General features: G+C 69.7%; 51 protein-coding genes and 2 pseudogenes (1 of these 53 only partly in view). 30 read left to right on the top strand and 23 right to left on the bottom strand.

Annotated elements, in window-relative coordinates:
• On the bottom strand, nt 1-550 hold the 5' portion of the coding sequence (locus EF387_RS38260; protein WP_128381212.1) for a nuclease-related domain-containing protein. The gene continues 254 nt to the left of window position 1, outside the view; the window shows 550 of its 804 coding nt (coding positions 1-550); it begins with the start codon at nt 548-550; its stop codon lies beyond the left edge, outside the window.
• 90 nt (nt 551-640) lie between these two features.
• On the opposite strand from EF387_RS38260, the gene EF387_RS38255 reads away from it, so the two are divergent.
• The 3 genes from EF387_RS38255 (at nt 641) to EF387_RS38235 (ending at nt 4,460) form a co-directional block, all read left to right on the top strand.
• Nucleotides 641-1,144, top strand: coding sequence for a protein-tyrosine phosphatase family protein (locus tag EF387_RS38255; RefSeq protein ID WP_128381211.1), 504 nt, complete (start codon nt 641-643; stop codon nt 1,142-1,144).
• Nucleotides 1,145-1,578: 434 nt separating this feature from the next.
• Nucleotides 1,579-2,931, top strand: a complete 1,353-nt coding sequence (locus EF387_RS38245) for an FtsW/RodA/SpoVE family cell cycle protein (protein ID WP_128381210.1) — start codon at nt 1,579-1,581, stop codon at nt 2,929-2,931.
• A gap of 68 nt (nt 2,932-2,999) precedes the next feature.
• Nucleotides 3,000-4,460, top strand: coding sequence for a penicillin-binding transpeptidase domain-containing protein (locus EF387_RS38235; protein ID WP_128381239.1), 1,461 nt, complete (start codon nt 3,000-3,002; stop codon nt 4,458-4,460).
• Between the two features lie 133 nt (nt 4,461-4,593).
• Here the strand turns inward: EF387_RS38235 and EF387_RS38230 are convergent, their stop codons facing one another.
• The gene (locus tag EF387_RS38230; RefSeq protein WP_128381209.1) at nt 4,594-5,700 is read right to left on the bottom strand and encodes a ferritin-like domain-containing protein; all 1,107 of its coding nucleotides are present in this window, start codon (nt 5,698-5,700) and stop codon (nt 4,594-4,596) included.
• 92 nt (nt 5,701-5,792) lie between these two features.
• Between EF387_RS38230 and EF387_RS38225 the strand changes: the two genes are divergently transcribed.
• The 9 genes and pseudogenes from EF387_RS38225 to EF387_RS38185 all read left to right on the top strand — a co-directional run bounded on the left by EF387_RS38225 (nt 5,793) and on the right by EF387_RS38185 (nt 15,410).
• Nucleotides 5,793-6,719 carry an AurF N-oxygenase family protein gene (locus tag EF387_RS38225; protein WP_202918495.1) on the top strand — a complete coding sequence of 309 codons (927 nt, stop codon included), beginning with the start codon at nt 5,793-5,795 and terminating at the stop codon, nt 6,717-6,719.
• 101 nt (nt 6,720-6,820) lie between these two features.
• Entirely contained in the window at nt 6,821-7,546 is a 726-nt protein-coding gene (locus EF387_RS38220) for a TetR/AcrR family transcriptional regulator (RefSeq protein ID WP_128381207.1), read from the top strand.
• A 10-nt stretch (nt 7,547-7,556) separates the two neighbouring features.
• Complete coding sequence (locus EF387_RS38215) at nt 7,557-7,919, top strand: hypothetical protein (protein WP_128381206.1); 363 nt, start codon at nt 7,557-7,559, stop codon at nt 7,917-7,919.
• A gap of 103 nt (nt 7,920-8,022) precedes the next feature.
• The gene (locus EF387_RS38210) at nt 8,023-9,075 is read left to right on the top strand and encodes a C40 family peptidase (RefSeq protein WP_128381205.1); all 1,053 of its coding nucleotides are present in this window, start codon (nt 8,023-8,025) and stop codon (nt 9,073-9,075) included.
• 356 nt (nt 9,076-9,431) lie between these two features.
• On the top strand, nt 9,432-10,016 hold the full coding sequence (locus tag EF387_RS38205) for an RNA polymerase sigma factor (protein ID WP_128381204.1): 585 nt from the start codon (nt 9,432-9,434) through the stop codon (nt 10,014-10,016).
• Nucleotides 10,013-10,588, top strand: a complete 576-nt coding sequence (locus EF387_RS38200; RefSeq protein WP_128381203.1) for a hypothetical protein — start codon at nt 10,013-10,015, stop codon at nt 10,586-10,588. The genes EF387_RS38205 and EF387_RS38200 overlap by 4 nt, the downstream gene beginning before the upstream one ends.
• A gap of 633 nt (nt 10,589-11,221) precedes the next feature.
• Complete coding sequence (locus EF387_RS38195) at nt 11,222-12,742, top strand: lysyl oxidase family protein (RefSeq protein WP_128381202.1); 1,521 nt, start codon at nt 11,222-11,224, stop codon at nt 12,740-12,742.
• 527 nt (nt 12,743-13,269) lie between these two features.
• Nucleotides 13,270-13,710, top strand: coding sequence for a peptidase inhibitor family I36 protein (locus tag EF387_RS38190; protein WP_238431932.1), 441 nt, complete (start codon nt 13,270-13,272; stop codon nt 13,708-13,710).
• Nucleotides 13,711-14,169: 459 nt separating this feature from the next.
• Nucleotides 14,170-15,410, top strand: a pseudogene (locus tag EF387_RS38185) (IS701 family transposase).
• A 65-nt stretch (nt 15,411-15,475) separates the two neighbouring features.
• Here EF387_RS38185 and EF387_RS38180 read toward each other — a convergent pair.
• Together EF387_RS38180 and EF387_RS38170 are read right to left on the bottom strand one after the other, a co-directional pair.
• Nucleotides 15,476-15,619, bottom strand: a complete 144-nt coding sequence (locus EF387_RS38180) for a DUF2191 domain-containing protein (RefSeq protein ID WP_420802670.1) — start codon at nt 15,617-15,619, stop codon at nt 15,476-15,478.
• A 265-nt stretch (nt 15,620-15,884) separates the two neighbouring features.
• Nucleotides 15,885-17,129: an MFS transporter gene (locus tag EF387_RS38170; protein WP_162467281.1), complete on the bottom strand. Its 1,245-nt coding sequence runs from the start codon at nt 17,127-17,129 to the stop codon at nt 15,885-15,887.
• 61 nt (nt 17,130-17,190) lie between these two features.
• Here EF387_RS38170 and EF387_RS38165 point away from each other — a divergent pair, with 61 nt between their 5' ends.
• A complete protein-coding gene (locus EF387_RS38165; protein WP_128381198.1) occupies nt 17,191-18,180 on the top strand; it encodes a DUF5937 family protein in 990 nt (329 codons plus the stop codon).
• 1,022 nt (nt 18,181-19,202) lie between these two features.
• On the opposite strand, the gene EF387_RS38155 is transcribed toward EF387_RS38165, so the two are convergent.
• From EF387_RS38155 to EF387_RS38125, 7 genes are all read right to left on the bottom strand, one after another.
• Nucleotides 19,203-20,096, bottom strand: coding sequence for a helix-turn-helix transcriptional regulator (locus EF387_RS38155; protein WP_128381197.1), 894 nt, complete (start codon nt 20,094-20,096; stop codon nt 19,203-19,205).
• 27 nt (nt 20,097-20,123) lie between these two features.
• On the bottom strand, nt 20,124-20,930 hold the full coding sequence (locus tag EF387_RS38150) for an SDR family oxidoreductase (protein ID WP_128381196.1): 807 nt from the start codon (nt 20,928-20,930) through the stop codon (nt 20,124-20,126).
• 889 nt (nt 20,931-21,819) lie between these two features.
• Nucleotides 21,820-23,073, bottom strand: a complete 1,254-nt coding sequence (locus EF387_RS38145) for a styrene monooxygenase/indole monooxygenase family protein (RefSeq protein WP_128381195.1) — start codon at nt 23,071-23,073, stop codon at nt 21,820-21,822.
• A gap of 72 nt (nt 23,074-23,145) precedes the next feature.
• On the bottom strand, nt 23,146-23,787 hold the full coding sequence (locus EF387_RS38140) for a GTP-binding protein (RefSeq protein ID WP_128381194.1): 642 nt from the start codon (nt 23,785-23,787) through the stop codon (nt 23,146-23,148).
• Complete coding sequence (locus EF387_RS38135; protein WP_128381193.1) at nt 23,768-24,181, bottom strand: DUF742 domain-containing protein; 414 nt, start codon at nt 24,179-24,181, stop codon at nt 23,768-23,770. The genes EF387_RS38140 and EF387_RS38135 overlap by 20 nt, the downstream gene beginning before the upstream one ends.
• Nucleotides 24,178-24,672: a roadblock/LC7 domain-containing protein gene (locus tag EF387_RS38130; protein ID WP_128381192.1), complete on the bottom strand. Its 495-nt coding sequence runs from the start codon at nt 24,670-24,672 to the stop codon at nt 24,178-24,180. Before EF387_RS38130 ends, EF387_RS38135 begins: the two co-directional genes overlap by 4 nt.
• Entirely contained in the window at nt 24,669-27,566 is a 2,898-nt protein-coding gene (locus tag EF387_RS38125; RefSeq protein ID WP_128381191.1) for a sensor histidine kinase, read from the bottom strand. The genes EF387_RS38130 and EF387_RS38125 overlap by 4 nt, the downstream gene beginning before the upstream one ends.
• A gap of 358 nt (nt 27,567-27,924) precedes the next feature.
• Here EF387_RS38125 and EF387_RS38120 point away from each other — a divergent pair, with 358 nt between their 5' ends.
• Nucleotides 27,925-28,710, top strand: coding sequence for a protein phosphatase 2C domain-containing protein (locus EF387_RS38120; protein WP_128381190.1), 786 nt, complete (start codon nt 27,925-27,927; stop codon nt 28,708-28,710).
• 84 nt (nt 28,711-28,794) lie between these two features.
• Here the strand turns inward: EF387_RS38120 and EF387_RS38115 are convergent, their stop codons facing one another.
• Together EF387_RS38115 and lon are read right to left on the bottom strand one after the other, a co-directional pair.
• A complete protein-coding gene (locus tag EF387_RS38115) occupies nt 28,795-29,283 on the bottom strand; it encodes a MarR family winged helix-turn-helix transcriptional regulator (RefSeq protein ID WP_128381189.1) in 489 nt (162 codons plus the stop codon).
• 329 nt (nt 29,284-29,612) lie between these two features.
• Complete coding sequence (lon, locus tag EF387_RS38105; protein ID WP_128381188.1) at nt 29,613-32,036, bottom strand: endopeptidase La; 2,424 nt, start codon at nt 32,034-32,036, stop codon at nt 29,613-29,615.
• Nucleotides 32,037-32,215: 179 nt separating this feature from the next.
• On the opposite strand from lon, the gene EF387_RS49805 reads away from it, so the two are divergent.
• Both EF387_RS49805 and EF387_RS49800 read left to right on the top strand, forming a co-directional pair.
• On the top strand, nt 32,216-32,611 hold the full coding sequence (locus tag EF387_RS49805) for a hypothetical protein (RefSeq protein WP_338058150.1): 396 nt from the start codon (nt 32,216-32,218) through the stop codon (nt 32,609-32,611).
• Complete coding sequence (locus tag EF387_RS49800) at nt 32,584-32,889, top strand: GNAT family N-acetyltransferase (RefSeq protein WP_338058149.1); 306 nt, start codon at nt 32,584-32,586, stop codon at nt 32,887-32,889. Before EF387_RS49805 ends, EF387_RS49800 begins: the two co-directional genes overlap by 28 nt.
• 31 nt (nt 32,890-32,920) lie before the next feature.
• Here the strand turns inward: EF387_RS49800 and EF387_RS38095 are convergent, their stop codons facing one another.
• Nucleotides 32,921-33,658 carry a TetR/AcrR family transcriptional regulator gene (locus EF387_RS38095; RefSeq protein WP_128381187.1) on the bottom strand — a complete coding sequence of 246 codons (738 nt, stop codon included), beginning with the start codon at nt 33,656-33,658 and terminating at the stop codon, nt 32,921-32,923.
• A gap of 268 nt (nt 33,659-33,926) precedes the next feature.
• On the opposite strand from EF387_RS38095, the gene EF387_RS38090 reads away from it, so the two are divergent.
• The 5 genes from EF387_RS38090 (at nt 33,927) to EF387_RS38065 (ending at nt 41,388) form a co-directional block, all read left to right on the top strand.
• Entirely contained in the window at nt 33,927-34,709 is a 783-nt protein-coding gene (locus EF387_RS38090; protein WP_128381186.1) for a spermidine synthase family protein, read from the top strand.
• Nucleotides 34,710-34,825: 116 nt separating this feature from the next.
• Nucleotides 34,826-35,563: a response regulator transcription factor gene (locus EF387_RS38085; protein ID WP_128381185.1), complete on the top strand. Its 738-nt coding sequence runs from the start codon at nt 34,826-34,828 to the stop codon at nt 35,561-35,563.
• Nucleotides 35,564-35,825: 262 nt separating this feature from the next.
• Nucleotides 35,826-36,980: a HAMP domain-containing sensor histidine kinase gene (locus EF387_RS38080; protein ID WP_128381238.1), complete on the top strand. Its 1,155-nt coding sequence runs from the start codon at nt 35,826-35,828 to the stop codon at nt 36,978-36,980.
• A 291-nt stretch (nt 36,981-37,271) separates the two neighbouring features.
• Entirely contained in the window at nt 37,272-41,054 is a 3,783-nt protein-coding gene (locus EF387_RS38070; RefSeq protein ID WP_128381183.1) for a multifunctional oxoglutarate decarboxylase/oxoglutarate dehydrogenase thiamine pyrophosphate-binding subunit/dihydrolipoyllysine-residue succinyltransferase subunit, read from the top strand.
• 151 nt (nt 41,055-41,205) lie between these two features.
• The gene (locus EF387_RS38065) at nt 41,206-41,388 is read left to right on the top strand and encodes a DUF6104 family protein (RefSeq protein ID WP_128381182.1); all 183 of its coding nucleotides are present in this window, start codon (nt 41,206-41,208) and stop codon (nt 41,386-41,388) included.
• 624 nt (nt 41,389-42,012) lie between these two features.
• On the opposite strand, the pseudogene EF387_RS49515 reads toward EF387_RS38065, so the two are convergent.
• Nucleotides 42,013-42,603: pseudogene (locus tag EF387_RS49515) on the bottom strand (hypothetical protein); the annotation flags it as partial.
• 182 nt (nt 42,604-42,785) lie between these two features.
• Between EF387_RS49515 and EF387_RS38055 the strand changes: the two are divergent.
• Nucleotides 42,786-43,853, top strand: a complete 1,068-nt coding sequence (locus tag EF387_RS38055) for a DUF4097 family beta strand repeat-containing protein (protein WP_128381181.1) — start codon at nt 42,786-42,788, stop codon at nt 43,851-43,853.
• A 1-nt stretch (nt 43,854) separates the two neighbouring features.
• A complete protein-coding gene (locus EF387_RS38050) occupies nt 43,855-44,901 on the top strand; it encodes a PadR family transcriptional regulator (RefSeq protein WP_128381180.1) in 1,047 nt (348 codons plus the stop codon).
• A 412-nt stretch (nt 44,902-45,313) separates the two neighbouring features.
• Here EF387_RS38050 and EF387_RS38045 read toward each other — a convergent pair whose 3' ends face one another.
• From EF387_RS38045 to EF387_RS38030, 4 genes are all read right to left on the bottom strand, one after another.
• The gene (locus EF387_RS38045; protein ID WP_128381179.1) at nt 45,314-45,910 is read right to left on the bottom strand and encodes a Clp protease N-terminal domain-containing protein; all 597 of its coding nucleotides are present in this window, start codon (nt 45,908-45,910) and stop codon (nt 45,314-45,316) included.
• Nucleotides 45,910-46,119, bottom strand: a complete 210-nt coding sequence (locus EF387_RS38040; protein WP_121405930.1) for a helix-turn-helix domain-containing protein — start codon at nt 46,117-46,119, stop codon at nt 45,910-45,912. Before EF387_RS38040 ends, EF387_RS38045 begins: the two co-directional genes overlap by 1 nt.
• Before the next feature lie 144 nt (nt 46,120-46,263).
• Nucleotides 46,264-47,229: a zinc-binding dehydrogenase gene (locus EF387_RS38035; RefSeq protein WP_128381178.1), complete on the bottom strand. Its 966-nt coding sequence runs from the start codon at nt 47,227-47,229 to the stop codon at nt 46,264-46,266.
• Between the two features lie 373 nt (nt 47,230-47,602).
• Nucleotides 47,603-48,826, bottom strand: a complete 1,224-nt coding sequence (locus EF387_RS38030; protein ID WP_128381177.1) for an NAD(P)-dependent malic enzyme — start codon at nt 48,824-48,826, stop codon at nt 47,603-47,605.
• A gap of 608 nt (nt 48,827-49,434) precedes the next feature.
• Between EF387_RS38030 and EF387_RS38025 the strand changes: the two genes are divergently transcribed.
• Genes EF387_RS38025 through EF387_RS38015 form a run of 3 tightly spaced genes read left to right on the top strand, consistent with a single transcriptional unit; the run spans nt 49,435 to nt 52,160 of the window.
• Nucleotides 49,435-50,391 (top strand): ABC transporter substrate-binding protein, encoded by a 957-nt coding sequence (locus EF387_RS38025; RefSeq protein ID WP_128381176.1) that lies wholly within the window; start codon nt 49,435-49,437, stop codon nt 50,389-50,391.
• A gap of 33 nt (nt 50,392-50,424) precedes the next feature.
• On the top strand, nt 50,425-51,360 hold the full coding sequence (locus tag EF387_RS38020; protein WP_128381175.1) for an amino acid ABC transporter permease: 936 nt from the start codon (nt 50,425-50,427) through the stop codon (nt 51,358-51,360).
• Entirely contained in the window at nt 51,357-52,160 is an 804-nt protein-coding gene (locus EF387_RS38015; RefSeq protein ID WP_420802669.1) for an amino acid ABC transporter ATP-binding protein, read from the top strand. The genes EF387_RS38020 and EF387_RS38015 overlap by 4 nt, the downstream gene beginning before the upstream one ends.
• 330 nt (nt 52,161-52,490) lie before the next feature.
• Here the strand turns inward: EF387_RS38015 and sodN are convergent, their stop codons facing one another.
• Nucleotides 52,491-52,886: a superoxide dismutase, Ni gene (gene sodN / locus EF387_RS38005; RefSeq protein ID WP_128381173.1), complete on the bottom strand. Its 396-nt coding sequence runs from the start codon at nt 52,884-52,886 to the stop codon at nt 52,491-52,493.
• 144 nt (nt 52,887-53,030) lie between these two features.
• On the opposite strand from sodN, the gene sodX reads away from it, so the two are divergent.
• Complete coding sequence (sodX, locus tag EF387_RS38000; RefSeq protein ID WP_162467282.1) at nt 53,031-53,465, top strand: nickel-type superoxide dismutase maturation protease; 435 nt, start codon at nt 53,031-53,033, stop codon at nt 53,463-53,465.
• Here sodX and EF387_RS37995 read toward each other — a convergent pair.
• Nucleotides 53,369-53,998, bottom strand: a complete 630-nt coding sequence (locus tag EF387_RS37995) for a CGNR zinc finger domain-containing protein (RefSeq protein WP_128381172.1) — start codon at nt 53,996-53,998, stop codon at nt 53,369-53,371. The two genes, sodX and EF387_RS37995, sit on opposite strands and share 97 nt — an antisense overlap.
• A 114-nt stretch (nt 53,999-54,112) precedes the next feature.
• Between EF387_RS37995 and EF387_RS37990 the strand changes: the two genes are divergently transcribed.
• The 3 genes from EF387_RS37990 (at nt 54,113) to EF387_RS37980 (ending at nt 55,946) form a co-directional block, all read left to right on the top strand.
• Nucleotides 54,113-54,886: a class I SAM-dependent methyltransferase gene (locus tag EF387_RS37990; RefSeq protein WP_162467280.1), complete on the top strand. Its 774-nt coding sequence runs from the start codon at nt 54,113-54,115 to the stop codon at nt 54,884-54,886.
• A 214-nt stretch (nt 54,887-55,100) separates the two neighbouring features.
• Nucleotides 55,101-55,520, top strand: coding sequence for a helix-turn-helix transcriptional regulator (locus EF387_RS37985; RefSeq protein ID WP_128381170.1), 420 nt, complete (start codon nt 55,101-55,103; stop codon nt 55,518-55,520).
• Between the two features lie 9 nt (nt 55,521-55,529).
• Entirely contained in the window at nt 55,530-55,946 is a 417-nt protein-coding gene (locus tag EF387_RS37980; RefSeq protein ID WP_128381169.1) for a VOC family protein, read from the top strand.
• 407 nt (nt 55,947-56,353) lie between these two features.
• Here the strand turns inward: EF387_RS37980 and EF387_RS37975 are convergent, their stop codons facing one another.
• Entirely contained in the window at nt 56,354-56,767 is a 414-nt protein-coding gene (locus EF387_RS37975) for a YciI family protein (RefSeq protein WP_128381168.1), read from the bottom strand.
• A gap of 122 nt (nt 56,768-56,889) precedes the next feature.
• The gene (locus tag EF387_RS37970) at nt 56,890-57,171 is read right to left on the bottom strand and encodes a hypothetical protein (protein WP_128381167.1); all 282 of its coding nucleotides are present in this window, start codon (nt 57,169-57,171) and stop codon (nt 56,890-56,892) included.
• Nucleotides 57,172-57,369: the final 198 nt, after the last annotated feature.

The raw sequence follows: 57,369 nt of genomic DNA, 5'->3' as shown, positions 1-57,369 counted from the left end.
CGCCGCGGCCGACCGTGACCATCGGGTCGGCGATCAGCACTCGCTGTTTGCCCGCGTACAGGGCCCGCACGCAGTACAGCCCGCCGGGCCCGATCGCCAGATGGTGGATGCGGTCGCCACCGGGCAGCGGGATCGAGTGCAGGGTGCGCCAGCCCGCGCCCTCGAGCCGGTCCAGCGCCTCACCGACCGCCTGCTCCGCCTCGAGTGCCCGGCGCCGCGGGTCCGGGCGCAGTCGGCGCGTGCGTCCCGGATCGCGGTCGAGGGCGATCATCAGGGCCTCGCCGGGCCGGTTGGGCGCCAGGTCGTCGTCCGGGTGCAGGGTGAGCCGGGCCAGCTCGGCGGGCGTGGGCACCGGGGGCGGGCCGACCGTCACCGAGCCGGTCAGGAAGGGACGGAGCACGTCCAGCACGTCTTCCCGGCGGTCCTCGCTGAGCAGGTTGACGCGGGCCGCCTCGCGGTCATACCAGGCGATGTTCCTCCCGTCCGGCCGGCAGACGTACAGCCGTTCCTGTCCGTGCCGCCAGGTCGGTATGACGCGCAGTCCGTCCATGCACCATCACCCCACGACCATGGGAACAGGCGGGGTGCTCCGCGGGCAAGAAGCCGGTTACCTTTGTGAGCAGTTGAGGGGGAGGCATCGTTGCGGACTCGCAGACAGCCTGAGGTGCCGGCCCCGGACAGTCCGTGGAGCGAGATCGTGCCCGGTCTGTGGATGGGCGGACACGAGTACGCGGACGGATCCGGAGGGCTGGAATTCGCCGTCGTAACGGATGAATTCGACCTGGTCCTGACCTTGCTGAGACTCCCGGGGCACGGCCCGGACCCCGGTGTGGAGCACCATGTCTGGCCGATCCCCGACGGCCCGCTGGACGGTACGCAGCTGGCCGGCGTGATGCGCCTGGCGCGGGCGGCGGCCGACGGGCTCACGGCGGGCCGCCGGGTGCTCGTCCGCTGTTACCACGGGTACAACCGCTCGGGACTGGTGGTCGCGCAGGCACTGATCCACGGGGGCCGCTCGACGGACGAGGCGATCCGGCTGATCCGCACCCGCCGCTCGCCGTGGGCGCTGCACAACGACCTGTTCGTGGAGTACCTGCGGGCGGGACTGAGCACGGCGCGACTGCTGGAGGACCTGTCGGAGTAGGCCCGCCCCGGCACAACAAGCACAGGCACAGGCACAGGCACGGGCACGGGCACGGGCACGGGCACGGGCACGGGCACGGGCACGGGCACGGGCACGGGCACGGGCACGGGCACGGGCACAGGCACAGGCACAGGCACAGGCACAGGCACAGGCACAGGCACAGGCACAGGCACAGGCACAGGCACAGGCACAGGCACAGGCACAAGCACAAGCAAGGCACAGGCACAGGCACAGGCACAGGCACAGGCACAAGCAAGGCACAGGCACAGGCACAGGCACAAGCAAGGCACAGGCACGGGCATGGGCACGGGCACTAGCAAGGCACAGGCCCCGAACAACGGCTGCGCGAAGACACAACCGACCGCGCGGCGACCCGACCGTAACGACGTCAGGCATAACGGGACATAAAGCCCCCACCTTGCTACCTTCCGGGCATGATCCCGCCCGGACAGACAGCGGCCGACCCCGTCCCGGCCGTCCGCCTCCCCCGGCGCCGCGGCATCGAGTTCACCCTGCTGGTCCTGGCCGTGCTGCTGTGCTGGTACGGCTACTGCGCGGTCGGTCTCGCCCGCAGCGGCGCCGTCCCGCCCGGCGCCACCGGGTACGGTGCCGGGCTCGGCGCGCTGGCGTTGCTCGCGCACCTCGCCGTCCGGCTGCGCGCCCCGTACGCCGACCCCCTGCTCCTGCCCATCGCGGTCCTCCTGAACGGTCTCGGCCTGGTGCTGATCCACCGCCTCGACCTCCAGACGCCCCACGACCGTGCGGCCGGCACGCAGCTCGTCTGGTCCACGCTCGGCTTCGCCCTCTTCATCGCGGTGGTGGTCCTGCTGCGCGACCACCGGCTCCTGCGGCGCTACGCGTATGTGTCGGTCGCCGTGGCACTCGTCCTGCTCACCCTGCCGGGGTTCTTCACCGCCGTGAACGGCGCCCGCATCTGGATCCGGATCGCCAGTTTCTCCTTCCAGCCCGGAGAATTCGCCAAGGTCCTGCTGGCGCTGTTCTTCGCCAGCTATCTCGCGGCGAACCGCGGCGCCCTCGCGCACACCGGCCGCCGCCTGTGGCGGATCCAGTTCCCCTCCGGCCGCGTGCTCGGTCCGGTCGTGGCGATCTGGCTGCTGAGCGTGGGGGTGCTGGTCCTGGAGCGCGACCTGGGCACGTCGCTGCTCTTCTTCGGACTGTTCGTGATCATGTTGTACGTCGCCACCGGCCGCACCGGATGGATCGCGGTCGGACTGCTGCTCGCGGTCCTCGGCGCGGTGGTGGTCGGGCGCCTCGAACCGCATGTGCACAGCAGGGTCGAGGACTGGCTGCACCCGTTCGCCTCGATCGACGCGGGTCTCGGCCCCAACCAGCTCTCCCAGTCGCTGTTCGCCTTCGCCGCCGGCGGTGTGCTCGGCAGCGGTCTCGGACTCGGCCACTCCACCCTGATCGGCTTCGCCGCCAAGTCGGACTTCATCCTGGCGACGGCGGGTGAGGAACTGGGCCTGGCAGGCCTGTCCGCGATCTTCCTCCTCTACGCGCTCCTCGTCGAACGCGGCTACCGGGCGGGCCTCGCGCTGCGGGACCCGTTCGGGCGGCTGCTGGCGATCGGGCTGGCCTCGATCGTGGCGCTGCAGGTGTTCGTGATCGCGGGCGGGGTGATGGGGCTCATCCCGCTCACCGGTATGGCGATGCCCTTCCTCGCCCGGGGCGGTTCGTCCGTCGTCACCAACTGGGTCATCGTCGCGCTGCTCGTCCGGATCAGCGACTCGGCGCGGAGCCAGTACGACGCCCCGGCGCCACCATGACGGGGGACGACGCCGTGACGGGGGACGACGCCGTGACGGGGGGCCACGCCATGACGGGGGACGACGCCATGACCCGGTACATCCGCCGGGCGGCGGCGCTGTGTGCCGTACTGCTGATCGCGCTGCTGGTGAACGCGGCCCGCGTCCAGGTCGTCCAGTCCGGCACGTACGAGGAGAACCCGGCCAACCGCCGCACGCTGATCGCCCGGTACGGTCAGCCGCGCGGCGACATCCTGGTCGGGGGGCGGCCGGTCACCGGTTCCAGGGACTCCGGCGAGCAGCTCCGCTACGAACGCACCTACCGTGACGGCCCGCTGTACGCGCCCGTCACGGGTTATGCCTCGCAGGTGTACGGGACGTCGCTGCTGGAGCACGCGGCGGACTCGGTCCTCTCCGGTACCGATCCGCTGCTCGCGCCGCTGCTGCCGGCCTGGAACGACCTGATCCGGTCCCGTACGCCGGGCGGTCACGCGGTGACCACCATCAACGCGGGGGCGCAGCAGGCGGCGTACGAGGGACTGAAGGGCAAGAAGGGCGCCGTGGCCGCGGTCGAACCGGCAACGGGCCGCATCCTGGCGCTGGTGTCGGCGCCCTCGTACGACCCGGCCCGGCTGTCGGGGACGGGCTCGGCCGTCGCCCGGGCGTGGCAGCGGCTCAACGGTGACCCGGACCGGCCGATGCTCAACCGGGCGATCGGCCAGACCTATCCGCCGGGCTCGACGTTCAAGGTGGTGACGGCCGCGGCGGCGCTGGATGCCGGCGTGGTGAGGGATCCGGACGCGCCGACCGACTCACCCGACCCGTACCGGCTGCCGGAGACGGAGGTCCGGCTGACGAACGAGGTGGAGGGCTGCGCGGACGCGTCGCTGCGCCATGCCTTCGCGTGGTCGTGCAACACCTTCTTCGCCCGGCTCGGGGTACAGGTGGGACTGCCCGGGATGACGGCCGCCGCGGCCCGGTTCGGTTTCAACGACGGGCGGCTGCGCGTGCCGTTGCCGGTGGCGCGAAGCGACTTCGACACGCGGATGAACGCCTCTCAGCTCGCCCTCTCCTCGATCGGCCAGTTCAATACCCGTGCGACACCGCTGCAGATGGCGACGGTTGCGGGGGCGGTGGCGGCCGGCGGCTCGGTGCGTTCGCCGTATCTGCTGGAGCGGACCACCAACAGGGCCGGGGACACGGTGGGCCGGGCCGGGCCGCGGGGGTCGCGCCCGGCGATGCGGGTGGCGACCGCCGCGCGGCTGAGGGAGTTGATGGTGGACGCGGTACGGGAGGGCACGGGCGGCAACGCGGCGATCCGCGGGGCGACCGTGGGCGGCAAGACCGGCACGGCCCAGCACGGCCTCGGCAACTCCGGTACGCCGTACGCGTGGTTCATCGCGTGGGCCCAGGCGGACGGCTCACCGCAGCCGGGGGTGGCGGTGGCGGTGGTGGTCGAGGACGCGGACGCGCGGCGGGCGGAGATCAGCGGGGGCGGAACGGCGGCACCGATCGCCCGGGACGTGATGAGGGCGGCGCTCGGCCTGTGAATCCGCAACCCTCGAAGACGCGGAGCATGGCGTCGGGCTCCGCGAGTTCGACGGTGAGGGCGGTGCAGGTGCGTGGCGCCGGTTGTGACGGCGGGCTACGACGGGACGTGCGCGGACCGCGTCGGGCGGACGCTCAGGGACGCGCCCCGGACTCGATCACCTCGGCCACCTCCGCGGCCCGTTCCCGCTCCTCCGCCGCGAAGCGCTCCGCGTCGAGGCGTTCCGCGATCTCCTCGTCCTGGGTCATCAGGAGGTCCAGGTCGGAGTCGCCCATCTCGAGGACGCCCATGTCCACGTAGGCCTCCTGCAGACGCCTCCCCCACAGGCCGATGTCCTTCACACAGGGCACGATCCGGCTGAACAGCAACTTCCTGAAGAGCCGCAGGAACCCGGACTCCTCGCTGAACCGCTCCGCCTCCGCCCTGGGGATCCCGAAGTTCTCCAGGACCTCCACGCCGCGCAGGCGGTCGCGCATCAGGTGGCAGCCCTCGATGACGAATTCCTCGCGTTCGCGGAGCTCGGTGTCGGTGAGCTGCTTGTAGTAGTCGCGCAGCGCCATCCGGCCGAAGGCCACGTGCCGTGCCTCGTCCTGCATGACGTACGCCAGGATCTGCAGGGGCAGCGGCTTGTCCGTGGTGTCGCGGATGGCGCCGAAGGCGGCGAGGGCCAGTCCCTCGATCAGGACCTGCATGCCGAGGTAGGGCATGTCCCAGCGGGAGTCGCGCAGTGTGTCGCCCAGCAGGGACTGGAGGCTGTCATTGATCGGGTAGACCGTGCCGATCTTCTCGTGCAGGAACCGGGTGAAGATCTCCGCGTGTCGCGCCTCGTCCATCGTCTGCGTCGCCGAGTAGAACTTGGCGTCCATGTCGGGGACGGACTCGACGATGCGTGCCGCGCAGATCATGGCGCCCTGCTCACCGTGCAGGAACTGGCTGAACTGCCATGCCGCGTAGTGCCGACGCAGTTCGCCCTTGTCGCGCTCGGTGAGCTTCGCCCAGTACCGGGTCCCGTACAGCGACATCGCCTCGTCGGGCGTGCCCAGCGCGTTGCAGGGGTCGACCTCCAACTCCCAGTCGATGCGCAGTGCGCCGTCCCACTGCTTGTCCTTGCCCTTCTGGTACAGGGCGAGCAGGCGGTCGCGGCCTTCGTCGTACTCCCAGCTGAACCGTGCCGCACCCGCGACGGGCACCTGCCAGAACGGGCCGTCGGGATCCTTGGCGTACAGGTCATGCGTAGACATGTCCGACACGCTCACACGTGCCGGAAGGTCGCGTCAACGAGTGCATGCGCGAGGGATTGACGACCTTGCTGACAGGTAGTCTCATAACAGCTGTGACCCACGGTAACGTGCACGACCTCAGTGACGCGCTCGGTGTCCTCAAGGACCGCGAGTCGGTCGCCCGGCGGTTGCTGGAATCCTCCGCCAGGCACTCCTTCGACCCCGACCGGGAGCTGGACTGGGATGCGCCCTTCGAGGACGGCAAGTGGTTCTGGCCGCCCGAGCTGGTCTCGCTCTACGACACCCCGTTGTGGCGGCGGATGTCCGAGCGGCAGCGCATGGACCTCGCGCGCCACGAGGCGGCCTCGCTGGCCTCGCTCGGCATCTGGTTCGAGATCATCCTGATGCAGCTGCTGGTGCGGCACATCTACGACAAGTCCGTGACCAGCGCGCATGTGCGCTATGCGCTCACCGAGATCGCGGACGAGTGCCGGCACTCGATGATGTTCGCGCGGTTCATCGAGAAGAGCGGCGTGCCCGGGTATCCGGTGTCGCGGCTGCACCACAATCTGGCGCGGGTGCTGAAGACGGTGTCCACGACGCCCGGTTCGTTCGCGTGCACACTGCTCGGTGAGGAGATCCTCGACTGGATGCAGCGGCTGACGTTTCCGGACGAGCGGGTGCAGCCGCTGGTGCGCGGGGTGACGCGGATCCACGTGGTGGAGGAGGCACGGCATGTGCGGTACGCGCGTGAGGAGTTGCGGCGGCAGATGGTGACCGCTCCGCGCTGGGAGCGGGAGCTGACGCGGATCAGCAGCGGGGAGGCGGCCCGGGTCCTCTCCCTCGCCTTCGTCAATCCGCAGGTGTACACGAATGTCGGTCTCGACCGCCGGGAGGCCGTCGCCCAGGTGCGGGCGAGCGGGCACCGGCGCGAGGTGATGCAGACCGGAGCGAAGCGCCTGACCGACTTCCTGGATGACATCGGGGTGTTGCGGGGCGCGGGGCGACGATTGTGGAGGTCTTCCGGGCTGCTGGCGTAGGGCTCCGCCCGGCCACCCGCCGGCCATCCGCCGGCCACCCGCCCTGCCATCCGCCCCGCCACCCCAGGCAGCGGCGCCGCACGGCGATTACGCTGCCCCGTATGACCCCGCAGGCCCCCACACCCGCCTACCGCCGGCTCAGTGTCGAGGAGCGGCGCAGCCAACTGCTCGAGGCCGCGCTCACCCTCTTCGCCCACCGGGCCCCCGAGGAGGTCTCCCTCGACGACGTGGCGGAGGCGGCGGGAGTCTCACGGCCGCTGGTGTACCGGTACTTCCCGGGTGGGAAGCAGCAGCTGTACGAGGCCGCGCTGCGCACCGCCGCCGACGAGCTCGAGCACTGTTTCGCGGAGCCTCCGCAGGGCCCGCTCACCCGCCGGCTCGGCAACGCCCTCGACCGTTATCTCGCCTTCGTCGACGAGCACGACGCCGGGTTCAGCGCCCTGTTGCAGGGCGGGAGCGTGGTGGAGACGTCACGGACCACCGCCATAGTCGACGGGGTGCGGCGGGCGGCCGCCGAGCACATCCTGAGTCACCTCCGCGCCGGCGAGCCGGGCCCCCGGCTCAGGATGACCGTGCGGATGTGGATCAGTGCCGTGGAGGGCGCCTCGTTGATCTGGCTCGACGAGGGAAAGCGGCCGCCCGTCGAGGAGTTGCGGGACTGGCTCGTCGAGCAGTTCGTGGCCAGTCTGCTGGCCACCGCGGGCCGGGACGCGCAGACCGCCGGCGTCGTACGGGCCGCCCTGGTGCTGGAGTCCGCCGACGGTCCCGTCGGCGGACTGGCCCGCCGGGTGCTGCCGGTTGTCGGGGACGCCCGGCATCTGCTGTGACACTGGTCCGGTGAAGAGCGAAGACACCCTGTTCGAAGGCGGCCCCCTCGACGGGCGGGTGCTGCCCGTGCTGCTCGGGCCGACCGGGCATCCGCCGAAGACCTATCGCGTGCCGGTGCCGGACGCGGCCGGGGGTCCGCCGACCGTGCTCGTCTACCGGCGGGTGCAGGCGGGCACGAGCATGGGGGTCCCCCCGGGCAAGCTCAGCCGCGCCTGGGGGAGTCTCGGCCTTCACCAGGGCTGGAAGTACGCGTTCGACCCCGAGGGCGACAAGGGCCGTCGGCTCAAGTGGCCTTGGTCAAAACCCGAGCGTCCGTCCGGCCCCGGCCCGGGCGTTACGCCGGACGCCGGGGCGGATGCCGCCGACGAGTGACCTCCCCGGCCCGCACCGCCGAGCCTCCGCGCACGGTCCGGCCGGACCCGCTAGTCCTCCCCCTGCGGGGCGGAGGGGCCGTCCCGCAGCGGAGGTGATGTCATTGTCGGGAACCCTGCTGCGTCTGGTGTGCACGGCGGCGATGGCGGCCGGTGCTGTCCTCGCCCCCACTCCCGTGGCGGCCGTGCCGAAGCCCGCCGAGCGCTCCGCCGGTGAACTGCTGGCGGACCTCGGGCGGCTGTACCGGGAGGCCGAGCGGGCCACCGAGAGGTACAACGCCACCGAGGAGAGGCTGAGAACGCAGCGGGCCGAGGTCGCCCGCATCGGCCGGCGCCTCGCCAGGGCCCGGATCTCGCTCCACCACAGCCGAGACGCCGCCGGACGGCTCGCCCGCCAGCAGTACCAGGGTGCCGACGACATCACCCCGCTCATGCGTATGTTCCTCGCCGACGACCCACAGCGCGCTCTCGAACAGGGGCATGTGATCCGGCAGTTGGCGCGTGAGCGGGCCGAGACCGTGAACCGGCTCACCGAGGACGAACGCACCACCGCCCGGCTGGCGGTGCGCGCACGGACCGCCCTGGACGGTCAACTCGCCCTCGCCGAACGGCAGAAGAAGTCACGCGACGCGGTACGCGAGCGGCTCGCGGAGGTCGAGAAACTTCTCGCGTCGCTCAACGCCGAACAGCGCGCCGCGGTAGCCGCGTCGGAGCGGCGCGAGGTGGCACGGGCACAGCGGACGATGATCACATCGGGGGTCCTGGGCGGCACGCGCACCCCGTCGCCGGCGGGCGAGGCCGCGGTGCGCTACGCCCTCCGGCAGATCGGCAAACCGTATGTGTGGGGTGCCACGGGCCCCCACGGCTACGACTGTTCGGGACTCACCTCCCGGGCGTGGGCGAACGCCGGGCGGCCGATCCCGCGGACCAGCCAGGCCCAGTGGGCCCGGCTGCGGCGTGTGTCCCTGCACGAACTGCGGCCCGGGGACCTCGTCGTGTACTTCCCCGACGCCACGCACGTGGCCATGTACCTCGGCGGTGGGAAGGTGGTGCAGGCGCCCCGTCCTGGGACCACGGTGACGGTGTCGCCGATCGCGGCCAACCCGGTGCTCGGTGCCGTACGTCCCGACCCGGGCGGGGAGCCCGCGCGGCGGTGAGCCGCCTGGCCGCCGGCGCTCGCGGGCGCGCCCAACTACCCGGTAGCCGCCTGCGCGCCAGACGCCCAAGGGGCGTAGCCGCCCGCGCCCCCAACCTCCCAAGGAGCGTGGGCGCCTCCCGCCAGACCCCCAAGGGGCGTAGCCGCCCGCGCCCCCAACCTCCCAAGGAGCGTGAGCGCCTCCCGCCAGACCCCCAAGGGGCTTGGGCGCCCGAAGAACATCTCCCCGAAGGATCCTGTAACACCTTTCCGACCATCGACCAAGAAGAGGTGTAGGCCGGCCCGGAGCCGGGGCGGCCTCCCGGGCGGAGCGTCCGCCCGGCCGGTGATCCGGGTGAAAGCAGAGGGAGCGATCGCGTGCACTTAGTAAGGGATCCTGCCGCGTTCGAGGAGTTCTACCGACGTCATGTCGACGGCGTGACGCGGTTCGTGGCGCGGCGGATCACCGATCCGCATCTGGTCGCCGACGTCACCGCCGAGGTGTTCTTGGCGATGCTCGACTCGGCGGACACCTACCGCCCGGGCCGCGGGAGCGAGACGGCCTGGCTGTACGGCATAGCGCGCAACGCCGTATCGGCCGAGTGGCGACGGGCCGCCCGCGAGTCGCGGGCCAACGCCCGTGTCGCCGGGCGCCGGCTCCTCGAGCCGGACGACGTCGTCCGGCTCGAGGAGCGCATCGACGCCGAGGCCGCCGCACGGCGCCACCGTGAGGCGCTCGCCGGGCTCCCGGAGGGCGAGCGGGCGGTCCTCGAACTCGTCGTCGTGGACCAGCTGACCGTCTCGGAAGCCGCGAAGGCTCTCGGCATAGGCCCGGTCGCGGCACGGGTGCGGCTGCACCGCGCCCGCAAGACCCTGCGCGCGGCGGCCAAGCGCGCAGAGCAGCAGGGCGGGTTGCCGGGTTCTGAAGTCACATCAATTTCGTATATGAGGGGAAACGCGTGAACACGATGTTCGAAGACCGACTGCTGAACGAACTCAAGGGTGAGGTGGCGCTGCGGGCGGCCGAGGACGGCCCCGTACCCTCCACGGCCCGCCGTGTGGTTACCCCGGGCCGCGTGGGCATCGCTCTGGCCACCTGCGGTGTGGCGGCGGCCGCCGTCGTCGCCATGCCGGGTGCGGGGACCACGCCCGCGTACGCGGTCGAGAAGAACTCCGACGGCACTGTCACTCTCAAGCTGGATGACATCGTTCTCAGCGGGCCCGAGCAGCAGGACCTGGTGCGCAAGCTGGAGGAGGCGGGTGTCAACACCCAGGTGAACCAGGTGCCGAGCAAGATGCGGTGCGCCGTTCCCGAGGCCCAACTGCTGGCCCAGATCGTCGGGATCGACCCCGCCGCGGTGGACGAGCCGGCGGGTCCGCCGACGGAGAAGGCGAAGAAGTGGAAGAAGACCCTGAAGCAGGGCGACACGTTGAGGATCGACAACTACGCCGCAGAGGGCGCCAGCCCCGCCGGCTTCGCCTACTCCCTCTTCAAGGGCAAGATCTCCCCCTGCAAGCTGGAGCCGAACACCTGATCAGGACGGGACATCAGGGCGGGAGTACGACCGACAATCACCGGCAACGCCGACCGGACCGCCGGTCAGGCACAGGTCAGGCGCCGGCGACCGAAGCTGGATAAGCCGTGGTCTTCTCCGGCCCGGAGAAGTCGACCCTCGACCCCACAAGCTCTCTACTGGCGGTTTCTCGCCAACGAGGCGGCCAGTAGAGAGCCGTGGGCCTGTGGGCCGTGAGGCCGACCGTGCGGCTCTCGCCGCAGACGAGTTGGGATCACCCTGCGAGTACGCCGTCTGGGCCCGTGTTGTACGTCAGCGAGTGCGGTGGCTTCTGTGTGAGCCGCCGCTGCGCTTTGCTCCAGTCGAAAACCCCGGACCGAGGTTGGTCTCCGGACCGGGAATTACTCCGGCCGCGACGAGAGCGGATCGTGGGCCCTGAGCACGTCGGCCACGGGGTCCGGAAGCGGCCGTCCCGGGTCTTGCCGCCCTTGGGAACACCGAGCTGACAGCGGCAAACAGCCGACATTCAGGGCACTTTCGGCTGCCGAGCAACCTGAAGCGACTTCTCACACTGTTCACAGATGGCACGTGAGGGTCCCCCTCGGTGCCGCAAGAAGTGCACGGCCGTCCCGACCAGACGCAGAAAGAGCACTCATGACCAGACACCACCCCCGGGCCTTACGGCGTTCGGCGATCATCGCCGCCGCCGCCTTCACAGTCGCCGCCGCCGGAACCGTCGTGGCGCCCGGCGCGGGAGCGGCGCCCCAGGCGGGTACGCCGAAGCTCAACCTGATCGCCTCTTCCTCCTCGGTGACCCTCAGCCCATGGCGAGGTGAGCGGGGGGTCTACCTGAACCTCGGCACCTACATCACGGTCGACGGTGGACCGCTGGAAATGAAGGTGACACGCAAGTCCTACGACGACCCCGTCGTCGCGTCGCAGGTGATCCGCTCCGGTAGCCGGACGGTGACCAAGACCCTGCCCGAGGGCCTGGTGAAGGACTTCTCCGGCCTGCCGAACTTCCTCGAGGTCAGCCTCAGCGACGCGTCGGGCGCGAAGGTGGCCGACACCACGCAGTCGTTCTGCCCGAACGACCGGGCGGGCCGGATCCGGCCGGACGCCCCGACCACCTCGAAGTACCCCTCGGTCTGCGCCAGCAACCCGTTCGCGCTCGGTGGGGTATGGGGTGTCGAGAAGGGCTGGGCGGCAGCCACGTCCCCGGGGTTCCGTGATGAGGACGCGCTCGACCTGCCCGCCGGCGTCTACACCGCGAAGGTATCGGTGGCGAAGAAGTACCGCGACCTGTTCGGTATGCCGAACGAGACCCAGACCATCAAGGTGACGATCCGCGGGCAGGACTCCGGCGAGGGCCGGGGTCTGGCCGGCGTCCAGCGCGGGCAGGAGAACGAGTCGAAGAACCCGAAGCCGGCCGCCCGCCGTCCGTCCGGCAAGGCAGAGGTACCGCCCAACGCGCCCAAGCCCGACCTGCGTGCCCTTCCGGCGTTCGGCATCTCCATAACCGACGGAGGAGAGGGCGACGGCGAAACGGTCCCGAAGAAGGATTACCTCGCCTTCGGCGCCACCGTCTGGAACGGCGGCGCCTCGCCGCTGGTCGTGGACGGGTTCCGCCGTGCCGGCCAGGAGAAGATGGACGCGTACCAGTACTTCTACGACGCCAAGGGCACGCAGGTCGGGTACACGCCCGCCGGCACGATGGAGTGGGACGCCCGGGACCTCCACGACCACTGGCACTTCACCGACTTCGCCAGCTACCGGCTGGTCGGCGCGGACAAAAAGGAGATAGTCCGCAGCGGCAAGGAGGCGTTCTGCCTGGCCAACACCGACGCCATCGACTACACGGTGAAGAACGCCAACTGGCACCCGGAAAGCACCGACCTCGAAAGCGCCTGCGGTGAGGAGACCTCCGTCTCCGTGCGCGAGGTGCTCGACATCGGCAGCGGCGACACCTACGAGCAGTCCCGGCCCGGCCAGTCCTTCGATGTCACGGATCTGCCGAACGGCACCTACTACATCCAGGTCATCGCCAACCCCGACAACCGGCTCAAGGAGGAGAGCACGGCCAACAACGTCACGTACCGCAAGGTCGTCCTCGGCGGCACGCCGGGGGCCCGCACGGTGACCGTGCCGAAGTACGGCATGGTCGACGCTCCCTGATCACCCGGCGGGCGGAGGCATACGCCTCCGCCCGCATACGACAAGCCCGGCCGGACCGACAGCGGCCGGCGGCACCCTCACTGTCAGGGGCACCGGGCCGTCTGTGGGCCGTCCGAAGGCGGCCGACTACTACAGACGGCAGACAACGACAGACGACGCCAGGCAACGACAGCCGGATCGCAGGTCAGGGGCCCGTCAGGCGCCGGCCACCGAGGCGAGATAGACCTCCGTCTTCTCCGGCTCAGAGAAACCAGCCCACGACCCTACAGGGCTTCTACCAGCGTGTTATCCCCAACTGGCAGTGCCGCATCGAGCCGTGGGCCGTCTGTGGGCCGTCCTACCAGTCAGCTCAGCCCCAGGAGCGCGGGAGTGGTCCCAGTAACAGAGCACGCGGGGACACCACGAAGGAGTGGCCAGACGAACACACTCCCAGCTGGCGCTTCGAGCGCCCCCAAGCCAGCCGTGGACGCCCGAGGGCCTTACAGGAAACCTGGAGAACTCCAGTCCGAAGGGGCGAAAGGCTGAATATGCGAAAAGAGCTGGCAAGTTCACTGGCGTTGCTGGCCACCGCCGCCGCTCTGGCGGCATCTCTCTCAACGCCCGCTCAGGCGTCGTCATACCGCGACTGCTCGTACCCTTATGTGTGCCTGTACAACGGCGCCTATGACAGCGGGAGCAAGCTCGTTCAGTACAAGGACACCTACCTTCAGACCCTTTCGAACGATCGGAAGGACAAGGCGGATTCCGTCGTCAATACACGCAACGACGACTCGGTTTGGCTGATCGACACCCGTAGCCAGTCCAACAGCCGCTACCTCTGCATCCCGGCAAATACGCAGGTCAACCTCGGGGACTATGCCCTCAGCGGCAAGGGCACTTGGGCCAATGATGTTGACGCCATCCGCATCTGGAGCGACAACGGCCTGTGTAGCGGGACGCCGCACGTCACCCAGGGGATCATCCGTTGAGGCCAACCAGATGCCTCAAGCCAGCCTGAGAACCACACCTCATAGGGTCACGACGCCCATCGGCGATCTCGCCGTGGAGGCCGCACTGAGCGCGGCCCCACCGCCGGCGTCCTACGGTTCCGAACCATCAGGCCACCTCCGAGATGGACACCTTCGAGATTCCGTGTATTACAGCCTCACCCGGGAGGACTGGGACACAGTCAGAGATGGACTGGCCACCCAGCTTGGCATGAAGTGAGGTGCGCGGCGTCGATCGCACAAGCAAGAGGAGCACCAGGGGGCCTGGTGCCGTCCACCCCTAGTACTCCGGCTGTAGATCGTGATCTTGCTGGTGAGGGCCGGTGCGGGGACGGGTACGGCCACCGTTGATCATCGTGAGTTGTGTGGACAAACGACGAGACGGTGGCCGCAGGTCACAGCATAGATCCCGCCCGTTGGCGGGAGGCGTTCGAGGTGGCCATGGGACGGATCGCGAGCCGCTTCGCCCGGTACGAACCCCGTCTGCGGGCCGGGCGGTTGGTACTGGGACTGCTGTCGGACCTGCCTCGCAAAAACTGCTGGACCATCGCGGAGTGGGCCCGGAGAGGCCAGCCCGCACGGCATGCAGCATCTGCTGTCCCGGGCCGTCTGGGACGCCGATGCCGTCCGGGACGACGTGCGCGAATACGTCGTCGAGCACCTGAACGACGAGGCCGCGGTGCTGGTCGTCGACGAGACCGGCGACGTGAAGAAAGGCACCCACACCGTCGCCGTCCAGCGCCAGTACACCGGCACCGCCGGCAGGATCGAGAACTCCCAGGTCGCGGTCTACCTCGTCTACGCGGGCGCGCGCGGACACGCGGCGGTGGACCGGGAGCTGTATATCCCGCGCTCCTGGACGAGCGACCCGGACCGCTGCCAGGCCGCAGGGCTCGGCGAGGACACCGCCTTCGCGACCAAGCCGGAACTGGCCCGCACGATGATCGAGCGGTTCCTGGATGCCGGTCACCACGTCGACTGGGTCACCGGGGACGAGGTCTACGGCGGCAACCCAAAACTCCGCACGGCTCTGCAGGAGCGCAGCATCGGCTATGCCCTCGCGGTGGCCTGCTCGGCCGAAGTCTCCACCGGCGCGGGGAAGTTCCGCGCGGATGCCCTGGCAACGAAGCTGCCGAAACGGGCCTGGCAGAAGCGCTCGGCCGGACGCGGCGCGAAGGGGCACCGCTTCTACGACTGGGCGGTCATCGACCTGGCCGACCCCGGCCCGGGCCACCACCAACTGCTGATCCGCCGCAACCGTGCCACCGGCGAACTCGCCTACTACCGCTGCTTCTCTGCCCCGGCCGGTGCCGCTGACCGAGATGCTGCGGGTCGCCGGATCCAGATGGCGGGTGGAAGAGACCTTCCAGACAGGGAAGGGGCTGGCCGGACTCGACGAGCACCAAGTCCGCTGCTACCCCTCCTGGAGCCGCTGGGTCACCCTCGCCATGCTCGCCCACGCCTTCCTCGCCGTCGTTCGTGCCGACGAACACACCCGCCATCCCGGACCGACCGACCTGGTCTTGCTGTCCTGCAACGAGATCCAGCGCCTGTTCATCAGACTCGTCGTCCAGCCGGTCCACGACGCAGCCCACCGGCTCGGCTGGTCCGACTGGCGACGCCGCCATCAAGCCCGGTCCCGCACCAGTCATTACCGGCGGCAAGCCGCATCCCGGACATGAATGTCCCGTGCCATTGAACCTTGAGCGTGCCAGTCAAATGTGATGACCTCAAGCGCGCTGAATGATCAGCCCTGCGGATCCTGCGGCTTGATCTCGACCTCGTGCAAACTCTGGTCCCTGAGCTCGGCGCGTGCCTCCGTGCGATGGCCGCGGGCGATGTAGTCCCTTACTACCAGCTCAGCATCGAGACTGACGTTGATCTTGGCCACGGTGCTCCCCTTCGTCGCGTTGCATCCGGACCTTAACCGCTCAAGGAATCGATGACACGCAACAACGAAGATCACGATCTACAGCTGGAGTAATCGTGATCTTCATGGCCGGCTGAGGCTTGTCGCTGGTAGTGGCTGGTGCGTGATCGTGCCTGGTGACGACGCCGCCAGGCCGACCAGCCGAGCCGGTGTGTAACGTCGTGGACGCGCCAGGCGAGGGCGACGAGGGTCATCACGCCTGCGATCGCGCCCCGACGCGGCTGGGTCACGGGTTAGTTCCGAGGGTGGTCATTCGCCGAACCGGCGACAGCGCGATCGGGATCCACACACAGGCCAGGAACGAGGCCGAGGCTCCCAGGGCCCACCGGATACCGCTGGCCGTAGCCAGAGCACCAGCTGTTGCGGCGCCAAGCGCGACAGCGCCGGTGAAGAGCACACGCATGGTGCCGTTGACACGGGCCATGAGGCTGGCAGGGGTGACTTGCTGCCGGAAAGTCATCATCAGGACGGAGTCGAAGCCGACTTTGAGCATGACCAGCGCCCACCCGACAGCTGCAAGGGAGCCGGGCACAGGTTGGCCGAGCAGAGGGATGGCGATAGCCAGTGGTGCGACCGCGATCCCGACGAGCAGGACCGCTCGACCTGCGCCGAGCTTGTCGGCCAGCCTGACGGCTGTCATGGCGCCAATCAGGCCGCCGACACCTCCAGCGCCGAGGAATATCCCTAGATTCCCCTCACTCCATCCGAGCTCGGTCAGTACGAGCACTGGGAGCAGCGTCATCACTCCGGCGATGCCAATGTTGACCATGGAGCCGGCGATCACCACGGTGCGTAGGACAGGCTGGCGGGCGACGAACCCGACGCCCTCGCCGATCTCGTGTAGTAGATGCCGTCGAGGGGCATCACTGGCCGGACGCTCGCGCGTGGTGAGTGTGGACAACCACCCCGCGGACCACAGGTATCCCGCGGCCATGACGAGCAGCACCATGGGTGCGGCCAGCAGTCCGGCCGCCCACCCGGCCAACGGTGGACCTGCGATGACTGCTGCCTGGGTGATCGTGGCCAAGCGCGCGTTGGTGCGCGCGAGCAGGGCACCAGGAGCCAGATCCTTGACGAAGCTCTGGGCGCCCAGGTCGAAGAACACCGTCGCCACGCCCTGAACCACCACGACTGCCAGCAGGTGGGTCATCGTCAAACGCCAGAACCACGCAGCAACAGGCACGGTGATCAGCGCGGCCGCCCGCACCAAGTCCGCGCCGATCATGACCGGACGGCGCCGCACCCGGTCCAGCCACGCGCCGACCGGCAATCCAAGGATCACGAAGGGCAACGTCAGCGCGGTCTGCAACAGCGACGTCCCTTCTGCCCCCGCGTGCAGCACGGTGACCGCCGTCAACGGAACGGCCGCCTGACCGATCTGGGCACCCCACAACGCAACCCCGGACGCCGTGAGATACCGAGTGCGCTCCCGTGGAGCGGTTGCCGGTTCCGTCGCGATGGTCTCAGTCATGGCAGGCAGCGTCCGGGAACTCATCACGCTTCTCAATGGATTCACGTTAGAGTGAATGCTCATGACGCCCACGCTCACCCTGTCCTTGGGTACGGCTGATCTGAGCCAACTACGCTGGGCCGTCTCGCCAGCCTGGGAGCTGCTGGCATCCATCAGGACACTGACCCAGCCGGCAAGCCACGCGATCCACATGCCATGGCTGTCCGATCACCGCCACGACCCGCTCCTCACCAGACCTGGGACGGCCGCAGCGCGCGACCTCACCGCCGGACCCCCGAGCCACCTTCCCGGGTTCCTTGCGCCCACCCCGCTCTCACCCCTGGCTGCGCTCGACGACGAACTCGACCAGGTGCGCCGCACCCCGTCCGATGTCGTCCGCCGTGACCTGGCCGCAGTCTTCGGTGGCGACCTGCCGGCCAGCTTGGCACCGATGCTGCGCGCGCCCCGACGCGAAATGGAAACGATCGTTGGTGACCTACGTCGGTACTGGCAGCGCACCCTGGCTCCGACCTGGCCGAGGATCCGAGCCCTGCTCGAGTCCGATATCCACCACCGGGCTCGCTCCCTGACTGAGCGCGGACCTGCCGCGATGTTTGCCGACATTCACGCCGACCTCGCCTTCGATCAGGCCACCGGAACTCTACGGATCGCCAACCGACAGGCAGACCTTCTCGATCCGCGTCGCTCACTAGAGGGGCGCGGCTTGGTCCTGGTACCGTCGGCGTTCGCGTGGCCAACGCTCTACGTCAAGACATCGGCGCCTTGGGTCCCCGTGATCCGCTACCCCGTCCGTGGCATCGGAACCCTGTGGGAATCACGCGCCGACACCGCCGACTTGGCCCCAGTGCTCGGCGCCACCCGAGCCATGCTCCTCAACCTCCTTGAAACCCCAGCCAGCACCCTGGAGCTCGCCAACCGAACCGGACTGGCCCCTGGCGGTGTATCCGCACAGCTGCACAAGCTCGCCCAAGCCGGCCTCGTAGCGCCCCACCGAACAGGACGAATCGTGCTCTACGCCAGAACAGCCAGAGGCGAAGCCCTGCACCGCTGAGACAGGCCATGAAGATCACGATCTACAGCTGGAGTACTAGAAGGCCCCCTGTATGGCATTCCCGGTGGGGGGCCGGTTGCCCTCCCCGGATTGCCGTCCTCGTCGCGGCTGGTCACCGAGTACGGCATGGCCACGTGGTCAGAGGTCTTCACAGCTCTCCGTACCCGCGGCCCACAAGAGCTGATCGCCACGGTGCGAAAGGTCGAAGCCACCGACTCCACAGGGCGATGGTGGCCGCGCTACAAGGGAGATGATGCCACCGATGCTGGGGCAGCTAATCGCAGCCGATATCTTGAATAGGCTTGACGACATTCTGGATCAGGATCTGCGCGGATGGTCAGGCGTGAGCGGATCAAATTTTGCGCTCCCCGAAGTCGCTGCCCCTGCATCGTCTGGTGCTGCGAATGCAGGGCCTCCTAGCGCATAATCTCGCGATTACTGAGCCAGGATCCACCGGCTTGATGCCCGTGGATGGCTCACCCAGAAACGAAGAAGTGCCTTGCGACCTTCCGATGATGGGGTTTCTCTAAGGGGCCCTTTCACTATGAGCGCCCGATCAGGTCGCGTGGTCTGGTGCCGTGCATCGCAAGGCGCCGGAAGGTCCTCGTAGCGGAGCTACTAGGACCTTTTGGCAACGCGGCGATGGGGGTGCCCCCTGCTCGAGCGCAGCCGAGAGCTTGGGGGAGCGGTGCCAGACCACGCGACCCGGGCCGGCATAGTGAAAGGACCCCTAAGGGCTCGCCGATAAATAATTCGTCGGCGAGCATCGCTCCTGAGCTGCGGTGTCAAGACCTGGAGCACGCAAGTTATTTCCCGGCAAGCCCTAAGACCGCATCAGGCATGATCGGCAAGGCACTTCCGATATGCAATCTTCCCATGCCGCGGCGGCGGTCTCATCCGCGTTCGATGATCCGAACCTGATGGTGTACGGCGGGCTGGGGCTGGTGGTGCGGCTGGCCGAGCGGTGCGGTCTGCCCGCGCTGGTCGGGGAGACGGACCCTAGTACGGCTGAAGGGGTTGGACTATCCGTTGTGTGCTTCGAGCTCGGTTGCCAGCGTCTGTTGGGTGGCCGCCCACGACGCCAGGAGCGCCAAATTGTCAGCGGTCGGCGTGCCCGCGGGTGCGGTGTAGACGTTGAGGTGCAGGCCGGGTTCGGCGGGCAGTTCCAGGGACTCGACGTCCAAGTCGAGCCGGCCCACGATCGGATGGTGCACCCGCTTGCGTCCGGACCGGTGCAGCCGCACGTCCTGAGATGCCCACCGCTGCCGGAATAGCTCACTGCACGTTGACAGTTCGCCGACCAGGGCGATCAGCTCCTCGTCGTGCGGATTGCGGCCGGCTTCCATGCGTAGCTTCGCGGCCGCGTCACCGGCAACTTGGTCGTAGTCGACAAAGAAATCTCTGGCTGCCGCGGGGTTGAGATAGACGAACCGCGCTGTGTTCGCTGGCCGTCGCGGGTGGGCCAGCACCGGTGAAAACAGCGCGCGGGCGAGTTGATTCATGGCGAGCACGTCATAACGGCCGTTACAGATCCAGGCCGGCGCATCAGAGATCGCGTCGAGCACCTGTTGTAGTGTCGAGCGCACCGTCACGGCAGACCTGCGCCGGCGTGGGCCGCTGGGCGCCCTGGATTGGCGCGCGAGGTGGAACAGGTGGTCGCGCTCGGCCTCGTCGAGTTGCAAGGCAGAGGCCAACGCGTCGAGCACGCCGTCGGAGGCACCGGCGAGGCTGCCGCGCTCCATGCGCACGTAGTAGTCGACTGACACCCCCGCCAGTAGCGCTACCTCCTCGCGGCGCAGACCTTTGACCCGACGGTTGCCGCCGTATGCGGGCAGGCCCGCCTGCTCGGGTGTGATGCGGGCGCGACGCGAGCTGAGAAACTCCCGGATCTCGGTGCGTAGATCCATCGTGGCCATTCCCTCACCGTACGCCCGTTCCGCAGTCTAAGGGGTACCCGTTGCGGTCGTCGCGATGCCGCCGTCTACCGGGATGATGGTGCCCGTGAGGTAGGACCCGGCCCGGCTGGCGAGGAACACGGCGATACCCGCCATGTCGTCGTCGCGGCCGAGTCGGCGCAGAGGGGCCGCCGCCGCGATCGTGTCGCCGATGGCTTCGAGCGTGGACGCCATCATCTGTGACGGGAACACTCCCGGTGCTACCGCGTTCACCGTGACGTGCTGTGGGCCCAGCTCTCTGGCAAGCACTCTGGTGAGTTGATGGAGTGCCGCTTTGCTGCTTGCGTACGAGTAGTTGGGCGACTGGGCGACGTGGATGGCGGCGATACTGCCGATGTTGATGATCCGCGCGGGATCATCGGCGGTGCCCGCCCTGCGAAGTTCGGGAAGCAGCGCCTGCACCAGCCAGAACGGCGACTTAAGGTTGAGGTCGATCACTGCGTCCCATGCCTCGTCCGGGAACGTCGCCAGCGGCTCGCGCCACATCGCTCCCGCGTTGTTGACAAGGATGTCCAGGCGTTCTGAGTCGGCCTTGACAAGATCAGCGAGGCGCTGACACTCGTCGTGCCTGGACAGGTCGGCGGGAATTGCTTGAACGTCGCCGAATTCGGACAGTAGATGCTGTGCCTCAGCGCACGCGTCTGCCTTGCGTGAGCTGATGACAACGCGGGCGCCCGCCTGGAGAAGGCCGCGCGCTATCATCATCCCAATGCCCTTGGTGCCGCCAGTGACAAGGGCATACTTCCCACTCAGATCGAAAAGTTCTGTGCGAGTGGTGAATTGGGCGTCCGCCATTGATCTCCGTCCCTTCTGCCGTGGAACAATGCGCCGACACAGTCGCGCATTCTGGGCAGCTGAATTGAACTGATGAGGGTAAAGCTGCAGTGCGTGTCCATGGAGTGTTGTCGGCGCTTTCGACTCAACCAGGTTGACAGGCGTTTTGGACGTCTGGGAGACCCTGGTGATCCAGGTACTGTCAGAACCCCCTTGCCTGGTGCGCTGACTGAGCAGTGATCCGCGCCAGGCACATGTACGACGTACCGCCATTCACCGCCGTGTGCGCACCCCTTGCATGTGCGGCACCAGGGCGCCTGGTGCTCCTCATGCTTGTGCGGGCATCGGCGGCTTCACGCCCGCGGATACGGGTTCCGGTCCGGCGGGTGTGCTCGTGGATGAAGAGACCGCCAGGCGCGGCGGCGGGGTGGTCTCTTCTCGCTCCGGCCGGAGCCTCCCGCTCGTCACAGCGTCCGCAGCGTCCACACCTCCTCCTCTTCTAAGAGCGGCCTTGACCTGCGAAAACCCGCCAGTAGCCGCTCACGACGGCGGGGCCGCGATCGCGGGGCGGCTGAAGAACGCCCGCCCGAAGGGTGGTCCTTCTTGCTCTTCCTACCCCGACAGCTCGGCCATGCGGGAGATGCCGTCGGCGCCCTTGTCTTGTCGCTTGTCGCGCCACGCGGGTGAGATCGTGGCTGGAGACCCTGAAACAGGCTCTGACCTGCGGCCCGACAAGCGACAAGCCAGACGACAAGCGACGCGACAAGCACCAGGCGTCCACGTCCTGTACTCAGCCGGAGCTGGGAGCTCCCAAGCGGCCCCTGCCGGGCCGTCCGAGGGCCGTCCGAGGGCGACCGAGGACGACCAACAACGACAGACCATGACGGCCGGGCCGCTGGTCAGGGGGTCGTCAGGCCCCGGAAACCGATGCCAGATAAGCCTCCGTCTTCTCCGGCTCGTAGAAGAAGTTCTCGAAGTCCGCCGGGTCGTTGAAGCCGTTGGCGAAGCGGTCGGCGACCGGCTGGAGGGCGCCTGCCGCGCCGATCAGGTTGAGGACGTGCTCCGGCGGGGCGCCGAGCATCGCGTTGGTCCACTTGGTGACGTGCTGGGCGGTGTCCCAGTAGCGGTCGAAGGTCTGCTGCATCCAGGCCTCGTCGAACTCCTTCTCGCCGTGCTCGAGGATCGACGCGAGGTACGAGGCGGCGCACTTGGACGCGGAGTTGGAGCCCTGGCCGGTGATCGGGTCGTTGGCCACGACCACGTCCGCGACCCCGAGGACGAGGCCGCCGCCGGGCAGCCGGCCGATCGGGTTGCGGACGGTGGGGGCGTAGCGGCCGGACAGGGTTCCGCCCGCGTCGGTGAGCTCGACCTTCGTGGCCCGCGCGTACTCCCAGGGCAGGAACCGCTCCATGAGTTCCAGGGTCAGGGAGAGGTGCTCCGCCGGGTCCTTCACGCCGGTGAAGACGTCGAGCGGGCCGCCGGGTATGCCCTCCCAGAAGAGGATGTCCGCGCGGCCGGAGGTGGTGAGGGCCGGCATCACGAAGAGTTCGCCCACGCCCGGCACGAGATTGCAGCGGACCGCCTCGTACTCCGGGTGTTCGGGGCGCGGGCCGAGGCCGTGGACGTAGGCGACCGCGAGGGCCCGCTGCGGCTCGGCGTACGGGGAGCGGGTGGCGTCCCGGCCGAACATCGACACCAGTTCGCCCTTGCCGGCGGAGACGAGGACCAGGTCGTAGGTGCGGGAGAAGTAGTCCAGGTCGGAGACGGCGGCGCCGTGGATGACGAGTTGGCCGCCGCGCTGGGCGAACGTTTCCATCCAGCCGGCCATCTTCACCCGCTGGTCCACCGACTGCGCATAGCCGTCGAGCCGGCCCACCCAGTCGATGGCGCGCTGTGAGGGCCCGGGGTCGAAGGAGCCGGGGACGGCGACGGACACGCCGAGTCCCTCGATCCTCGGGGCCTCGGACTCCCAGAAGTTCAACTGGAGGTCTCGCTCGTGCTGCAGCGCCGTGTGGAACATGCACTGTGTCGACATCACCCGGCCGCCCCGGATCTCGTCCGCCGTCCGGTTGGACATCAGGGTGACCTCGTATCCGTGCGACTGGAGTCCGAGGGCGAGCTGGAGTCCGGACTGTCCGGCTCCGACGACGAGTATCTTGCGCATGCTTCTGCTGACTCCTACTCCGGAACTCCGGCTGTTCGGGGCTTGGTTGGCGTTGACCGGGCGGGCTGTGCGTTACTCGGGGCTGACGGCGAGCGCGTGGCCGACGAGGGCCAGGAGGGTCTCGATCGCCGAGATCCGGCGGCGCGCATCCATGATCATGACGGGTATGTGCGGGGGGATCGTGAGGGCCTCGCGCACGTCCTCCGGCTGGAACCGCTCGCTGCCGTCGAAGTGGTTGACGGCGACCATGTACGGCAGTCCGCAGCTCTCGAAGTAGTCGAGTGCCGGGAAGCAGTCGGACAGCCGTCGGGTGTCCGCCATGACGACCGCGCCGATCGCACCGCGCACCAGGTCGTCCCACATGAACCAGAACCGCTGCTGTCCCGGCGTGCCGAAGAGGTAGAGGACCAGGTCGTCGTCGAGCGTGATGCGGCCGAAGTCCATGGCCACCGTGGTGGTGGTCTTGCCCGGGGTGGCCGTGAGGTCGTCGGTCTCCTCACTGGCCTCGGTCATCAGCGCCTCGGTCTGCAGGGGCGCGATCTCGGAGACCGCGGTGACCAGGGTGGTCTTGCCGACCCCGAAGCCTCCCGCGACCACGATCTTGGTGGCTATGGGGGCCCGGGTGCGGTCGGTCTGCCAGGCCTTCAACTCCTCCTCGGGCTCCGGCTCCACAAGCCCTGTGACACGGGAGACGTCAGAGACGACGGAGTCCACTCAGCACCCTTTCCAGCAGAGCGCGGTCCGGCCGCCCCGGGCCGTGACCGGTTCCGGTTCCGTACACACGGATCTTTCCCTGGTCCGCGAGGTCGCTGAGGAGCACACGGACCACGCCGAGCGGCATTTTCAGCAGCGCGGCGATCTCGGCGACCGTCCGCATCCGGCGGCACAGTTCGACGATGGCCTGCATCTCGGGCATCACCCGGGTCGTCAGTGAGCCCTTGGGCAGTTCCTTGCGCTCCTCGGGGGCTTCGAGCGCGGCCGTGCTCGTCACGAACGTCTCGACGAGCAGCACGTGGCCGAAGCGGGTGCGGCCGCCGGTCAGCGAGTACGGCCGGACCCGGGCGGGTTTGCGGTCTCCGCCGCGCACCGGCAGCCGCGGCGTGGTCACTGGGCGCTCCCCATCGACTTGGCCTCCATCGACTGGCGCAGTTCGGTGCGGAGTTCGGGGGTGAGGACGTGTCCGGCGCGGCCCACGAAGAGCGCCATGTGGTACGCGACCACGCTCATGTCGCAGTCCGGGGCGCCGTGCACACCGAGAAGCGACCCGTCACTGATCGACATCACGAAGAGGCTGCCCTCGTCCATCGCGACCATCGTCTGCTTGACCGCGCCACCGTCCATCAGCCTGGCGGCACCGATGGTGAGGCTGGCGATGCCGGAGACCACGGTGGCGAGGTCGGCGGACGAGCCGCGTGGCCCCGCGGCCGGCGCGGTGTGCTGCTGCTGGGTCCTCCCGGGGTCGGAGGAGAGCAGCAGCAGACCGTCGGAGGAGACCACCGCGACCGACAGCAGCCCCGGCACCTCCTCCACGAGGTTCGTCAGCAGCCAGTGCAGATTGCGGGCTTCGCTGCTCAGTCCATAGGTACTGGGCGCAGTCAACTGCGTGCCTCCTCGACTGTGTCCCCCTTGACTTCTCCGGTACGTTCCCGGGGCCCACCGGCGGCTTCCCCCGTTGCCGGTCCCGGCTCGGCCTGTTCCCCCATGCGTTCGGCGATCTCCGCCTCGACATCGCGGTGGCCGGCGGCGGCGCCCTGGTGGAAGCCGCTGAGCCGCCTGCGCAGCGCCTCGGCGTCCACACCCCCCGCGCGCGCCGTCGGCATCCGGACCTGTGGGCTGATCCTGGGCGTCCGCTTGGGCAGCCCCTTGTCGGTTGTGCGCGGGGCCCTCGCCTCGTCGGCCTCGTCGGGCGTGCGGGCGTGGGCGTCGGGGCCGATGGCATAGGGATCGGCCGGGCTCGCGGCGCGGTACTCGGGCTCGGTGGGCTCGGTGGGCTCGCCCGCGGCCGGTTGCGTGACCTCGGCCGCCGTGGGTTCGGCGGGCTCATCGGCCGCGGGGATCGGCGCGAGCAGTTCCATCGTGGTCTCGGCCGGCAGGGGCTCGTCGGGTCCGCCACCGCCCGGGGTCTCTTCAGGTGCCGGGGTCTGTGCCTGCGCCTCCGCCTGAGCCGGTGCCTGACCCGCCCCGCGCCCGCCGTCCAGTGCGTCGGCCGGTACGCCGTCCAGTGCCTCGGCCGGTACGTCAGGCCGTGCCGCACGCTCCGCCGCCGCGATCAAGGGATCCACCGTGCCGGGTGAACGGCCGTCCAGCCGATTGGAGTTGGCCTCCGCGTCGGCGCCCGGCAGTGACAGGGAGGGTGCGCCGCCGTCCACGGGCGCGACCACGGCCGCGGGCGGGGCGGCGGAGAGCAGGGTCTTCGGCAGGACGACCACCGCGGCGATGCCGCCCTGCTTCTGATCCCGCAACCGCACCCGCACGCCGTGCCGGTGGGCGATCCGGGCGACCACGTAGAGGCCGAGTCCGAGGCCGTCCCCACCGCTGTGGTCGTAGGGCTCGTCGGGGTTGAACTGCCCGAGTCGCAGGTTGAGTTGGGCGAGCCGCTCGGAGCTCGTGCCGATGCCCTCGTCCTGCACCGAGAGCATCACCTCGCCGCTCTCCAGCAGCCACCCGGAGACCTCGACGGGGATGTCCGGCGGCGAGAACGACGTGGCGTTCTCCATGAGTTCGGCCAGCAGGTGCGAGAGGTCGTCGGCCGCGAACCCGGCGATGTGCGCGTGGGGCGGCAGTGCCGCGATCCGCACCCGCTCGTACCGTTCGATCTCGCTGACCGCGGCCCGTACGACGTCGACGAGCGGCACCGGTCCGGGGTGCTGGTGGCCGTGGTCGGCGCCCGCGAGGACGAGGAGGTTCTCGCTGTGCCGGCGCATGACGGTGGCGAAGTGGTCGAGCTTGAAGAGCGTGGCGAGCCGGTCGGGGTCCTGCTCCCGCTGCTCCAGTCCTTCGATGACACCGAGTTGGCGCTCCACCAGTCCGAGCGTGCGCAGCGCCAGGTTGACGAAGGTGCCGTGGATGCCGGCCCGCATCCGCTCCAGTTGTGCGGTGGCGTCGGCGAGTTGGGCGCGCAGCCCCTCCCGGTCGTCGGCCATCTTCTGCCGCTGCCCGACCAGGTGCTTGCGGTCGCCTTCGAGGGTCGCGAGCCGCTCCTGGAGCGCGACGGTGTGCGCGTGCAGGGCGTTGACGGACCGTACGACCTGTGCGAACTCGTCATCGCGTCCGTTGAACCGGATCGGCTCTCCGGTGCCGGGCTCGCCGGCCAGCCGGGCGGAGCCGAGGCGCAGCACGGCGAGCGGCCGGGTGAGGGTGCGGGCCACGGCCATGGCGAAGCCGACCGCGACGAGCAGGATGACACCGATGAGGGCGATGCGGATCTCCAGCGCGGTGACGTCGTCGTCGCGCAGTTTCTCCAGGTCCTTGGTGCGCCGGTCGTTCAGCGCCGACTCGGCCCCGCGCATCAGGTCGATGCGGGCGGACAGCGTCCTGTCCAGCCTGTCGGCGTTGGTGTCGAGCTCATCGGCGGAGAGGGTCGGCTGGTCGGTGAGCCGCTTCAGGTACTTCTCGGCCTGGACGACGTCCGGCCCGGTGACCGTGGAGTCGTAGGCGCCGCGGGTGGCCTTGGGGGCGGCGTCGCGGAAGTCGGCGAGCGCGGCCTCCTCGCGGACGTGGGCCTGCTGTGCGGCGGCGCTGAGGGCGGCCCGCTGCCTGGTGTCCGACGGTGAGGAGCCGGTGGTGGTCTCGGGCAGACCGGTGATCGGGTCGATCGTGGTGGTGGTCCTGGTCGGCACGGCGAGCGCGGCGAGCAGCAGTCCGCGGGCGGCGGCGGCCTGCTGGACGGCGAGGTCGAGGTCGGCGAGGGCGTGTGCGCCGCCGCCCGCCCGGGGCGGCAGCTGTTCGGCCAGCCGTTCGGCGAGGGCGTGGAGCTCGGCGATGGTGCCGGAGTACTCCTGGTGCGCCTCGAGGGCGCTGCTCTTTCCGGTGAGCGATGCGCGGCGGACGGCCGCGATGGCGTCGAGTTCCCTCCGCAGTTCGGCCGGGGCGTCGGTGCGCAGTTCCTCGATCTGCCGGTCGACGCGGGAGCTGCGCTGCTCGGATGGCCCCTTGCCCTTGGGGCGGCCCTGCGCGACGTAGACGGTGACCTCGTCGCGCTCGTCGGCCAGCGAGTGGGCGAGGGTGAGGGCGTGCTGGGTCTGCTCGGCTAGGGTGACCAGGTTCTGCGCGTCGTGCAGCTGGGCGGAGGCGGCGAGGACGGTCGGCGCGCCGGCCCCGGCGATCGCGGCGGCCACCACGGCGACGGCGATGATCAGTCGGTTGCGCACATGGGCCGGGCGCCCCCGGCCCGTGGGCTCCGTGTCCGGCGTGAGGCCCGGGGTGAGCTGCCCGTCGGGGCCCGTCTTCCTGCCTTTGCGCCGAGTCCGCGTCTTCTGCACCGGTGCTCGCATCCTTGAACTCGTGTACCCAATGGGCCCGGGTGACGATCCGTCAACTCGGGCGTCCCCCGGTACGGCTCCCGACCATCCCAGTGCCGGTGGGCAGCGGTCCCGCATCGCCAGACCCGCCACCCGAAGGAGTGAACATCGAGCGGGAGTTGTCCGGCAAGTTCCCCCGGCGCCCGCGTCCGGCCCTTTCCGGGGCGCCGGTTGGACGTCTCCAGCAGGCTTTGGCAGGATGCCCCGCCACGGCCCACCGGAGGACATCATTCCACCTCAAATCCGGCTTCTGACCAGCCCGTCCGGACCGATTCCGCAACTGTTGCCAGCCATTGGCGGAGACTGTGAAGGGGTCGTGCAGACTGGCCGAATGCGTACTGAGCTCGCCTGTGAACCCGGCGACCGGGACCGCCCCAATGAGGACTACGCGTCGGTAGCTCTCCCGGCCTCCGGACAGGGTGGATCACTCGTCGTGCTCGACGGTGTGACGCCACCGGCGGGCGACGACGGCTGTCTGCATTCCGTCCCCTGGTTCACGGCGCGACTGGGCGGCGCACTGGGTGAAATGTGCGTTTCCCTACGAGATCTGACACTCCCCGAGATCCTGTCCCGCGCGATCGCCCGTACGGCCGGGACCCATGCCGGGACCTGTGACCTTTCTCACCCGCGCACCCCGCAGGCGACGGTGGTCCTGGCCCGCTGGGACCCGGCCCACGTGGAGTACCTGGTCCTCTCCGACTCGGCGCTCCTCGTGGAGAGCGCCTCCGGCGAGGTGACGGCCCTGCTCGACGACCGGCTGGCCCTCCTGCCCGGTACGGCCCTGACCTCGCACACGGTCATCGACGCGACCTTCCGGAACAAGGAGGGCGGCTTCTTCACGGCCGCGGCCGACCCCGCGGTGGCCGAGCGGGCGGTGACCGGCCGGCTGGACCGGGACGGCGTCCGCACCCTGACCGCCCTGACGGACGGCGCCATGCGCTGGACGGAGCGGTTCGGCGAGGGTGACTGGCGGGAACTGGTCGCGCTGGTGCGCAAGGAGGGCGGCCAGGCACTGGTCGACCGGGTTCGCGCGCTGGAACTGGCCGGGTCCGAGGGCACGTCGGCCCGGCGCGGCAAGACCCATGACGACGCGACGGTGGTGTACGTGGAGCTGTGAGCGACCCTCAAGCCCGGCTACCACTCCGGCCACCACTCACTGTTGCCGGCCGGCTAACCGCTTACCGGCTCATCGCTCGCCGGCTCACCTCTCCATGCCCTCGTTCAATTGCCGTAGCAGTCGGGCGAGTTCGGCGACCTCGGTCCGGTCCCAGTTCTTCAGCTGGCGTACGTAGCGGGCCCGCCGGGCATCGCGAACGGAGTTGAAGCGGTCCCGGCCCAGGTCCGTGAGCTGGATGAGCCAGGCGCGGCCGTCGGCGGGGTCCGGCTCGCGGTAGACAAGGCCCAGTTCTTCCAGGGCACGCAACTGCCGGGACATCGTGGCCTTGCCGACCCCGACGTACGCCGCCAGCTCGGTGGCGCGCGTCCGGCCCGACTCCGCGAGCAGCGCCAGCAGCCCGTACGCCGCCGACTCCAGGTCGGGGTGCACCTCGCGGGCCATCTCCCCGGAAGAGGCGCGGGCCCGCCGCAGAAGGACGGTCAGCTCGCGCTCCAGCTCCAGGAACTCCCGGTCCGCGGCGCTGCCCGGTCCCTCGGATGCCTCACGGTGTTCGCCGTTTCCGTCCTCGTGCACGTCAGCACTCCGCTTTCGTCGACCGACCCTCAAAGGTCCTGAAGTTGTCCACAGCGACCGCCGTCGCCGCAGCTGGGACAGTATTTCGCAGCGACCGGCGCGGACATGAGTCGGCCGGGCACGAGCCACCCGCAGGGCGACACCGACAAGTCCGGAGACGGGAACACATCGGGCGACGCGAACACATCAAGGGCCGGGACCACATTGGGCGACGCGAACACATCAGGGGCCGGGACCACATTGGGCGACGCGAACACATCAGGGGCCGGGAACACGTCGGGCCCGGATCCCCTCGCGGGGCCCGGGCCCGTGCGCACCGGCAGCGTCCGTCACGCCGCTGCCGGAACCTCCGGGGCGGCGCCGTTGGCCGCCGGGGTGAGCGCCAGCTCCAGCACCTGGCGGACGTCCGTCACGGCGTGCACGTTCAGCTTCTCCAGCACCTCCGCCGGCACGTCGTCCAGGTCGGGCTCGTTGCGCTTCGGGATCACGACGGTGGTGATCCCGGCCCGGTGGGCGGCCAGCAGCTTCTGCTTCACACCGCCGATCGGCAGCACCCGGCCGGTGAGCGAGACCTCACCGGTCATCGCCACGTCCGTACGGACCAGCCGGCCGCTCAGCAGCGAGGCCAGGGCGGTCGTCATGGTGACGCCCGCGCTCGGACCGTCCTTGGGAACGGCACCCGCCGGGAAGTGGATGTGCACACCCCGGTCCTTCAGGTCGCCGACGGGCAGTTCGAGCTCGGCCCCGTGGGAGCGCAGGAAGCTCAGCGCGATCTGCGCCGACTCCTTCATGACGTCGCCCAGCTGACCGGTGAGGGTCAGCCCCGCCGCGCCCGTCTCGGGGTCGGCCAGCGAAGCCTCCACGTACAGGACGTCGCCGCCCGCGCCGGTGACCGCGAGCCCGGTGGCCACACCGGGGACGGCTGTGCGCCGCTCGGCCGGCTCCTGCGCGGACTCGGGCACGTGGTGCGGACGTCCGATCAGCGCGCGCAGATCACCCTCGGTGACCGTGAACGGCAGCTCCCGCTCACCCAGTTCGTGCTGGGCCGCGATCTTGCGCAGCAGCCGTGCGACGGACCGCTCCAGGTTCCGTACGCCCGCCTCGCGGGTGTACTCGCCGGCGAGCTTACGCAGCGCGCCCTCCTCCAGAGTGACCTCGTCCTTCTGCAGGCCGGCCCGCTCCAGCTGGCGCGGGAGCAGGTGGTCGCGGGCGATGACGACCTTCTCGTCCTCGGTGTACCCGTCGAGCCGGACCAGCTCCATACGGTCGAGCAGCGCCTCGGGGATGGCTTCCAGGACGTTGGCGGTGGCCAGGAAGACCACGTCGGACAGGTCGAGTTCCACCTCGAGGTAGTGGTCGCGGAAGGTGTGGTTCTGCGCGGGGTCGAGGACTTCGAGGAGGGCGGCGGCGGGGTCGCCCCGGAAGTCGGAGCCGACCTTGTCGATCTCGTCGAGCAGGACGACGGGGTTCATGGACCCTGCCTCCTTGATGGCCCGGACGATACGGCCGGGCAGCGCCCCCACGTAGGTGCGCCGGTGGCCGCGGATCTCGGCCTCGTCCCGCACGCCGCCGAGCGCGACCCGCACGAACTTCCGCCCCATGGCATGGGCGACGGACTCCCCGAGGCTCGTCTTGCCGACACCGGGCGGACCCACGAGCGCGAGGACGGCACCGCCGCGGCGGCCGCCGACGACACCCAGACCCCGGTCGGAACGCCGCTTGCGCACGGCGAGGTACTCGGTGATGCGCTCCTTAACGTCCTCCAGACCGGAGTGCTCGGCGTCGAGCACGGCCTTGGCGCCCCGGATGTCGTACGCATCCTCGGTGCGCTCGTTCCAGGGCAGTTCGAGGACGGTGTCGAGCCAGGTCCGGATCCAGGAGCCCTCGGGCGACTGGTCGGAGGACCGCTCGAGCTTGTCGACCTCCTTCAGCGCCGCGTCACGGACCTTCTCGGGAAGGTCGGCGGCTTCGACGCGTGCCCGGTAGTCGTCGGACTCCTCACCCTCCTTCTCACCGTTCAGCTCACGCAGTTCCTTGCGGACGGCTTCGAGCTGACGGCGCAGCAGGAACTCGCGCTGCTGCTTGTCGACGCCCTCCTGGACGTCCTTGGCGATGGACTCGGCGACGTCCTGCTCGGCAAGGTGCTCGCGCAGCTGCTCGGTGGCGAGCTTCAGCCGGGCGACGGGGTCCGCCGTCTCCAGCAGGGAGACCTTCTGATCGGTGGTCAGGAAGGGCGAGTAGCCGGAGTTGTCGGCGAGCGCGGAGACGTCGTCGATCTGCTGCACCCGGTCCACGACCTGCCAGGCGCCGCGCTTGCGCAGCCAGCTGGTGGCAAGGGCCTTGTACTCCTTGACAAGTTCGACGACGGAACCCGGCAGCGGGTCGGGCACGCTCTCCTCGAGGCGGGTCCCCTCGACCCACAGGGCGGCCCCCGGCCCGGTCGTGCCGGCGCCGATCCGTACCCGCCCGCGCCCGCGGATGAGCGCCCCCGGATCACCGTCGGCGAGCCGGCCGACCTGCTCGACCGTGCCCAGCACGCCGGTGCTCGCGTACGTCCCGTCGATGCGCGGGACCAGCAGCACCTTGGGCTTGCCGGGCGTCGACCGGGCTGCGGCCTGCGCGGCTTCCACCGCCGCCCGCACGTCGGCGTCGTTGAGGTCCAGAGGAACCACCATCCCGGGCAGCACGACCTCGTCGTCGAGCGGCAGCACAGGCAGGGTGAGCGGTGTGAACGCCGCGGACTCAGCAGCCATGATCTCCCCTTCGGCAGTCAAGTTGAGTTATGTGGACTCAATGCCTGAGGAGCCTCGGTTGTTCCCGGGCGCGAGGGCGTTCGCTGTGAGCGATCATTTCTGCCGCCCGCCCCCTGCGCCCGCATAGCCTTCCGCAGTAACGGCCGTTGCCGAATGCATCCACTACGCGGGGTGGGGCTGTGCTGGACAAGCTCGTGCGGGCCTGGGTCGACGGCTGGGTGGTCTCGCGCGGAGCGGCGCCGCCACGGGTCGAGCCGTGGGGATACACGGTCGACGTCGGGACGGCCGAGCAGGTCACACGTCATGTGCTCAGCGCCGTGGACGGGGAGGCCGAGGAGGCCACGGTCCGCGGCGTGGCGGAGGCGGTGACCGGCGCCGGGGTGTGGCTCAAGGTCTTCGCGGAGCGGTCCTCGGTCGAGAAGTGGCTGGGCGTCGGCTGGTGGGTCGATCCGGAACCGGGCTATCTCATGTCGGCCCCGCTGCTGTCACCGGCGACGGAGACCCCCTCTCCGCCGCGACTGCCGTGGCCGCGCCGGAGGGCTACCGGATGCGCACCTGGTCGCGCGGCGGTGTGACCCGGACGCTCGTCACGACCCCGGACGGAAGCTGGGCGGCACGCGGACAGATCGCGGCCGTCGGCGCGACGGCGGTCGTCGACCAGGTCGAGTCCTCCGCGGCCCACCGCCGCCGGGGTCTGGGCTCCCTGGTGATGCACACGCTCGCACACACCGCCGTCGAACAGGGTGCGGAGACCGGCGTACTGGCCGGGACGCCCCAGGGGCGCGCGCTGTACGAGTCGCTGGGCTGGACGGTGGCGGCGCCGCTGACCAGTGCGAGGTTCGCGGGAGGGTGAACAGCTGTGAACCACGCTCACACCCACGACCTCAAGTCTGTCGCGCCCGCGTCGACAGCCCCGTCCCGGCCGAGAGTCCCGTCCGTTCGGTCAGCGCCGTCCCCGGGGACAGCCCCGTCCCTGTGAGCAGCCCCGTCCCCGCCACCGTGATCGACCGCAGCAACCTGTCCAGGTACGCACGGAACCGTCCCACCATGTCGAATCCGGCCGGATCCAGTACCCACTGCAGCTGGAGCCCGTCCATCATCGCGGCGGTCTCCTGCGCCAGCGCCAGGCAGTCGGTGTCCGCCCGCAGCTCTCCGTCGTCGACCCCCCGCCGCAGTGCCGCCTCGGTGGACTTGACCACATCCGCGTACCGCGCGACGAAGTAGGCGTGCGCCGGATGTCCGGGGTCCCCCGCCTCGGCCGCCAGCACGTTGAACATCTTGGTGCGGCCCAGGCGCCGGCTGTTGTACTCGGCGAGCGCGAGGAGGGTGTCGAAGAGCGCCGCCGCGGAGTCGAACTCCGCGGGGAAGAACTTCCGCACGTCGTGCTCGTCGAAGCGCTCCAGGACCGCGACGAGAAGGTCCTCCTTGCTGCGGAAGTGGTGCAGCAGGCCGCCCTGGGTGATGTCGACGTCCTTGGCGATACGCGCCAGCGAGGAGGCATGGAAGCCCCACTGCGCGAAATGCTCCACCGCGGCATCCACGATGCGCGAGCGCCGCTCGTTCCCCACGGCGTACGTGCCCCGGGGCCCCGATCGGTCCCCCGACCTCTGGTTCTGCACCATGCCCGTCACCCTAACGGCAGACGGATACGCCGCGTTACCGCCGATTACACGAGTCGACCACACCCCGTTTTCAAGCCATCCACACAGCGATTCCGGCCACGCGTGTCACAGGCCGACACCTGAGCCACTTCAAGCTGATCGGCCAGTACGGCGTGCGAGAGCAGCACGGCGTGCCTTCGCCCCCGACCCCGACGCCCGCAGGCGATTCCCACCCCCGGGAGGTGAAATACCCGCGCCCCAGCGCGACTCGGAGTGTCAGGATGGACTGATGACCGCCGCCTACGACCCGACCACGCCCCCGGCCCCGACCGCCGCCCCCGGTGCTCCCGAAGCCGTGGGCATCCCCCAGGTCATCGACCGCCGCGAGGGCCCCTACGGCGAGGTCGTACTGCGGCGGCACGGACAGTTGTGGCAGATCATCGCCAACGGGTGCTTCCTGATGGACACTTCGGACGGCCGCTCCGAACGCCTGCTGGTCGACGCCGCACTCGATGCTCTGGGCGGACTCGGGAAGGACGGGCTCGAGAAGGGCGGACTCGACACCGGCACCCCCGCTCACCTCGGACCCAGCCTCCTCCTCGGCGGCCTCGGCGTGGGCTTCTCGCTCGCCCGCGCCGCCGGACAACCCCACTGGAAACGCATCACCGTTGTCGAACGCGAACGAGCGATCATCGACTGGCACCGGACCGGACCCCTCCGCGAGGTGTCCGGACCGGCCCTGACGGACCCCCGTGTCGAGATCGTCGAGGCCGATCTGGTCGACCACGTCAATGAGATTTACGCCACATACGACACACTCTGTCTCGACATCGACAACGGCCCCGACTGGACGGTCACGGAGGACAACGCCAACCTTTACGCACCGGCCGGACTCGCCGCCTGCGCAAGGGCGTTGGTGCCTGGTGGAGTGCTTGCCGTATGGTCCGCGAAGCCCTCACCGGAATTCGAGGGAAGGCTACGGAATGCCGGGTTCCGTCAGGTGCGTACCAAAGAGATCCCGGTTGCCCGAGGCGTTCCCGACGTTGTGCACCTCGCGGTCAGACCTGGATAGCCGAGCGGTGCGAACTGCCCGTACTCTGCTGACGCACGCGGATCATTCAAGCGTCAAGCGCAGTCATGGAATCACCCCACGGATTCCGGAAAGCACACCTCAGGGGCGGCCGATCGATGGAGCAGACACACACCACCCACAACGGCACCGCGGCGACGCCCGGAGCGCAGCGCCGTGTGCTGGTGGTCGAGGACGACCCGACGATCGTCGACGCAATCGCCGCCCGGTTGCGCGCGGAAGGGTTCCTGGTCCAGACGGCGATGGACGGCCCCGCCGCCGTGGACACCGCGGAGGCCTGGCAGCCCGACCTGCTGATCCTCGACATCATGCTGCCGGGCTTCGACGGACTGGAGGTCTGCCGTCGGGTCCAGGCCCAGCGCCCCGTTCCGGTGATGATGCTGACGGCCCGCGACGACGAGACGGACATGCTGGTCGGCCTCGGCGTGGGCGCCGACGACTACATGACGAAGCCTTTCTCCATGCGTGAACTGGCCGCCCGCGTACACGTCCTGCTGCGCCGCGTGGAGCGCGCGGCGCTCGCCGCGGCGACCCCGCGCTCGGGAATCCTGCGCCTGGGCGAGCTGGAGATCGACCACGCGCAGCGCCGGGTGCGGGTGCGCAGCGAGGACGTGCATCTGACGCCCACCGAGTTCGATCTCCTGGTCTGCCTCGCCAACACCCCGCGTGCGGTACTCTCCCGCGAGCAGTTGCTCGCCGAGGTGTGGGACTGGGCGGACGCGTCCGGGACGCGGACCGTGGACAGCCACATCAAGGCGCTGCGCCGGAAGATCGGTGCGGAGCGTATCCGTACGGTGCACGGCGTCGGCTACGCGCTGGAGACCCCGACTCCCTGAGCCGGGGCAGGCCTTCGACCCGGCTCCGTGCCGGGGCGGCGGAGCCGGCCGAGCACCAGGGGTTCGCGTGTCACGACGGCGAGCAGGGCTGGAGAACCACGGCTCGGTGCCGTCGCAGCGGTGAGCCGGGCGGCAGCGCCCGGTTTCGATCGCCCAGCGGCAGGCCGGGCCGCAGACCCGGTTCGGTGCCGTGACGGCGGCGGAGCCGGGACGGCAGATCCCGGCTCCCCGAGGAGCCGGGCTTCCCATGGGGGCTGATGTCATGAGCGGTGCGGTCGGGCCGGCGTCACGCAGGAACCCCGGAGCCAGGGACGCCGGAGCCAACCCCGGATCCAGGAACGGCGGGTCGTCCTGGGGCGGACTGCGTCCGTTCTCCATCAAGACCAAGCTGGGCGCCCTGGTCGTGATCTCGGTACTGATCACCACCGGCCTGCTGCTGATCGCGGTGCGCACGGAGACCGAACTGCGCTTCATCACGGTCTTCTCGATGATCGCGACCCTGCTGATCACCCAGTTCGTGGCGCACTCGCTGACCCACCCACTGGACGAGATGAACGCCGTCGCCCGGTCCATCTCGCACGGCGACTACACCCGCCGGGTACGCGAGAACCGCCGCGACGAACTGGGCGACCTCGCCCACACGATCAACCTCATGGCCGACGAGCTGGAGGCCCAGGACCGCCAGCGCAAGGAGCTGGTGGCGAACGTCTCGCACGAGCTGCGCACCCCCATCGCGGGCCTGCGCGCGGTCCTGGAGAACATCGTCGACGGCATCTCGGCCGCCGACCCCGAGACCATGCGCATCGCCCTGAAGCAGACCGAGCGCCTCGGCCGGCTGGTGGAGACGCTGCTGGACCTCTCCCGCCTCGACAACGGCGTCGTTCCGCTGAAGAAGCGCCGCTTCGAGGTGTGGCCGTATCTCTCGGGCGTCCTGAAGGAGGCGAACATGGTCGCCTCGGCGCGGGCCGGCATCGCGTCCGGCTCCGGCAGCCACACCCGTACCGACGTCCATCTGCACCTGGACGTCTCACCGCCCGAGCTGACCGCTTTGGCGGACCCCGAGCGCATCCACCAGGTGGTCGCCAACCTCATCGACAACGCGGTCAAGCACAGTCCCCCGCACGGCCGGGTCACGGTGAAGGCCCGGCGCGGTACGGCGCCCGAGTCGCTGGACCTCGAGGTCCTGGACGAGGGCCCCGGCATCCCGGAGTCGGAGCGGCACCGGGTCTTCGAGCGCTTCAACCGCGGTGGCGTGAGCGCCCCGCACGGCCCGGGCAGCGACGGCGGCACGGGACTGGGGCTGGCCATCGCCCGCTGGGCGGTCGATCTGCATGGTGGCCGGATCGGTGTGGCCGAATCGATACAGGGTTGCCGGATCCAGGTCACCCTTCCGGGAGAGACGCAGCGGCAAAGTTGACGTAAGGTTCGAATCGTAAGCACAAGATCGACGTACGAACGGGCAGCGGGACACGTGTCATCGAGCCCGCATCGAGTACGCGTGTGCTCGGGCCGCGCCCCCGCGTCAGGTCGACGGATGCATTTCGGAGCGAAACCCCGCTTGTTTCCCGCCATTTCCACCGCCGAAACACTCAGTTAGATGTGACTTACACGACGATGAGTGGCCCGGCCTGCACCTCTCGGCCACGTAGGCGTAGCCTTTATTCCCGCTGTCCATCACCTTGTGAAGCGGAAGAGGGCGGTTGCCGCCGTGTCGCCACAGTCCCCCAGTAACTCGAGCATCTCGACCGACGACCAAGCCGGGAAGAACCCCGCTGCCGCGTTCGGTCCCAACGAGTGGCTCGTCGACGAGATCTATCAGCAGTACCTCCAGGACCCGAATTCGGTAGACCGCGCCTGGTGGGACTTCTTCGCCGACTACAAGCCGGGGGCGCCCGCCGCCTCGGCTCCGGCGGGTACTGCGGCCGCGGGGGCCGCAGCGACCACCACCACTGCCCCGGCCGCGCCCACCGCACCGGCACCCGCGAAGCCCTCCGCCCCGGCACCTGCTCCGGCGGCCCCCAAGCCCGCCGCTGCCGCCCCGGCCCCGGCCGCGAAGCCCGCCGCCACGAAGCCGGCCGCCGCGCCCGCAAAGCCGAAGGCCGCGCCCGCAACCGAGGCCAAGGAAGGCCCGGAGTACGTGACGCTGCGCGGCCCGTCCGCCGCGGTCGCGAAGAACATGAACGCCTCGCTGGAGCTGCCCACGGCCACCTCCGTGCGCGCGGTCCCGGTGAAGCTGCTGTTCGACAACCGCATCGTCATCAACAACCACCTGAAGCGGGCCCGGGGCGGGAAGATCTCCTTCACCCACCTCATCGGCTACGCGATGGTGCAGGCCATCAAGGCCATGCCGTCGATGAACTGGCACTACGCCGAGAAGGACGGCAAGCCGACGCTGGTCAAGCCGGAGCACATCAACTTCGGCCTGGCGATCGACCTGGTGAAGCCGAACGGCGACCGCCAGCTCGTGGTGGCCGGCATCAAGAAGGCCGAGACGCTGAACTTCTTCGAGTTCTGGCAGGCCTACGAGGACATCGTCCGCCGCGCCCGCGACGGCAAGCTGACGATGGAGGACTTCACCGGCGTCACGGTCTCCCTGACCAACCCCGGCGGCCTCGGCACCGTGCACTCCGTGCCCCGTCTGATGCCCGGCCAGTCCGTGATCATGGGCGTCGGTTCCATGGACTACCCGGCGGAGTTCCAGGGCACCTCCCAGGACACCCTGAACAAGCTCGGCATCTCGAAGGTCATGACCCTGACGTCGACCTACGACCACCGGGTCATCCAGGGCGCCGCCTCCGGCGAGTTCCTGCGCATCGTCGCGAACATGCTGCTCGGCGAGAACGGCTTCTACGACGAGATCTTCGAGGCCCTGCGCATCCCCTACGAGCCGGTCCGCTGGCTCAAGGACATCGACGCCAGCCACGACGACGACGTCACCAAGGCCGCCCGCGTCTTCGAGCTGATCCACTCCTACCGGGTCCGCGGCCACGTCATGGCCGACACCGACCCGCTGGAGTACCGCCAGCGCAAGCACCCCGACCTGGACATCACCGAGCACGGCCTCACCCTGTGGGACCTTGAGCGCGAGTTCGCGGTCGGCGGCTTCGCCGGCAAGTCCCTGATGAAGCTGCGCGACATCCTCGGCGTGCTGCGCGACTCGTACTGCCGTACCACCGGCATCGAGTTCATGCACATCCAGGACCCCAAGCAGCGCAAGTGGATCCAGGACCGCATCGAGCGCTCGCACTCCAAGCCGGAGCGTGAGGAGCAGCTGCGCATCCTGCGCCGGCTGAACGCGGCGGAGGCCTTCGAGACCTTCCTGCAGACGAAGTACGTCGGCCAGAAGCGCTTCTCCCTGGAGGGCGGCGAGTCCGTCATCCCGCTGCTCGACGCGGTGATCGACTCCGCGGCCGAGTCCCGTCTGGACGAGGTCGTCATCGGCATGGCCCACCGTGGCCGGCTGAACGTCCTCGCCAACATCGTCGGCAAGTCGTACGCGCAGATCTTCCGCGAGTTCGAGGGCAACCTCGACCCGAAGTCGATGCACGGCTCCGGCGACGTGAAGTACCACCTGGGCGCCGAGGGCGTCTTCACGGGCCTGGACGGCGAGCAGATCAAGGTCTCGCTCACCGCCAACCCCTCGCACCTCGAGGCGGTGGACCCGGTCCTGGAGGGCGTCGCCCGCGCCAAGCAGGACATCATCAACAAGGGCGGCACGGACTTCACCGTCCTGCCGGTGGCCCTGCACGGCGACGCGGCCTTCGCGGGCCAGGGCGTGGTGGCCGAGACCCTGAACATGTCGCAGCTGCGCGGCTACCGCACCGGCGGCACGGTCCACGTGGTCATCAACAACCAGGTCGGCTTCACCGCCGCACCGGAGTCCTCCCGGTCCTCGATGTACGCCACGGACGTGGCCCGCATGATCGAGGCCCCGATCTTCCACGTGAACGGCGACGACCCCGAGGCGGTCGTCCGGGTCGCCCGTCTGGCCTTCGAGTTCCGCCAGGCGTTCAACAAGGACGTGGTGATCGACCTCATCTGCTACCGCCGCCGCGGTCACAACGAGTCGGACAACCCGGCCTTCACCCAGCCGCTGATGTACGACCTGATCGACAAGAAGCGCTCGGTGCGCAAGCTCTACACCGAGTCCCTGATCGGTCGTGGCGACATCACCCTGGAAGAGGCCGAGCAGGCCCTCCAGGACTACCAGGGCCAGCTGGAGAAGGTCTTCACGGAGGTCCGCGAGGCCACCTCGCAGCCGGCGCCCGGCGAGTCCTACGACCCGCAGGACGGCTTCCCGGTCCCGGTGAACACCGCCGTCTCCACGGAGGTCGTCAAGCGGATCGCCGAGTCCCAGGTCAACATCCCCGACACCATCACCGTGCACCCGCGGCTGCTGCCGCAGCTGCAGCGCCGTGCGTCGATGGTCGAGGACGGCACGATCGACTGGGGCATGGGCGAGACCCTCGCCATCGGCTCCCTGCTGCTGGAGGGCGTCCCGGTCCGGCTGTCCGGCCAGGACTCCCGCCGCGGCACGTTCGGCCAGCGCCACGCGGTGCTGATCGACCGCGAGACCGGCGCCGACTACACCCCGCTGCTGTACCTGTCGGAGGACCAGGCACGCTACAACGTCTACGACTCGCTGCTCTCCGAGTACGCGGCGATGGGCTTCGAGTACGGCTACTCGCTGGCTCGTCCGGAGTCGCTGGTGATGTGGGAGGCCCAGTTCGGCGACTTCGTCAACGGCGCCCAGACGGTCGTGGACGAGTTCATCTCCTCCGCCGAGCAGAAGTGGGGCCAGACGAGCGGTGTGACGCTGCTCCTCCCCCACGGCTACGAGGGCCAGGGACCGGACCACTCGTCCGCGCGTCCCGAGCGGTTCCTGCAGCTCTGCGCGCAGAACAACATGACGGTCGCGATGCCGACCCTGCCGTCGAACTACTTCCACCTCCTCAGGTGGCAGGTGCACAACCCGCACCACAAGCCGCTGGTGGTCTTCACCCCGAAGTCGATGCTGCGCCTGAAGGCGGCGGCCTCGAAGGCGGAGGAGTTCACGACGGGCCAGTTCCGCCCGGTCATCGGCGACTCGTCGGTGGACCCGGCCGCGGTCCGCAAGGTCGTCTTCACGGCGGGCAAGGTCTACTACGACCTCGACGCCGAGCGTCAGAAGCGCGGCATCACGGACACGGCGATCATCCGCCTCGAGCGGCTGTACCCGCTGCCGGGCGCGGAGCTCCAGGCCGAGATCCGCAAGTACCCGAACGCGGAGAAGTACCTGTGGGCCCAGGAGGAGCCGGCGAACCAGGGTGCCTGGCCGTTCATCGCCCTCAACCTGATCGACCACCTGGATCTGGCGGTCGGCGCGGACGTCCCTCACGGGGAGCGTCTGCGGCGCATCTCCCGCCCGCACTCGTCGTCCCCCGCGGTGGGTTCGGCGAAGCGGCACCAGGCCGAGCAGGAGCAGCTGGTGCGCGAGGTGTTCGAGGCGTGACCCGCTGACGACACCTGAACCTGGGGCCGGCCCCACCACCGTCGAGGTGGTGGGGCCGGCTCTTTGTCCGCGGCACGGCGCATAACCTTGAGGGGTACGTCCGACACGTCCGACCACCGGGGCCGTCCCGGTCCGTCCCAGGAGAGCAGCCGTGTACTTCACCGACCGTGGCATCGAGGAGCTGGAGAAGCGGCGCGGCGAAGAAGAGATCACCTTCGAGTGGCTCGCCGAGCAGCTGCGCACCTTCGTCGACCTGAACCCCGACTTCGAGGTGCCGGTGGAGCGGCTGGCGACCTGGCTGGCGCGGCTGGACGACGAGGACGACGACGAGTAGGGGCAGACGGGGACGACGCGCAGCGGCAGGCAGCGTCAGGTCGATCACCACGCCCGCCGCCGGGCAGGGCAGGCACTCCGGCGCGGTCGGCGGGAGCGGCGGGGGTAGCGGGGTCGCTGGGGTCGGTCTCGGTCAGTCCCGGGGGCGCGCGAGAGCGTACGAGAGCCCGAGCGCACCGTGCGCCGCGAGGAGCGCCCCCGCCGTGAACCAGCCGCCGTCGCGGTGCCGTGCGCCCCATACGGCGAGCGGGAGCCCGACGGCCAGCTCGACGACGGCCAGCGTCTGCGCCTCGGTCCGCCGCGTCCAGTGCGGCCACAGCCCCCGGCCGGTACCGGCCCTTGCGGGCACGTCGTCGCGGTCGGCCGACTGGGGCACGTCGTCGCGGTCGGCCGACTCGGGCACGTCGTCACGATCGGCCGACTCGGGCACGTCGTCACGATCGGCCGACTCACTGGTGCGCTCGCCGGCGGGCTCGTCTTTCCGTTCGCCGCGCCGTTCGCCGTGCCGTCCGCCGTGCCGTTCAGTGATCCGCTCGGTTTTCCGCTCGCCGGCGCGCTCGCCGATCGGTTCCGTGGTTCGCTCGCCGATCGGTTCGGTGGTTCCCTCGGTGATCGGCTCGGTGGTGCGCCGGGCCCCGGCCAACGCGAGCGCGACCTCGCGGAGGCGCTCTGCGGACTCACCCGGAGTGAGCCCGCCGGGCAGTGCCACTCCCGCACGCTCGAGGACGGCCAGCAGCCCGAGCAGCCGCTTCCGGGCGTCCACGTCGACGTCCCCTTTGGTCAGCGCGTCCAGGGCCTGTACATCGAGTACGGGATCCAGGCCCAGACGGCCCGCGAAGGTGCGCATCGCCTCGTCCTCGCCCAACGGCGTGCCGCCCGCGAGCCACTCGTAGCCGACGGGGCGGCGGAAGCCCGAGGCCAGGGTGTAGCCGCTGTGGTCGGGCTCCCACCACAGGGCCAGCACGGGCCAGCCCCCGGCGACGGCCAGGGCGGAGGCCCACCCGCTGAGCACCCGCTCGACCGGCTCCCCCTCGGGTGACCAGGGTGTCGCTTCCGGTACGAGCACACTCCACCCGTCGCCCGCCGCGACGACGAGCATGGGCTCCCGCAGGAGCCGGGCGACGGGGGCGACTGCCGTCGGGTCGGCCCGGCACAGCAGCAACGCCCCGGGAGCGGCTCCGGGAGCGGCCCTGAGGCGGGACGCAGCGAATGGCATGGTTTTACGCTAGGGCAATTTGTGCCGTTTTGACTGGCGTATACGAGGGATGAGCGGCACATCCTCGCCGTCGGGCCCACCCGAAGGAGTGCCTTGACTTTCCCTTTCCGCGATATATCGTGTGTAGAGAAGACGCGATATGGCGCGTCACGCGGCAGGCAGGGTTCGAGGAGGTCAGTGCCATGTCAGAGTGGTCCGTCGCAGAGCCCAAGAAGCTCGTCGTCGACGCCCCCGTGACGGAGCTCCACGTACGCATCGTCAACGGAACGGTCAACGTCGTGGGCACCGAAGGGGTTTCCGCCAGGCTCCAGGTCTCGGAGATCGAGGGCCCGCCCCTGGTGGTGACCCACGAGGGCGGCACCCTGACGGTGTCCTACGAGGACCTGCCCTGGCCCGGGATGCTGAAGTGGCTGGACCGCAAAGGTCGGCGGCGCCACGTGGTGGTCTCCCTGGCCGTCCCCGCCGACACGAGCGTGGAGGTGGGCATGCTCGGCGCCGGCGCGATGGTGTCGGGGATCGAGGGCCGGACCCAGGTCAAGGGGGTCAACGGGGACACCACCCTGGTCGGCCTCTCCGGCCCGGTCCGCGTGGAGACGGTGTCCGGAAACCTGGAAGCACAGGCCGTCACGGGGGACCTCCGGTTCAGCTCGGTCTCCGGGGACCTGACCGTCGTGGAGGGCGCGGGTTCCTCCGTGAAGGCCGAATCGGTGAGCGGCTCGATGATCGTGGACCTGGACCCGGCTGGCCGGCCCACGGACATCAGCCTGGCGAACGTCTCCGGCGAGATCGCCATCCGTCTGCCCCACCCGGCGGACGCGGAGGTGGAGGCGAACACCGCGAGCGGGGCGGTCTCCAGCGCATTCGAGGACCTGAGGGTGACCGGCCAGTGGGGCGCGAAGAAGATCACGGGCCGCCTGGGCGCGGGCAACGGCAAGCTCAAGGCTACGACGGCGTCCGGCTCGATCGCCCTGCTACGGAGGCCCCCCACGAAGGAGGAACCCTGGGACGGGGGTGCGGAGCGGCCCACCGAGAAGCCTGCAAGCCCGGGACCAGCCGATTCAATACCCGGCGGCGCGATGCCGCATGATGCCAGGACGCAGAACGCGGGGCCGGAAGAGGCCGTATCGGGGGGCGAGGCGCAGCACGGCAGCAGCGCCGGGAACGACACGGCGAGCACCACCGCCCCGCGGGACGCGGCGACCGATTCGAAGGACTCGACCGAGGCCCCGACCGACAAGAAGGTGCTCTGACATGCCCCCCGTCTTCGCACACGGACGACTGCGGCTGTATCTGCTGAAGCTGCTGGACGAGGCACCACGCCATGGGTACGAGGTGATCCGGCTGCTGGAGGAGCGCTTCCAGGGCCTGTACGCACCGTCGGCGGGCACCGTGTACCCGCGGCTGGCGAAGCTGGAGGCCGAGGGGCTGGTCACCCACACCACCGAGGGCGGCCGCAAGGTGTACGCGATCACCGACGCGGGCCGTGCCGAACTGGCCGACCGCAGTGGCGAACTGGCCGATCTGGAGCTGGAGATCCGTGAGTCGGTGGCTGAGCTCGCGGCGGAGATCCGCGCGGACGTCCGGGGGGCGGCCGGGGACCTGCGCCGCGAGATGCGGGCCGCGGCCAGCGAGGCCCGCCGCGGCTCGGCCGACGCCAAGGGGCAGGGCGGCGAGGGGCCGTTCGGCGAGTGGGGCGAGTTCGGTGACAAGGAGGCCTGGCGTGCCGCGAAGGAAGAGATGCGCCGCGCCAAGCAGGAGTGGAAGGAACAGGCCCGGCGGGCGAAGGACGAGAGCCGGCGGGCGCGCGAGGAGGCTCAGCGGGCACGCCGACAGGCCAAGGAGGCACAGGAACGGGCACGGACACAGGCGCAGGAGGAGGTCCAGCGCATCGCGAAGCACGTCCAGGAGACCGTGCAGGACCACTTCGCACGGGGCGACTGGCCCACCGGGGTACGCGAGGGCCTCACCGAACTGGCCAAGGAGTTCGGCGACTTCGGCAAGGACATGGGCAGGAACCTCGGCAAGGACTTCGGCTTCGGCCGGACGTCGGAGCCGGCCCCGGAGTACACGGCGACCCGTGACGACTTCCCGGCGGACTACGAGCCGGCCTGGGCCCACGAGGACCCCACCGGTGACCCGGCCCGCGACCTGGACCGCCTCCTGGACCGCTTCCGCGACGACATCCGTGACGCGGCCCGCGACCACGGCGTGACCGAGCCCCAGCTCCGGGAGGCCCGCCACCATCTGTCGACGGCGGCGGCCCACATCGGAGCACTGCTCCGAACGCCTCGAAGCTGAGGCCCGGGACAGCGGGTACAGCGGGTCGGGAAGGCACTTCACCCGGGGCAGAGCCCCGGGGACGGCACCGGACGGGCAGGGGCGAAGGGAACGAAGGCAGCACCTGAGCCCCACCCCCTCGGCCCGCTCTCCCGGGCCCTCAGCCCCACCCTCTCCGCCCCCCTCGCCCTCCGAGGCCCTCAGCCCCAGCCCCTCGGCCCCGCTCGCCACCTCTGCCCGCTTCCCCAGCCTCTCCGTCCGCCATCCCCAGTCCTCAGTCTCCGAGCCACACCCCCTCGGCTTACGGCCCCGGCCCCGCCCTTCGGCCCTCGCCCCAGCCCCGCCCCTCGCCCCAGCCCCGCCCCTCGCCCCTCGCCCCTCGCCCAAACCCTCGGCTTACGGCCCCCAATCCCGCCCTCGGGCCCTCGGGCCCTCAGCCCGCCTTCGCCTCGCCCCCGCCGTACAGCACCCGCCGCACCGACTCATAGGTCACGCCGTGGTCGGCCAGGACTTCGGCCGGGACGCCGGGCCGGGCCGTGATGGCCAGGAGGAGGTGTTCGTCGCCGATGGAGCGGTCACGGTTCGCCAGGGCGATGCGCAGGGAATCCGTCAGGAGGTCCTTGGCACCCCGAGTGAAGGGCCGGTGGCCGGACCGCCGGACCAGGCCCCGGCGTCGGCCCGTGCCGCCACCACCGGTTCCGGAGCGCTCGGCCTTCAACGCCCCCTGCCCGTGTGCCTCTTCGACCCGGGACACGATCTCCGAGAGGTCGATCCCCAGCCCGGAGAGGGCGTCCGCGTCGGCGCGGGACAGTCCCCCACGGCGGCGGGCCTCCGCGAGCGCCCGCTCCACCGACCCGCGCCGGGCGGGGAGCCCGAGCGAGGTCAGCGCGAAGGAGCCCCGACTGCCCTTGCGGTCGAGCAGGGCGAGGAGGAGGTGCGTCTCCTCGACGGTTTCCGCGCCGGCCCGTTTCGCGTGCACCACGGCCTCGGTGACCACGGCGCGCGCGTCCTTGGTGAATCGCTCGAACATCACTGCCTCCCGTACTTCTTGTGCACGGCCTGCCTGCTCACACCGAGCTCCGCGGCGATCTCCTGCCACGACCAGCCCTGGTTGCGAGCACTGCGCACCTGCACGGCTTCGAGTTGCTCCAGCAGCCGCCGCAGAGCGGAGACGGCCCGCAGGCCGACCCGCGGATCGCGGTCGCCCGCTCGCTCGGCGAGATCCGTTGCTTCGGTCATGACGTCAACTTACGTTGACACTCCCGATCCGTCAACCCGAGTTGACAAGCGGCGTCAGAAAGACCCGTGGCGACGTGAGAAAGACCCGTGGCGGACTCGGAAGACCGAGCCCGCCACAGGGAGACATACAGCAGCCTTGAGTGACTAGGCCGGCGTCAGCACGATCTTCCCGAACTGGCCGCCCGAGGCCATCCGTTCGAAGCCTTCGCGGGCGCGGTCCAGCGGAAGGACCTCGTCGATGACGGGCCGCACACCGGTCGTGGCGCAGAAGGCGAGCAGATCCTCCAGTTCGTCCTTCGTGCCCATGGTGGAACCGACGATCCTGAGCTCCAGGAAGAAGATCCGGGTGAGTTCGGCGTGCGAGGGACGGTCGCCGCTGGTCGCGCCGGAGATGACCAGGGTCCCTCCGGGGCGCAGGGACTTGATGGAGTGCGACCAGGTGGCCGCGCCGACCGTCTCGATGACCGCGTCCACCCGCTGCGGCAGCCGTGCCCCCGGCTCCACCGCGTCCACCGCACCGAGTTCGACGGCCCGCTTGCGCTTGGCCTCGTCGCGGCTGGTGGCGTAGACGCGCAGCCCCGCCGCTTTGCCGAGGACGATGGCGGCCGTGGCCACCCCGCCGCCGGCGCCCTGCACGAGAACCGCGTCGCCGGGGCGTACACCGGCGTTGGTGAAGAGCATCCGGTACGCCGTCAGCCAGGCGGTGGGCAGACAGGCGGCCTCCTCGAAGGAGAGGCCCGCGGGCTTGGGCAGGAGGTTCCAGGTCGGCACGGACACCTGTTCGGCGAAGGTGCCCTGGTAGCGCTCGGTGAGGATGGAGCGGGGCTCGCGGGGGCCCACGCCGTGGCCGGTCTGGCCGATGACGGAGTGGAGGACGACCTCGTTGCCGTCCTCGTCGATCCCGGCGGCGTCACAGCCGAGGATCATCGGGAGTTTGTCCTCGCCGAGGCCGACACCGCGCAGCGACCACAGGTCGTGGTGGTTGAGCGAGGCGGCCTTGACGTTCACGGTCGTCCAGCCCGGGCGGGCCTCGGGCGCAGGGCGTTCCCCCAGTTCGAGGCCGCTGAGCGGCTGGTCGCGGTCGATGCGGGCGGCGTAGGCAGCGAACATGGCCCCGACGATAGGGGGCCCAGTTGATCAGCGGAATGGGACGTGCCTGTGACACACGTCCCCCGCGCCCCTGAGGGGCGCGGGGCTGTGCCGTTGGGCGGCTCGGCCGCGTGGGCGCGAACAGCCGGCGACAATCCGCAGTCGCTCACGAGCCGAGCGCCCCGAAAAGCACGGCGAAAAAGCCGGCCTCCGGGGCGAGCACCGACGCCTCGCGACGGCACCACACGACGGCGCCACGCAGCCCACCCAACGCGGCGCACAACCAACACGCCGCGCGACGCGGCCGCACGGCCCGCGGTGACGCCGGGCGAAGCGGCGTGCACCGACGCCGGACGACGTGGCGCGCGCCGAGGCCGAGCGACGTGGCGTGCGGCTAACGCCGCGCGACACCCTCCGCACGCGCCGCCGCAGCGACCGCGGCCGTGACGGCGGGAGCGACTCGCTCGTCGAACGGTGAGGGGATCACGTAGTCCGCGGCGAGGTCGTCCCCGACGACCCCGGCCAGCGCCTCGGCCGCGGCGATCTTCATCCCCTCCGTGATCCGCGAGGCCCGCACCTGCAGCGCCCCCGCGAAGATCCCGGGGAAGGCCAGCACGTTGTTGATCTGGTTGGGGAAGTCGGAGCGCCCGGTGGCGACGACCGCCGCGTACTGGTGGGCGATGTCCGGGTGCACCTCGGGGTTCGGGTTGGCCATGGCGAACACGAACGCGCCCTCGGCCATCGACGCCACCGCCGGCTCCGGCACCGTACCGCCGGAGACCCCGATGAAGACGTCCGCGCCCTCCAGGGCAGCCTCCAGCGAGCCCGAGATGCCGGCCTTGTTGGTGAGCTCGGCCAGCTCCCGCTTCACCGGCGTGAGGTCGTCCCGGTCCGTCGAGACGATGCCCTTGCGGTCCGCGACCGCGACATCCCCGAGCCCGGCCTCCAGCAGGAACTTCGCGATGGCGACCCCGGCCGCGCCGGCACCCGAGATGACGGCCCGCAGATCGCCCAGGCCACGCCCGGTCAGCTTCGCGGCGTTGCGCAGCGCCGCCAGCGTCACCACGGCCGTGCCGTGCTGGTCGTCGTGGAAGACCGGGATGTCCAGCCGCTCCTGCAGCTTCCGCTCGATCTCGAAGCAGCGCGGTGCCGAGATGTCCTCCAGGTTGACGCCGCCGAAGGACGGCGCCATTCGGGCGACGGTCTCGACGATCTCGTCCACGCCGGTGCAGTCGAGCGCGATCGGGACCGCGTCGACCCCGCCGAACTGCTTGAAGAGGATCGCTTTGCCCTCCATGACCGGGAGGGAGGCCTCCGGCCCGATGTCACCGAGGCCGAGCACGGCCGTGCCGTCCGTCACGACGGCCACCACGGACGACTTCCATGTGTAGTCGTGGACGAGGTCCGGCTGGTCGGCGATGGCGCTGCACACTTTGGCGACACCGGGCGTGTAGGCCAGGGACAGGTCGTCCTTGCCGCGCAGCGGCACGGTGGCCTGCACGGCCATCTTGCCGCCCCGGTGCAGGGCGAATGCCGGGTCGAAGGAATCGAGGGGCTCCGCCCCGCCGTCCTGGTCCGTATTGCTGTCGCTGCGAGGATTGACGATCTCCGCTGCCACTTGTTTACCCCTTAAATCTTCAATAGTTGAGGGTGACCACTCCTGGTGAGGGGTGGGCGGGCACCGCGCGAGGCCCGGTAAGTGATACGTACGGGCGGCCTGGCGCGACGGGCGCGCCGCACACGCGCCCTGAGCCCCGGATGAGGGGTGTAAGGAACCTTCTTACCGGACAGAAGGGGCCCCCGACGAGTCGATGCCTCGAAGATCACACGAGGTCGGCCCGTAACGATGGCCGAAACGAGACCCCGTACGCCGAACGGTCGACGACCGTCCGTGCACGTCCGCCCAGGGAAGGACACCTCAGCGTCACCTCAAGGCCACCCAGAAGTCCCCCGAAGTCCACCCGAAAGACCCCTCGTGAGGCGTTCACGTCCCCCAGCAGTGGCCGAAGATCTTCCGGCCGGAGGGACCGATTCCCGCACAAGGTCCGGCGCTATCTACGGGCCTGAGGCGGTTCGGGTTCACCCGTTACCCGATTTTGACATCAACGGTCACCAGAATGCCCAAGTCCAAATGGCAAGATGCGGTAATCGAACGAGGTCGCGACACCCGACGGCGTGTGTTCTCGTGACCATAGGCAACTCCATCCATCCGCCGGAGGACCCACCATGACCGCCAGCACCACCCGCCGTACGACCGCCGCGCGCTCCCGGATAGCCGCGGTCGGCGCAATCGCGGTCGCGGGCACCCTGCTGCTCACCGGCTGCGGTGACCAGACCAAGGACAACGACTCGGGCGGCAGCACAACCACCGAATCGGCTCCGCTCGCCGATCAGCTCCCCAAGGCGATCCGGGACGCCGGTGTCATCAAGGTCGGCTCGGACATCGCCTACGCGCCCGTCGAGTTCAAGGACAGCTCCGGCAAGACGGTCGGTATCGACCCCGACCTCGCCGCCGCGATGGGCAAGCAGCTCGGGGTGAGGTTCGACTTCCAGAACGGAACCTTCGACACGCTGATCACCGGTCTGCGCTCCAAGCGCTATGACATCGCCATGTCCGCGATGACCGACACCAAGGACCGCCAGGAGGGCATCGACTCCGAGACGGGCAAGAAGGTCGGCGAGGGCGTCGACTTCGTCGACTACTTCACCGCCGGTGTCTCGATCTACACCAAGAAGGGCAACGACCAGGGCATCAAGAGCTGGTCCGACCTGTGCGGCAAGAAGATCGCGGTGCAGCGCGGCACGGTCTCCGAGGACCTCGCCAAGGCCGAGACCAAGAAGTGCACGGGCGGGAAGAAGATCACCATCGAGGCGTACGACAACGACCAGCAGGCCCAGACCCGGGTCCGCGCGGGCGGCGCCAACGCCGGCTCCTCGGACTTCCCGGTCGCCGCGTACGCCGTGAAGACCTCGGGCGGCGGCAACGACTTCCAGATCGTCGGCGAGCAGGTCGAGGCCGCCCCGTACGGCATCGCGGTGGCCAAGAACAACACCGAGCTGCGGGACGCCCTGAAGGCCGCGCTCGACGCGATCATCAAGAACGGCGAGTACAAGAAGATCATCGACAAGTGGGGTGTCCAGGACGGCGCGGTGCAGGAAGCCACCATCAACGGAGGCAAGTGACCGCGCGACCCGCGGCACTGGAAGGCAACACCCGTGACTGTTGACATCGACAAAACAGCCCCGGAGGACACGCCCCCGGCCGGACCGGAAGCCATCAAGGCCATTCCGGTCCGGCACTACGGGCGGTACATCTCCGCGGTCATCGCGCTCGGCCTGCTGGCCTCGATCATCTACGCCTTCGCACAGGGCAAGATCAACTGGAGCGCCGTCCCCGACTATTTCTTCGACGAGCGCATCCTCAAGGGCGTCGGCCAGACGCTCCTGCTCACGGTGCTGTCGATGGTGATCGGCATCGTCGGCGGCATCATCCTCGCCGTCATGCGGCTGTCGAAGAACCCTGTGACCTCGTCCATCGCCTGGTTCTACATCTGGTTCTTCCGGGGCACCCCGGTCCTGGTCCAGCTCGTCGTCTGGTTCAACCTGGGCCTGGTCTTCGAGTACATCAACCTCGGACCGATCTACAAGGACTACTGGTCCGACTTCATGACGCCGCTGCTGACGGCGCTGCTCGGCCTGGGCCTGAACGAGGCCGCGTACATGGCCGAGATCTGCCGTGCGGGTCTGCTCTCGGTCGACGAGGGCCAGACCGAGGCGGCGAACGCCCTCGGCATGAGCCACGGCAAGACCCTGCGCCGGATCGTGATCCCGCAGGCGATGCGGGTGATCGTGCCGCCCACGGGCAACGAGGTCATCAACATGCTGAAGACGACCTCGCTGGTGTCGGTGGTCCAGTACACCGAACTCTTCCGCTACGCCCAGGACATCGGTCAGACATCCGGCGCCCCGGTGGAGATGTACTTCCTCGCCGCCGCCTGGTACCTGATCATGACCTCGATCCTCAGCGTCGGCCAGTACTACATCGAGCGGTACTACGCGCGCGGTTCCAGCCGCAGCCTCCCCCCGACGCCGTTCCAGAAGATCAGGGCGAACGTCTTCTCCCTGTCGACCCGTAAGAAGGCCACGGCATGACCGAGAAGGTGAACTCCGGGGCGCGGCAGACGAGTTCCGGCGCCCCCATGGTCAAGGCCGAAGGCGTCCACAAGTCCTTCGGTCTGGTCGAGGTCCTCAAAGGCATCGACCTCGAGGTGAGGACCGGTGAGGTCTTCTGCCTCATCGGCCCCTCCGGCTCCGGCAAGTCGACCTTCCTGAGGTGCATCAACCACCTGGAGAAGATCAACGCCGGCCGGCTGTACGTCGACGGCGAACTGGTCGGCTACCGGCAGAAGGGCGACAAACTCTACGAGCTCAAGGACAGCGAGGTGTCCCTGAAGCGCCGGGACATCGGCATGGTGTTCCAGCGTTTCAACCTGTTCCCGCACATGACCGCCCTGGAGAACGTCATCGAGGCGCCGATCCAGGTCAAGGGCATCAACAGGGCCCAGGCGCGGGAGCGGGCGCACCAGCTCCTGGAGCGGGTGGGCCTCGCCGACAAGGCCGGCAGCTACCCCTCGCAGCTCTCCGGCGGACAGCAGCAGCGCGTGGCGATCGCCCGGGCGCTGGCGATGGACCCGAAGCTGATGCTCTTCGACGAGCCGACCTCGGCCCTCGACCCGGAGCTGGTCGGTGACGTCCTGGACGTCATGCGCGACCTCGCGGAGTCCGGCATGACGATGATCGTCGTCACCCACGAGATGGGCTTCGCCCGCGAGGTCGGCGACTCGCTGGTCTTCATGGACGGCGGGGTGGTGGTCGAATCCGGCAACCCCCGTGATGTTCTGACGAACCCTCAGCACCAGCGGACGCAGTCGTTCCTGTCCAAGGTGCTGTAGGCGGAGGATCACTCACGCAGTTGGGGGTCGGTGCTGAACGACCGACCCCGCATCGCGGATCCCACTGACGGAAACCGCACCGGAACGCCCGTCATCGACCTGTACCGGGCGGGCTGGAACGCTGAGAGCACGGCGGGCGAGTCCGCGTGGCACCTCGTGGTCGCGTCAGTCCGGCCACTTGTGGCCTGGCGAAGGAACCGGGTGAAGAACCGGGCGAAGAAGACCGCACCCGGACCGTCACGGCCGCCGTGTTCGGCGGCCTGTGGTCCGGGTGCGGACAGATGAGCGGTGCGACCCGCGAAACCGCGGGTCAGACGGCCTGGCCAAAGGTCAGGCCTTCTTGGTCTCCCAGAAGATCTTGTCGATCTGGGCGATGTAGTCGAGTGCCTTCTGCCCGGTCGCCGGGTCGGTGGACCCCTTGGCGGCGGAGAGTGCCTTGAGGGCGTCGTTGACCAGCTGGTGCAGCTCCGGGTACTTCTCGAAGTGCGGAGCCTTGAAGTAGTCACTCCACAGCACCGAAACGTGGTGCTTGGCGAGTTCGGCGCGCTGCTCCTTGATGACGGTGGCGCGCGCCTGGAAGTGCGGATCGTCGTTGGCGGCCATCTTCTCCTGTACGGCCTTCACCGACTCCGCCTCGATGCGGGCCTGGGCCGGGTCGTAAACGCCACAGGGCAGGTCGCAGTGGGCGCTGACGGTGACCTTTGGGGCAAACAGGCGGGAGAGCATGGAGCTGTCCTTCCTCGTGATCGTCTTCTCAGGTGGGACATTACTCCCTGCGGGAGGGGTTTTCGCGAGTGCCCCCATGGGCTTAGGACAAAAGTCCGGGGTCAGACTGAGACTGTGGAGGACGGAACCGGGGAGGTGCCGGTGATGCCGGAGCTGACGCAGGAGACCGAGCGCGGGAGGTGGGTCGTGCCGTTGGGAGCCGCCGAGGTGTCCGGCCCGTCGATGGTGCCGACGCTGCATCACGGAGATCTGCTGGTCGTGCACTACGGGGCCCGGATCGGGCCGGGTGACGTGGTGATTCTGCGCCATCCCTTCCAGCAGGACCTGCTGGTGGTCAAGCGCGCGGCCGAGCGGCGTGGGAGCGGCTGGTGGGTGCTCGGTGACAACGCGTACGCGGGCGGGGACAGCACGGACTACGGCACCGTCCCGGAGGACCTCGTCCTCGGGAAGGTGCGCTTCCGCTACCGGCCCCTCAAGCCGGGTCAGCGTTCGCCGTTGGCGCTCGCCCGCTGGCTGGTGTCGGCGGTGCGCCCGGTGTTCTCCGACCGATCGGCCTCGAGGCGCTTGCGGGCGCGGTAGGCGGCGACGTTGGCCCGGGTGGCACAGCGGTCCGAGCAGTAGCGCCGGGAGCGGTTGGTCGAGGTGTCGAGGTAGGCGTTGCGGCACGGCGCGGCCTCGCACAGACCGAGCCGGTCCACGCCGTACTCGGTGAGGTGGAAGGCGAGCCCCATCGCGGCGATGGCGGCGAAGCCGGCGGTCGCGTTCGACGGGTGGTCGGCGAGATGCATGTGCCACAGCGGGCGGCCGTCGTCGTCACGGAAGTCGTGACCGGCGATCTGAGGGCTGACCGGGAACTCCAGCAGGAGCGAGTTCAGCAGGTCCACGGCGAGCGTCTCGTCGCCGCCGTCCGCGGCTTCGAAGACCGCGCGCAGCCGGCCCCGTACGCCCCGGAAGCGGGTGACGTCGGCGTCCGTGGCGCGGCGGGCCGCGGTGGAGTTGCCGCCGAAGAGGTCGCGGACGGCCTCGACCGAGGTGAGCGTGTCCTTGCCCCGGACCGGTTCCTCGGTGTTGACGAGGCGCACGGCATAGTCCGAGTAATAGGCCAGTTCCACTTGTAGTCCTTACGAGGGCGCTCTATTGTCGTGGGTGCGATCAGGTAATGCCTGATCGCCGTTCCAGGGTATTACGCAATGGCGTGGTCACACGGTGGAGCAGGGAGGGTCGCGATGACGGAGCTGACGGGCACGACCGCGTCCGGGGCCGACTGGCAGGCCTGGCAGCGCAGCTGGGACCGGCAGCAGGAGTTGTACCTGCCGGACCGCGAGGAACGCTTCCGGGTGATGCTGGACATGGTCGAGGCCCTGGTGGGCACCGAACCACGCGTCCTGGACCTCGCGTGCGGTACGGGAAGTATCACGGCACGGCTCCTCCAACGGTTCCCCGGAGCCGTCAGCACGGGCGTCGACCTCGACCCCGCGCTGCTCGCCATCGCCGGGGGCACCTTCACCGGAGACGACCGGGTCACCCTCGTCACGGCGGACCTCAAGGACCCACGGTGGCCCGAGCGGCTGCCGTACGAGTCGTACGACGCCGTCCTGACGGCCACCGCCCTGCACTGGCTGCACACCGAACCCCTTGCGGTCCTCTACGGCCAGATCGCGGAACTCGTCCGCGCCGGCGGGGTCTTCATGAACGCGGACCACATGATCGACGAGTCGACGCCCCGGATCAACGCGGCCGAGAGGGCGCTGCGGCACGCGCGGATGGATCAGGCCAAGCGGGACGGCGTCCCCGACTGGTCCGAGTGGTGGGCGCTGGCCGCCCAGGACCCGGTCCTGGGGGAGCCCACGGCCAGCCGCTTCGAGATCTACGGCGAGCACGCCGATGGAGAGACCCCGTCCGTCGAGTGGCACACGCGCGTCCTGCGCGAGAAGGGGTTCGGGGAGGCCCGCCCGGTCTGGCGGTCACCGTCCGACGCCCTGGTACTCGCACTGAAGTGACGCCGTTCGGCCCGGACCTGTGGACGGTGACCGCTCCCATCAGGACGGACGGTCACCGCTCCGCTCAGGACGGAGGGATCTTCGCCGCGCTCAGGACAGTCGGTGACCGCCATCGACGAGGAAGGTCGGCTGCTGGTCACGCGGGTCGAGTTGTCCAGGCACCTGCCGCGCGACGACCGGCTGTTGTGTCAGTGGGGCGTGCCATGCTGGTGGCATGACGCTGGAGGACCTGGTGCGGTTGCGGCGGGCGCGGGACCGGATGGACCGGGAGTACGCGCTGCCGTTGGACGTGCCGGCGCTCGCGCGGACGGCGTTGATGTCGCCCGGCCACTTCGCGCGCAGTTTTCGCGCGGCCTTCGGGGAGACTCCGTACGGCTATCTGATGACGCGCCGCGTGGAGCGCGCGAAGGCGCTGCTGCGGCGGGGCGACCTGAGCGTGACGGAGGTGTGTCTGGCGGTGGGGTGCACCTCGCTGGGCTCGTTCAGTTCGCGCTTCACGGAGCTGGTCGGCGAGACGCCGAGCGCGTACCGGGCGCGCGACCACGAGGAGGTCGCGGCGATACCCCCGTGCGTGGCCCGCATGTACACCCGCCCCGTACGGAACCGGTGGGCGGACCGAGCCGATCGCGCCTAGCGTGAGGTCATGGACCTCAAACTGGCTCAGTGTTTCATCGCCGTCGACGACCATGACAAGGCGCTGGCGTTCTATCGCGACGTCCTCGGCCTCGAAGTCCGGGGCGACGTGGGCTTCGAGGGCATGCGCTGGGTGACGGTCGGATCGCCGCTGCAACCGGACGTGGAGATCGTCCTGGAGCCGCCCGCGGCCAGCCCGGACACTTCCCCGGCCGACCGCCGCGCCATTGCGGAGCTGCTCGCCAAGGGCCTGCTGCGGGGGGTCATCTTCACCACGGAGGACTGCGACGCGCTCTTCGCCCGAGTCCGGGAGGCCGGCGCGGACGTCCTCCAGGAGCCGATGGACCAGCCGTACGGCGTCCGCGACTGCGCCTTCCGGGACCCGGCGGGCAACCTGCTGCGCTTCATGGAGCGCGGGAAGAGCTGATGCCGCGGGCTTGGTGAGCGGCAACTGGCCTTCCACCACTGCCAGTTGGGCAAGTGCCGCCTCGGTCGTCGGAAGCGCCTCCTGGACGGCGTCCTCGGCCGCGTAAGGGGTCCTTTCACTATGAGCGTCCGATCAGGTCGCGTGGTCTGGTGCCGTGCATCGCAAGGCGCCGGAAGGTCCTCGTAGCGGGGCTACTAGGACCTTTTGGCAACGCGGCGATGGGGGTGCCCCCTGCTCGAGCGCAGCCGAGAGCTTGGGGGAGCGGTGCCAGACCACGCGACCCGGGCGGGCATAGTGAAAGGACCCGTAAGGGCTCGCCGATAAATAATTCGTCGGCGAGCATCGCTCCTGAGCTGCGGTGTCAAGACCTGGAGCACGCAAGTTATTTCCCGGCAAGCCCTAAGGCCTCAGATGTCGCCCGCGCCGTCCAGGACGGGCCGGATCACGATCGGGTACTCGGTGAGTCCCTGCGGACCGGGGCACTTGGTGATCCGCGCGGCGATCTCGGTGGCGCGCTCCAGGCTCGCGCAGTCCACGACCCAGTATCCGGCGAGCACCTCCTCCGTCTCGCCGTACGGCCCGTCGGTGATCACGGGGTTGCCGTCGTTGTCGGTGGTGACCCACCTCGCCTGCGCGGGCTCGGAGAGACCCTGGCCGTCGACCCATTCTCCGGACTCGGCGAGGTCGTCGTTGACGCCGCCCATGAAGGCGTACATCGCCTGCAGTTCCTCCTCGGTCCAGGCGGGGCTGGTCTCGGAGGCCTTGCCGCGCATGCCTTCGTAGTCGGCCTGCGTGCCCTGCAGCATGATCAGGTACTTCATGAGTCCGCTCCTTCGGCTCGGACCGCCCGTGGTGGACGGCTCTCACCTGAGACGTCGGAGCCGCCCCCGGCTTTTCCACACACCCGGCCGGATGGATGTCCGACGCGCGGGGCGGCGGACCTTCATCCGGGTTTGTCGGAGGCGGGCGCGGAGTTCCCGGGCGAGGACGGTTCGGCCTTGCCGGGCGGGGCGGGCTCGGTCCGCCCCCGCGGGCCGGGCTCGGTGACGCGGGCGGAGGAAGGGGCGGGGGTGTGCTCCGCCTGCTCCTCATAGGCCTCGCACCGCGGGTTCCGGCAGGGGCCGGGCCTCCAGACAGGGACGAACACGCCCAGCGTCTTGTGGCGCCGGAGGACTTTCGCGACGGGCTGCCCGCAGATCGGACAGACGGGTTCCTTGCTGTCCATGACACCAGAGTAGGGCGGTCAGCGCTTGCGCGCGCTCCTGCGTACGAGAACTCGGTTGTCCGGCCTCCGCGCCGGGCACGGCAAGCTGCCCGCGGAGCGCGGAGAGCGGCCCGCGGAGCGCCGCCGACGGCGGGAGGCGAGCGGCGGGCGGCGGGCGGCGGGGCGAGCCCGGCCCCGGCGATCCGGCCGCGCCCGGGT

Source organism: Streptomyces cavernae (assembly GCF_004023625.1).
GTDB classification, from domain to species: domain Bacteria; phylum Actinomycetota; class Actinomycetes; order Streptomycetales; family Streptomycetaceae; genus Streptomyces; species Streptomyces cavernae.
The sequence above is the reverse complement of the archived record's forward strand: the minus strand, read 5'-3'. Positions and strand labels throughout refer to the sequence as shown.

Bases quoted from the DNA above. Each gene is read 5' to 3' on its own strand.
- EF387_RS38015 (WP_420802669.1), top strand. From the start codon at position 51,357: ATGACCGAGAAGGTGAACTCCGGGGCGCGGCAGACGAGTTCCGGCGCC.
- EF387_RS38035 (WP_128381178.1), bottom strand. From the start codon at position 47,229: ATGTTCGCTGCCTACGCCGCCCGCATCGACCGCGACCAGCCGCTCAGC.
- EF387_RS38050 (WP_128381180.1), top strand. From the start codon at position 43,855: ATGCCCCCCGTCTTCGCACACGGACGACTGCGGCTGTATCTGCTGAAG.
- EF387_RS38245 (WP_128381210.1), top strand. From the start codon at position 1,579: ATGATCCCGCCCGGACAGACAGCGGCCGACCCCGTCCCGGCCGTCCGC.
- EF387_RS37980 (WP_128381169.1), top strand. From the start codon at position 55,530: ATGGACCTCAAACTGGCTCAGTGTTTCATCGCCGTCGACGACCATGAC.
- EF387_RS38125 (WP_128381191.1), bottom strand. From the start codon at position 27,566: ATGCGAGCACCGGTGCAGAAGACGCGGACTCGGCGCAAAGGCAGGAAG.
- EF387_RS37985 (WP_128381170.1), top strand. From the start codon at position 55,101: ATGACGCTGGAGGACCTGGTGCGGTTGCGGCGGGCGCGGGACCGGATG.
- EF387_RS38040 (WP_121405930.1), bottom strand. From the start codon at position 46,119: ATGACCGAAGCAACGGATCTCGCCGAGCGAGCGGGCGACCGCGATCCG.
- EF387_RS38025 (WP_128381176.1), top strand. From the start codon at position 49,435: ATGACCGCCAGCACCACCCGCCGTACGACCGCCGCGCGCTCCCGGATA.
- EF387_RS38155 (WP_128381197.1), bottom strand. From the start codon at position 20,096: ATGGCCACGATGGATCTACGCACCGAGATCCGGGAGTTTCTCAGCTCG.
- EF387_RS38170 (WP_162467281.1), bottom strand. From the start codon at position 17,129: ATGACTGAGACCATCGCGACGGAACCGGCAACCGCTCCACGGGAGCGC.
- lon (WP_128381188.1), bottom strand. From the start codon at position 32,036: ATGGCTGCTGAGTCCGCGGCGTTCACACCGCTCACCCTGCCTGTGCTG.
- EF387_RS38045 (WP_128381179.1), bottom strand. From the start codon at position 45,910: ATGTTCGAGCGATTCACCAAGGACGCGCGCGCCGTGGTCACCGAGGCC.
- EF387_RS38080 (WP_128381238.1), top strand. From the start codon at position 35,826: ATGAGCGGTGCGGTCGGGCCGGCGTCACGCAGGAACCCCGGAGCCAGG.
- EF387_RS38145 (WP_128381195.1), bottom strand. From the start codon at position 23,073: ATGCGCAAGATACTCGTCGTCGGAGCCGGACAGTCCGGACTCCAGCTC.
- EF387_RS38190 (WP_238431932.1), top strand. From the start codon at position 13,270: ATGCGAAAAGAGCTGGCAAGTTCACTGGCGTTGCTGGCCACCGCCGCC.
- EF387_RS38195 (WP_128381202.1), top strand. From the start codon at position 11,222: ATGACCAGACACCACCCCCGGGCCTTACGGCGTTCGGCGATCATCGCC.
- sodN (WP_128381173.1), bottom strand. From the start codon at position 52,886: ATGCTCTCCCGCCTGTTTGCCCCAAAGGTCACCGTCAGCGCCCACTGC.
- EF387_RS38220 (WP_128381207.1), top strand. From the start codon at position 6,821: ATGACCCCGCAGGCCCCCACACCCGCCTACCGCCGGCTCAGTGTCGAG.
- sodX (WP_162467282.1), top strand. From the start codon at position 53,031: ATGCCGGAGCTGACGCAGGAGACCGAGCGCGGGAGGTGGGTCGTGCCG.
- EF387_RS38095 (WP_128381187.1), bottom strand. From the start codon at position 33,658: ATGGTGCAGAACCAGAGGTCGGGGGACCGATCGGGGCCCCGGGGCACG.
- EF387_RS49800 (WP_338058149.1), top strand. From the start codon at position 32,584: ATGCGCACCTGGTCGCGCGGCGGTGTGACCCGGACGCTCGTCACGACC.
- EF387_RS38165 (WP_128381198.1), top strand. From the start codon at position 17,191: ATGACGCCCACGCTCACCCTGTCCTTGGGTACGGCTGATCTGAGCCAA.
- EF387_RS38120 (WP_128381190.1), top strand. From the start codon at position 27,925: ATGCGTACTGAGCTCGCCTGTGAACCCGGCGACCGGGACCGCCCCAAT.
- EF387_RS37975 (WP_128381168.1), bottom strand. From the start codon at position 56,767: ATGAAGTACCTGATCATGCTGCAGGGCACGCAGGCCGACTACGAAGGC.
- EF387_RS38230 (WP_128381209.1), bottom strand. From the start codon at position 5,700: ATGTCTACGCATGACCTGTACGCCAAGGATCCCGACGGCCCGTTCTGG.
- EF387_RS37990 (WP_162467280.1), top strand. From the start codon at position 54,113: ATGACGGAGCTGACGGGCACGACCGCGTCCGGGGCCGACTGGCAGGCC.
- EF387_RS38055 (WP_128381181.1), top strand. From the start codon at position 42,786: ATGTCAGAGTGGTCCGTCGCAGAGCCCAAGAAGCTCGTCGTCGACGCC.
- EF387_RS38085 (WP_128381185.1), top strand. From the start codon at position 34,826: ATGGAGCAGACACACACCACCCACAACGGCACCGCGGCGACGCCCGGA.
- EF387_RS38235 (WP_128381239.1), top strand. From the start codon at position 3,000: ATGACCCGGTACATCCGCCGGGCGGCGGCGCTGTGTGCCGTACTGCTG.
- EF387_RS38090 (WP_128381186.1), top strand. From the start codon at position 33,927: ATGACCGCCGCCTACGACCCGACCACGCCCCCGGCCCCGACCGCCGCC.
- EF387_RS38150 (WP_128381196.1), bottom strand. From the start codon at position 20,930: ATGGCGGACGCCCAATTCACCACTCGCACAGAACTTTTCGATCTGAGT.
- EF387_RS37970 (WP_128381167.1), bottom strand. From the start codon at position 57,171: ATGGACAGCAAGGAACCCGTCTGTCCGATCTGCGGGCAGCCCGTCGCG.